At 66.1% G+C, this 56569-nt stretch carries 61 protein-coding genes (2 of these 61 cut by a window edge); 46 read left to right on the top strand and 15 right to left on the bottom strand.

What is annotated here, in order from left to right; all coding sequences use genetic code 11:
- Together flgK and E3O25_RS08035 are read right to left on the bottom strand one after the other, a co-directional pair.
- On the bottom strand, positions 1 to 1222 hold the 5' portion of the coding sequence (gene flgK, locus E3O25_RS08040) for a flagellar hook-associated protein FlgK (RefSeq protein WP_134360888.1). It extends 245 nt beyond the left edge of the window; 1222 of the gene's 1467 nt are visible here — the first part of the coding sequence; its start codon is at positions 1220 to 1222; its stop codon lies off the left edge, out of view.
- A gap of 33 nt (positions 1223 to 1255) precedes the next feature.
- Complete coding sequence (locus tag E3O25_RS08035) at positions 1256 to 1741, bottom strand: flagellar protein FlgN (RefSeq protein ID WP_134360887.1); 486 nt, start codon at positions 1739 to 1741, stop codon at positions 1256 to 1258.
- Between the two features lie 305 nt (positions 1742 to 2046).
- Between E3O25_RS08035 and E3O25_RS08030 the strand changes: the two genes are divergently transcribed.
- From E3O25_RS08030 to csrA, 32 genes are all read left to right on the top strand, one after another.
- Positions 2047 to 2880, top strand: a complete 834-nt coding sequence (locus E3O25_RS08030; RefSeq protein ID WP_134360886.1) for a sigma-70 family RNA polymerase sigma factor — start codon at positions 2047 to 2049, stop codon at positions 2878 to 2880.
- A 74-nt stretch (positions 2881 to 2954) separates the two neighbouring features.
- The gene (locus tag E3O25_RS08025; protein ID WP_166805999.1) at positions 2955 to 3305 is read left to right on the top strand and encodes a flagellin; all 351 of its coding nucleotides are present in this window, start codon (positions 2955 to 2957) and stop codon (positions 3303 to 3305) included.
- A gap of 269 nt (positions 3306 to 3574) precedes the next feature.
- A complete protein-coding gene (locus E3O25_RS08020) occupies positions 3575 to 4780 on the top strand; it encodes a flagellin (protein WP_134360884.1) in 1206 nt (401 codons plus the stop codon).
- 182 nt (positions 4781 to 4962) lie between these two features.
- Positions 4963 to 6342 (top strand): flagellar filament capping protein FliD, encoded by a 1380-nt coding sequence (fliD, locus tag E3O25_RS08015; protein ID WP_134360883.1) that lies wholly within the window; start codon positions 4963 to 4965, stop codon positions 6340 to 6342.
- 5 nt (positions 6343 to 6347) lie between these two features.
- Positions 6348 to 6776 carry a flagellar export chaperone FliS gene (gene fliS / locus E3O25_RS08010; protein ID WP_134360882.1) on the top strand — a complete coding sequence of 143 codons (429 nt, stop codon included), beginning with the start codon at positions 6348 to 6350 and terminating at the stop codon, positions 6774 to 6776.
- Positions 6769 to 7095 (top strand): hypothetical protein, encoded by a 327-nt coding sequence (locus E3O25_RS08005; protein WP_134360881.1) that lies wholly within the window; start codon positions 6769 to 6771, stop codon positions 7093 to 7095. The genes fliS and E3O25_RS08005 overlap by 8 nt, the downstream gene beginning before the upstream one ends.
- A gap of 178 nt (positions 7096 to 7273) precedes the next feature.
- The gene (locus tag E3O25_RS08000) at positions 7274 to 7615 is read left to right on the top strand and encodes a flagellar basal body protein (RefSeq protein WP_092110173.1); all 342 of its coding nucleotides are present in this window, start codon (positions 7274 to 7276) and stop codon (positions 7613 to 7615) included.
- Positions 7612 to 8001, top strand: coding sequence for a flagellar basal body rod protein FlgC (locus E3O25_RS07995; RefSeq protein WP_092110171.1), 390 nt, complete (start codon positions 7612 to 7614; stop codon positions 7999 to 8001). Before E3O25_RS08000 ends, E3O25_RS07995 begins: the two co-directional genes overlap by 4 nt.
- Positions 8001 to 8306 (top strand): flagellar hook-basal body complex protein FliE, encoded by a 306-nt coding sequence (fliE, locus tag E3O25_RS07990; protein WP_092110169.1) that lies wholly within the window; start codon positions 8001 to 8003, stop codon positions 8304 to 8306. Before E3O25_RS07995 ends, fliE begins: the two co-directional genes overlap by 1 nt.
- On the top strand, positions 8306 to 9922 hold the full coding sequence (gene fliF / locus E3O25_RS07985) for a flagellar basal-body MS-ring/collar protein FliF (protein WP_134360880.1): 1617 nt from the start codon (positions 8306 to 8308) through the stop codon (positions 9920 to 9922). Before fliE ends, fliF begins: the two co-directional genes overlap by 1 nt.
- Positions 9919 to 10935 carry a flagellar motor switch protein FliG gene (fliG, locus tag E3O25_RS07980; RefSeq protein WP_134360879.1) on the top strand — a complete coding sequence of 339 codons (1017 nt, stop codon included), beginning with the start codon at positions 9919 to 9921 and terminating at the stop codon, positions 10933 to 10935. The genes fliF and fliG overlap by 4 nt, the downstream gene beginning before the upstream one ends.
- On the top strand, positions 10925 to 11542 hold the full coding sequence (locus tag E3O25_RS07975; RefSeq protein ID WP_166787803.1) for a FliH/SctL family protein: 618 nt from the start codon (positions 10925 to 10927) through the stop codon (positions 11540 to 11542). Before fliG ends, E3O25_RS07975 begins: the two co-directional genes overlap by 11 nt.
- On the top strand, positions 11539 to 12876 hold the full coding sequence (locus E3O25_RS07970; protein ID WP_092110160.1) for a FliI/YscN family ATPase: 1338 nt from the start codon (positions 11539 to 11541) through the stop codon (positions 12874 to 12876). The genes E3O25_RS07975 and E3O25_RS07970 overlap by 4 nt, the downstream gene beginning before the upstream one ends.
- Positions 12873 to 13328, top strand: a complete 456-nt coding sequence (locus E3O25_RS07965; protein WP_092110158.1) for a flagellar FliJ family protein — start codon at positions 12873 to 12875, stop codon at positions 13326 to 13328. The genes E3O25_RS07970 and E3O25_RS07965 overlap by 4 nt, the downstream gene beginning before the upstream one ends.
- Positions 13325 to 13984, top strand: a complete 660-nt coding sequence (locus E3O25_RS07960) for a C40 family peptidase (RefSeq protein ID WP_092110156.1) — start codon at positions 13325 to 13327, stop codon at positions 13982 to 13984. Before E3O25_RS07965 ends, E3O25_RS07960 begins: the two co-directional genes overlap by 4 nt.
- Complete coding sequence (locus E3O25_RS07955; protein ID WP_134360878.1) at positions 13981 to 15546, top strand: flagellar hook-length control protein FliK; 1566 nt, start codon at positions 13981 to 13983, stop codon at positions 15544 to 15546. Before E3O25_RS07960 ends, E3O25_RS07955 begins: the two co-directional genes overlap by 4 nt.
- Before the next feature lie 13 nt (positions 15547 to 15559).
- Positions 15560 to 16033 (top strand): flagellar hook capping FlgD N-terminal domain-containing protein, encoded by a 474-nt coding sequence (locus tag E3O25_RS07950; protein ID WP_134360877.1) that lies wholly within the window; start codon positions 15560 to 15562, stop codon positions 16031 to 16033.
- 61 nt (positions 16034 to 16094) lie between these two features.
- The gene (locus E3O25_RS07945; RefSeq protein ID WP_134360876.1) at positions 16095 to 17282 is read left to right on the top strand and encodes a flagellar hook protein FlgE; all 1188 of its coding nucleotides are present in this window, start codon (positions 16095 to 16097) and stop codon (positions 17280 to 17282) included.
- Between the two features lie 118 nt (positions 17283 to 17400).
- Positions 17401 to 18321 (top strand): hypothetical protein, encoded by a 921-nt coding sequence (locus tag E3O25_RS07940; RefSeq protein WP_134360875.1) that lies wholly within the window; start codon positions 17401 to 17403, stop codon positions 18319 to 18321.
- A 155-nt stretch (positions 18322 to 18476) separates the two neighbouring features.
- On the top strand, positions 18477 to 18710 hold the full coding sequence (locus E3O25_RS07935) for a flagellar FlbD family protein (protein WP_092110145.1): 234 nt from the start codon (positions 18477 to 18479) through the stop codon (positions 18708 to 18710).
- Complete coding sequence (locus tag E3O25_RS07930) at positions 18710 to 19570, top strand: motility protein A (protein ID WP_092110143.1); 861 nt, start codon at positions 18710 to 18712, stop codon at positions 19568 to 19570. The genes E3O25_RS07935 and E3O25_RS07930 overlap by 1 nt, the downstream gene beginning before the upstream one ends.
- Positions 19567 to 20424, top strand: a complete 858-nt coding sequence (locus E3O25_RS07925; protein WP_174721722.1) for a flagellar motor protein MotB — start codon at positions 19567 to 19569, stop codon at positions 20422 to 20424. The genes E3O25_RS07930 and E3O25_RS07925 overlap by 4 nt, the downstream gene beginning before the upstream one ends.
- A gap of 61 nt (positions 20425 to 20485) precedes the next feature.
- Positions 20486 to 21397, top strand: coding sequence for a flagellar motor switch protein FliM (locus E3O25_RS07920; RefSeq protein ID WP_241984044.1), 912 nt, complete (start codon positions 20486 to 20488; stop codon positions 21395 to 21397).
- Entirely contained in the window at positions 21394 to 22101 is a 708-nt protein-coding gene (fliN, locus tag E3O25_RS07915) for a flagellar motor switch protein FliN (RefSeq protein WP_092110141.1), read from the top strand. Before E3O25_RS07920 ends, fliN begins: the two co-directional genes overlap by 4 nt.
- Entirely contained in the window at positions 22102 to 22557 is a 456-nt protein-coding gene (gene fliO, locus E3O25_RS07910) for a flagellar biosynthetic protein FliO (protein ID WP_092110139.1), read from the top strand.
- Positions 22558 to 22577: 20 nt separating this feature from the next.
- A complete protein-coding gene (fliP, locus tag E3O25_RS07905; protein ID WP_241988539.1) occupies positions 22578 to 23432 on the top strand; it encodes a flagellar type III secretion system pore protein FliP in 855 nt (284 codons plus the stop codon).
- A complete protein-coding gene (gene fliQ, locus E3O25_RS07900; protein WP_092110137.1) occupies positions 23429 to 23704 on the top strand; it encodes a flagellar biosynthesis protein FliQ in 276 nt (91 codons plus the stop codon). The genes fliP and fliQ overlap by 4 nt, the downstream gene beginning before the upstream one ends.
- A 1-nt stretch (position 23705) precedes the next feature.
- Positions 23706 to 24464 carry a flagellar biosynthetic protein FliR gene (locus E3O25_RS07895; RefSeq protein WP_092110135.1) on the top strand — a complete coding sequence of 253 codons (759 nt, stop codon included), beginning with the start codon at positions 23706 to 23708 and terminating at the stop codon, positions 24462 to 24464.
- Complete coding sequence (locus tag E3O25_RS07890; RefSeq protein ID WP_092110134.1) at positions 24465 to 25595, top strand: flagellar biosynthesis protein FlhB; 1131 nt, start codon at positions 24465 to 24467, stop codon at positions 25593 to 25595. It abuts the gene before it with no gap.
- Complete coding sequence (locus tag E3O25_RS07885; protein WP_092110131.1) at positions 25592 to 27643, top strand: flagellar biosynthesis protein FlhA; 2052 nt, start codon at positions 25592 to 25594, stop codon at positions 27641 to 27643. The genes E3O25_RS07890 and E3O25_RS07885 overlap by 4 nt, the downstream gene beginning before the upstream one ends.
- Positions 27618 to 28598 (top strand): hypothetical protein, encoded by a 981-nt coding sequence (locus tag E3O25_RS07880; RefSeq protein WP_134360874.1) that lies wholly within the window; start codon positions 27618 to 27620, stop codon positions 28596 to 28598. Before E3O25_RS07885 ends, E3O25_RS07880 begins: the two co-directional genes overlap by 26 nt.
- Positions 28599 to 28607: 9 nt before the next feature.
- Positions 28608 to 28916, top strand: a complete 309-nt coding sequence (csrA, locus tag E3O25_RS07875) for a carbon storage regulator CsrA (RefSeq protein WP_092110128.1) — start codon at positions 28608 to 28610, stop codon at positions 28914 to 28916.
- Positions 28917 to 28931: 15 nt separating this feature from the next.
- Here the strand turns inward: csrA and E3O25_RS07870 are convergent, their stop codons facing one another.
- From E3O25_RS07870 to idi, 8 genes are read right to left on the bottom strand one after another with little or no spacing between them, the layout of a single operon-like run.
- Complete coding sequence (locus tag E3O25_RS07870) at positions 28932 to 29309, bottom strand: RNA-binding S4 domain-containing protein (RefSeq protein WP_134360873.1); 378 nt, start codon at positions 29307 to 29309, stop codon at positions 28932 to 28934.
- A gap of 29 nt (positions 29310 to 29338) precedes the next feature.
- The gene (locus E3O25_RS07865) at positions 29339 to 30238 is read right to left on the bottom strand and encodes a prenyltransferase (RefSeq protein WP_134360872.1); all 900 of its coding nucleotides are present in this window, start codon (positions 30236 to 30238) and stop codon (positions 29339 to 29341) included.
- Positions 30231 to 30551 (bottom strand): lycopene cyclase domain-containing protein, encoded by a 321-nt coding sequence (locus tag E3O25_RS07860; protein ID WP_134360871.1) that lies wholly within the window; start codon positions 30549 to 30551, stop codon positions 30231 to 30233. Before E3O25_RS07860 ends, E3O25_RS07865 begins: the two co-directional genes overlap by 8 nt.
- Complete coding sequence (locus tag E3O25_RS07855; RefSeq protein WP_092110121.1) at positions 30548 to 30868, bottom strand: lycopene cyclase domain-containing protein; 321 nt, start codon at positions 30866 to 30868, stop codon at positions 30548 to 30550. The genes E3O25_RS07860 and E3O25_RS07855 overlap by 4 nt, the downstream gene beginning before the upstream one ends.
- Positions 30865 to 32472 (bottom strand): phytoene desaturase family protein, encoded by a 1608-nt coding sequence (gene crtI / locus E3O25_RS07850; protein ID WP_134360870.1) that lies wholly within the window; start codon positions 32470 to 32472, stop codon positions 30865 to 30867. Before crtI ends, E3O25_RS07855 begins: the two co-directional genes overlap by 4 nt.
- Positions 32469 to 33377 carry a squalene/phytoene synthase family protein gene (locus tag E3O25_RS07845; protein ID WP_241984046.1) on the bottom strand — a complete coding sequence of 303 codons (909 nt, stop codon included), beginning with the start codon at positions 33375 to 33377 and terminating at the stop codon, positions 32469 to 32471. The genes crtI and E3O25_RS07845 overlap by 4 nt, the downstream gene beginning before the upstream one ends.
- Positions 33377 to 34423 (bottom strand): polyprenyl synthetase family protein, encoded by a 1047-nt coding sequence (locus E3O25_RS07840; RefSeq protein WP_166787804.1) that lies wholly within the window; start codon positions 34421 to 34423, stop codon positions 33377 to 33379. Before E3O25_RS07840 ends, E3O25_RS07845 begins: the two co-directional genes overlap by 1 nt.
- On the bottom strand, positions 34416 to 34955 hold the full coding sequence (idi, locus tag E3O25_RS07835) for an isopentenyl-diphosphate Delta-isomerase (RefSeq protein WP_241984047.1): 540 nt from the start codon (positions 34953 to 34955) through the stop codon (positions 34416 to 34418). The genes E3O25_RS07840 and idi overlap by 8 nt, the downstream gene beginning before the upstream one ends.
- 140 nt (positions 34956 to 35095) lie before the next feature.
- Here idi and E3O25_RS07830 point away from each other — a divergent pair, with 140 nt between their 5' ends.
- The 7 genes from E3O25_RS07830 to E3O25_RS07800 all read left to right on the top strand — a co-directional run bounded on the left by E3O25_RS07830 (position 35096) and on the right by E3O25_RS07800 (position 39548).
- A complete protein-coding gene (locus E3O25_RS07830) occupies positions 35096 to 35587 on the top strand; it encodes a MarR family winged helix-turn-helix transcriptional regulator (RefSeq protein WP_166805998.1) in 492 nt (163 codons plus the stop codon).
- A 28-nt stretch (positions 35588 to 35615) separates the two neighbouring features.
- On the top strand, positions 35616 to 36164 hold the full coding sequence (locus tag E3O25_RS07825; RefSeq protein WP_092110113.1) for an adenine phosphoribosyltransferase: 549 nt from the start codon (positions 35616 to 35618) through the stop codon (positions 36162 to 36164).
- A 45-nt stretch (positions 36165 to 36209) separates the two neighbouring features.
- A complete protein-coding gene (locus E3O25_RS07820; protein WP_134360867.1) occupies positions 36210 to 36725 on the top strand; it encodes an NUDIX domain-containing protein in 516 nt (171 codons plus the stop codon).
- Between the two features lie 29 nt (positions 36726 to 36754).
- Positions 36755 to 37372 (top strand): CDP-alcohol phosphatidyltransferase family protein, encoded by a 618-nt coding sequence (locus E3O25_RS07815; RefSeq protein ID WP_241988538.1) that lies wholly within the window; start codon positions 36755 to 36757, stop codon positions 37370 to 37372.
- 145 nt (positions 37373 to 37517) lie between these two features.
- Complete coding sequence (locus tag E3O25_RS07810) at positions 37518 to 37982, top strand: FHA domain-containing protein (protein WP_092110233.1); 465 nt, start codon at positions 37518 to 37520, stop codon at positions 37980 to 37982.
- Positions 37983 to 38011: 29 nt separating this feature from the next.
- Positions 38012 to 38710, top strand: a complete 699-nt coding sequence (locus tag E3O25_RS07805; protein ID WP_092110231.1) for a MerR family transcriptional regulator — start codon at positions 38012 to 38014, stop codon at positions 38708 to 38710.
- Positions 38711 to 38996: 286 nt separating this feature from the next.
- Positions 38997 to 39548 carry a MerR family transcriptional regulator gene (locus tag E3O25_RS07800; protein WP_092110109.1) on the top strand — a complete coding sequence of 184 codons (552 nt, stop codon included), beginning with the start codon at positions 38997 to 38999 and terminating at the stop codon, positions 39546 to 39548.
- Positions 39549 to 39859: 311 nt separating this feature from the next.
- Here E3O25_RS07800 and E3O25_RS07795 read toward each other — a convergent pair whose 3' ends face one another.
- The gene (locus E3O25_RS07795) at positions 39860 to 40672 is read right to left on the bottom strand and encodes a ParA family protein (protein ID WP_092110106.1); all 813 of its coding nucleotides are present in this window, start codon (positions 40670 to 40672) and stop codon (positions 39860 to 39862) included.
- 78 nt (positions 40673 to 40750) lie between these two features.
- Between E3O25_RS07795 and E3O25_RS07790 the strand changes: the two genes are divergently transcribed.
- Genes E3O25_RS07790 through E3O25_RS07775 form a run of 3 tightly spaced genes read left to right on the top strand, consistent with a single transcriptional unit; the run spans position 40751 to position 46219 of the window.
- A complete protein-coding gene (locus E3O25_RS07790) occupies positions 40751 to 44155 on the top strand; it encodes a pyruvate carboxylase (RefSeq protein WP_134360866.1) in 3405 nt (1134 codons plus the stop codon).
- 35 nt (positions 44156 to 44190) lie between these two features.
- Positions 44191 to 45672, top strand: a complete 1482-nt coding sequence (locus tag E3O25_RS17460) for a MinD/ParA family protein (RefSeq protein ID WP_241988536.1) — start codon at positions 44191 to 44193, stop codon at positions 45670 to 45672.
- 55 nt (positions 45673 to 45727) lie between these two features.
- A complete protein-coding gene (locus E3O25_RS07775) occupies positions 45728 to 46219 on the top strand; it encodes a peptide deformylase (RefSeq protein WP_092110102.1) in 492 nt (163 codons plus the stop codon).
- 246 nt (positions 46220 to 46465) lie between these two features.
- Here E3O25_RS07775 and E3O25_RS07770 read toward each other — a convergent pair whose 3' ends face one another.
- Positions 46466 to 48298 carry a long-chain fatty acid--CoA ligase gene (locus E3O25_RS07770; protein WP_092110100.1) on the bottom strand — a complete coding sequence of 611 codons (1833 nt, stop codon included), beginning with the start codon at positions 48296 to 48298 and terminating at the stop codon, positions 46466 to 46468.
- Between the two features lie 171 nt (positions 48299 to 48469).
- On the opposite strand from E3O25_RS07770, the gene E3O25_RS07765 reads away from it, so the two are divergent.
- The 3 genes from E3O25_RS07765 (at position 48470) to E3O25_RS07755 (ending at position 51654) form a co-directional block, all read left to right on the top strand.
- Positions 48470 to 49414, top strand: coding sequence for an ROK family glucokinase (locus E3O25_RS07765; RefSeq protein ID WP_092110098.1), 945 nt, complete (start codon positions 48470 to 48472; stop codon positions 49412 to 49414).
- A gap of 81 nt (positions 49415 to 49495) precedes the next feature.
- On the top strand, positions 49496 to 50185 hold the full coding sequence (locus E3O25_RS07760; protein ID WP_092110096.1) for a 1-acyl-sn-glycerol-3-phosphate acyltransferase: 690 nt from the start codon (positions 49496 to 49498) through the stop codon (positions 50183 to 50185).
- Between the two features lie 98 nt (positions 50186 to 50283).
- Positions 50284 to 51654 carry a class II 3-deoxy-7-phosphoheptulonate synthase gene (locus E3O25_RS07755; protein WP_092110094.1) on the top strand — a complete coding sequence of 457 codons (1371 nt, stop codon included), beginning with the start codon at positions 50284 to 50286 and terminating at the stop codon, positions 51652 to 51654.
- 626 nt (positions 51655 to 52280) lie between these two features.
- Here the strand turns inward: E3O25_RS07755 and pknB are convergent.
- Both pknB and E3O25_RS07745 read right to left on the bottom strand, forming a co-directional pair.
- Complete coding sequence (gene pknB / locus E3O25_RS07750; protein WP_134360864.1) at positions 52281 to 54251, bottom strand: Stk1 family PASTA domain-containing Ser/Thr kinase; 1971 nt, start codon at positions 54249 to 54251, stop codon at positions 52281 to 52283.
- Between the two features lie 95 nt (positions 54252 to 54346).
- Positions 54347 to 55633: a LysM peptidoglycan-binding domain-containing protein gene (locus E3O25_RS07745; RefSeq protein ID WP_134360863.1), complete on the bottom strand. Its 1287-nt coding sequence runs from the start codon at positions 55631 to 55633 to the stop codon at positions 54347 to 54349.
- A gap of 210 nt (positions 55634 to 55843) precedes the next feature.
- On the opposite strand from E3O25_RS07745, the gene E3O25_RS07740 reads away from it, so the two are divergent.
- Positions 55844 to 56176 (top strand): Rv2175c family DNA-binding protein, encoded by a 333-nt coding sequence (locus tag E3O25_RS07740; RefSeq protein WP_369831124.1) that lies wholly within the window; start codon positions 55844 to 55846, stop codon positions 56174 to 56176.
- 24 nt (positions 56177 to 56200) lie between these two features.
- Here E3O25_RS07740 and E3O25_RS07735 read toward each other — a convergent pair whose 3' ends face one another.
- On the bottom strand, positions 56201 to 56569 hold the 3' portion of the coding sequence (locus E3O25_RS07735; protein ID WP_092110087.1) for a polyprenyl synthetase family protein. It continues 822 nt past the right edge of the window; 369 of the gene's 1191 nt are visible here — the last part of the coding sequence; its start codon lies off the right edge, out of view; its stop codon occupies positions 56201 to 56203.

Genomic DNA, 56569 nt, shown 5'->3' with positions numbered 1-56569 from the left:
ACGTCGTGCTCGGCGAGACGATCGCGCCGTCTTTGTCGGTCGCGAATCCGGCGCCGAGCTGGGCGATGGCATCCGCTATGGTGCCGTCATAGGCGCCAGACGTGGCCGATGCGCGAACGGCCATGTCAGCGGATGATTGCGGCACGATGCTGAGACCCTGCGCGAAGGGTGTGCCGGTCGCGAGAGCGAAGAAGTCGTTGCCGTTCTGACCGGGGCCGTCATCATCCGCCTGCGTGAAGCCGGTTTGGTAGATCGTGTTGACCTTCGTGGACAGATCAGTCGCAAAGGAATTGTAGGACTCGGCGGCCTCGGCCAGCGCGCCGCCCGTACCAGTGGCATTGGTCGAGCCAAGCAGCGACAGCGCGCCGGCCATTTCGCCCAGATCCATTGTCACGGCGGTGTCGGCGTTGTCGGCCCACACCAGTTTCACGTCTCCGGCGTCTTGCATCACTCGGGGAGCGTTGGCCTCGACCTTGATCTGGTGCGCGGTGCCGCCCGAGACGAGCGCGTTGCCGCCCACCAGTACATCGACCGTGCCGTCGGCCTGCTCGGTCACGGTGGCACCGGTGAGGGCGGCGATCGTGGTGGTGAGGGCGCTGCGCTGGTCGAGCAGTTCGTTGGCGGTGCCGCCGGTGGCGAGGGTCTGCCGAATCTGCACGTTGAGTGCGGCAACCTGAGTGGCAGCACCATTGAGTTCGGAGACCATATTGTTCAGGTCGCTGCGCACCGATGACCACTCGTCGGAGACGGCCTGGTAGCCCTCGGAGATCTGGGTGAGCAGTTCGCCGGCCGTGCCGAGCAGCAGCGCGGCGGGCGCGGCCGTGTCGGTTCCGTTGGAGAGGGTCTGCCAGCCGGCCCAGAATTCATCGAGCTTGGCCGAGATGCCGTCTTCACCGGGCTCGTTGAGCGAGTCTTCCACCGAGGCGAGCGAGTTGGCGCGCACCGCCGTGTAGCCGGCGGTCGCGGCGGTCGCTCGCACGCGGGCATCCAGTTGGGCGCTGGCGAGGCGGGCGATGCCGTCCATGGCAACGCCCTCGCCCACCCGGGCACCCTGGGAGAAGACGCCGGTCGAGGCCGTGGCGCCAATAGCCGAGGTCGATATGCGTTGGCGGGTGTAGCCATCCGTGTTGGCGTTGGCAATGTTCTGGCCGACCACGTTGAGGCCCTGGCGCGCGGCAACGAGGCCGGTGTACGCGGTGTTCAAGCCACCAAATGTGCTCACCGTGTTCTCCGTTCTTCTCGTTGGTCGTGCAGGTTAGAGGTTGCGGTCAAAAATGCGGGCGGCGGTCACCGGGGTTCCAGTCACTCCGCTCGCGTCGTAGGTCTTGGGATTGGCGCTGACCGTGGCCATCGTCTCCTGGGTGGAGCGCGCCGCCGCCCGAATGAAGCGTTCGTTGGTGTCTTTGAGTTCTTTGATCTGGGTGGCGAGGTCGCCCATGGCCTTGAGGTGTGCGGTGAAGATTTCGCCCCACGGACCTTCAGGGGCACTGGCGGCGAGCTCACGCAGCGTCGCGTCTTCGGCGGTTCCCCACTGGGTCGCCAGTGCGGCTACCTCGACGGAACGGCCGAGTCCGGCTTCGCGCACGTGGCCCAAAACCTGCTCAACCTCGCGAGTGGCATGTTGCAACCAGCGGGATTTACCGCCCTGCAGCAAAAGCTGCTCCTCTTCGAGTTTGAAAACGAGCAATTCGAGAAGTTCACGTTCTCGCCACAGCAACGCAGATAATTCGTTGGCGCCCATGACTCCTCCAGCCAAAAATCGCTCACGCTCAGGCTCACACGGGTGCGCATGCCTAAATCATTCGTTGGCACTATCGGCCGCAAAATGCCCCACGTTAGGCAAAATAGTCTCATCTCTTGCGGAATCGCCCCATCATGTCCTCTAAAGAGAGGACACGTCAAGTCACAAATGGGTCTTTCTGCGCTACCCATTTACCCTCTACTACGAGTAGTTTTGATTTTGCAGGCATCGGGGCCTCCCGCGGGAGGCGCAACAGCCCTTCCGTGCAGATCAGAAAATTGGCATGAGAAGCTCGGGGGCCGCACGTGAATCGCACGGAACGCAATGCCCTCGTGGTCGAGAATCTGCCCCTCGTCGGGTACCTCGTCTCCGAGGTCTGGGCCAAGGCCCGCCACCTCTCCCGCGACGACCTGGCCTCGGCCGGCGCGGTAGCCCTCATCACCTCAGCGGATGCCTTCAACCCGGCCCTCGGAGTTCCCTTCGGCGCCTTCGCCCGCCGTCGCATCATCGGGGCTTTCGCCGACGATATGCGCTCGAGCGACTGGGCCACCCGCTCGGCTCGCCGCCGCATCAAGGAAACCCTCGCCGTGCAGGAGACCCTCGCGGCAGCGCTCGGACGTACCCCGAACGTCACCGAGATAGCGGATGCCCTCGGCGTCGACCGCGAGACGGCCGCAGCCGGCCTCGCTGACGCCGCTCGCACCCTCTCGGCCCTCGACGACACGACCGCCGAGTTTCTCGTGGCCGACACCGCCATGCCCGAGGAGTCGCTGCTCTCCACCGAGCGCCTGGTCTACCTGCGGGCGGCCGTCGAAGCTCTCCCCGAAAAGATGCGGGCCATCGTCGAGCAGATCTACTTCGACGACCGGCCGGTCAAAGACATCGCCGCCGAACTGGGCACCACCCACTCCGCCGTCTCCCAGATGCGTGCCGAAGCCATTCGCCTGCTGCGCGACGGACTCAGCACGCACTACGCCGACGAAATCGAGACCGCGGCTGCCTACCAGCCGGAGTCGCGCATTGCTCCGGCTCGCCGTAGCGCTTACCTCGCCCGGCTCGCCGACCTCGCCACGGTGGGCATGTCGCGCACCGCGCACGAACACCTGCATTTCGATACGGCTGAACTCGCAGCATCCTGAATTTGCACCTCCCTTCGCGTTGGCCCATGGACGGGCCGGCTTCATAACACCTCACGGAAGAAACCATTATGGGCATGCAGGTCAACAACAACACTTCGGCATCAGACGCCTACCGCGAGCTCGCCGCAGCGCAGACGGGCCTCTCGCAGCCAACGGTTGCCATCTCGAGCGGAATCACCTCGACTGAGCGACCCAACACCGAACCGGCCGTCACCGCCGACAGTGTCAACTTCGAGGGCAAGACCCGTGCCGTCTCGGCCGAGAACACGCTCGCCGCAGCCTCACGCCTGACCAACAGTGCCATGGCCGAGCAGATGGTAGACCTCACCCGGGTGAGCATCCTCACCCAGCCGGTCACCGCGGTCTCCGCTCAGGCCAACCAGTCGAACTCCGACGTACTGCAGCTGCTGCGCCCCGCCGCGTAACACAGCTGCGCTTCACCGGTAGCGGATGTTGACGGTGTCACGCACCTGACCGTTGCAGAATTGCTCGCCCTCCCGTACGAACGGCAGAGCTCAGTTCTGCAGCGGTCATTTGTGTGTTCGGGCACTCCGAGCACCGGTCGGCGTCGTTCCGTGAATTCACGAAATCAGTCCACCCGGATTTCTAACCCGCTATCGCAATCGGTCGATAGCTCATGGTGCTGGCCCATGGATGGGCCGGCGTACTTTGACCCAATCACGGAGGATTCATCATGGGCATGCAGGTAAACACCAACGTCGCGGCGAACAACGCCTACCGCAACCTGGCATCAACACAGAACGATCTGTCGAAGTCGCTGGAGAAGCTTTCCAGCGGTCTTCGCATCAACCGTGCAGCGGATGATGCTGCCGGACTCACCATCTCGGAGGGCCTGAAGTCGCAGGTCGGTGGCCTCACGGTCGCCAGCCGCAACGCCCAGGACGGTATCAGCGTTCTGCAGACCGCTGAAGGTTCGCTCAACGAGGTGCAGTCGATCCTCCAGCGCGTGCGCGACCTCGCCGTCCAGGCCGGTAACGACTCGAACAACGCGGAATCACGCGCTGCCATCAAAACAGAGGTTGGCGAACTCACCAAGGAACTCACCCGCATCGGTGACTCCACGAACTTCAACGGCACCAAGCTGCTCAATGGTGGGGCCGCCCTGACCTTCCAGATCGGCGCTGATGGAGACAAGGGAAGCCAGATTTCGGTTAACCTCGACAAGGCGAACGTCACGGCAATCGCAACCCAGCTGACCGGCGGTGACTTGGGAGCGACGGGGACGTCGTTTGCGATCGGAGATGTCAGTAAGCTGACAACAGCTTCGCTGAAATTTTCCAATCTCAAAGATGGTGTTACGACTTCGGTCGCGACGAGCGCACTCAAGGACGTTAACGGCGCAACAGGCGATGCTACCTACGCAGCTGCCTTTCAAAGTGTTGAAGAGTTTGCCGGAGCACTGCGCGGCGACGCCGCATTCGCTGCTAACTTCAGCGTCTCAGTGCAGACGAATGAAAACGGAACTGGCAACGGAATCGTCGTGACAGCACTCAATGGTGGAGCAGTTGGAGTGACGGCACCCGAGGGAACTGTGGTCGGTCTGGCTGCCGGTGCTTCTGGTACGGCGCTCAGCGGCGGACTCAACTTCGACACAGCCGCGAACGCTCAGGCGTCGATCGAGGAAATTGACCGACAGATCACCAACGTCTCGTCAGCTCGCGCGGAACTTGGTGCAAGTCAGAACCGCTTCGAGAGTGTCGTGAAGACCCTGGCCGTCTCCAAGGAAAACCTCACCGCTGCCGGTTCGCGTATTCGCGACACCGACATGGCTGAAGAGATGGTCAAGTACACCCGTGCGAACATCCTGTCGCAGGCCGGTACCGCCATGCTCGCGCAGGCGAACCAGTCCAACTCGGGCGTTCTGCAGCTCCTCCAGTAATACCAGCAACACCGCACGAACAGATTGAACCTGATCTGGGCCTGGTGGCAGGCGGGGCGCGAACTCAACGTCGCGCCTCGCCTGCCGCCGGGCATTTTTCATAACGGCCCGAACAAGCCACCATCATCCGCTCTGATCAACCGATTTCAGGGCACCGGGCGTACGAACCAGAAGGACACCCAATGTCACTCGCAGTCGATGGCCTGATCAGCGGCATGGACACCACCGCGCTGATCAACTCCCTCATGACGCTCGAGGCCGGGCCGCAGACACTGCTCAAGGCCAAGGTCACCGCCTCGAACACCCTGGTGACGGCGCTCCAGAGCCTGAACAGCACCGTTGCCTCGCTCGCCACCCTCGCCACCAAGAGCGTCACCGCCGATTCTCTCAATCTCTACACGGCAAAAAGCAGCTCATCGACGGTCACGACCTCGGCGTCGACTAGCGCGACGTCCGGCTCGCTCGACCTCGTCGTCACCCAGCTGGCCCAGGCCCAGTCCGGCGTCACCGCCGCCATGAGCGTGGCGCCGACCGTCGATTACACCCTCGTCGCGAGCAACGGCGCCAAGACTCCGATCACTTCGGCCAGTACCTCGCTCGACGACGTGGTCAGCGCCATCAACACGGCGGATTCCGGCATCACCGCCACGAAAATAGCCTCTGGAACCGACGGAGCGGGAGTGACGCAGTACCGCCTGCAGCTCGTCGCCGACAAGACCGGCCTGGCCGGCGCCTTCGCCCTGCACGCGGGAACCTCCGCCATGGTGGACGGCGGCACCTCGACCAACCTGCTCACCGCCCCCGGCGCCGCCGTCATCCGCACCGCCCAGGACGCCTCGATCACCCTCTGGAAGGGAACCGCCGCCGAGCAGGCAATCACTTCGTCGACGAACACGTTCGCCGACCTGCTGCCCGGCGTCGCCGTCACGGTGTCCGCCGTGTCGACCGACCCGGTCACGGTGAGCGTCAGCCGGGACGACGCTGCGGTCAGCACCATCGCCAAGACCCTCGTCGATTCGCTCAACTCGCTCTTCGCGTTGATTTCCACGAAGTCCGCCGTGGTCAACAGCACCGACAGCTCCGGCAAAGCCGTGGTCTCTGGCGGTGTCTTCACCGGAGACAGCACCGTGCGCGACGTGAAGCAGAAGATTCTCGATGCGGCGTCATACCCGGTCGGCGGCCGTTCGCCGAGCGAGATCGGCATCAGCATCACCAAGACCGGCACCTTGGAATTCGACGCCGACAAGTTCGCCGCCGCCATGAAAAGTGATCCCGCGTTCGTGAAGTCGGTGCTGAGCGAGATCTCCTCGCGCGTCGCCTCCGCTGCTACCAGCGCCTCGGACAAGTACGACGGCATGATCACCGGCAAGATCACCGGCCAGGAAAGCCTGGTCAAGAGCCTCGGTACCCAAATCGACAGCTGGGACCTGCGCCTCGTCTCCCGACGGGCCAGCCTGGAACGCACCTACGCCTCGATGGAGGTTCAGCTCAGTAACCTGAATGCCCAGTCGGCCTGGCTCACCGCCCAAGTCGATGGCCTCAACGTCTCCAACGGAAAATGATGACTATGACAATGGGAACCAACGCTCAGCGCTCGCGCTACAACCGCGACGCCGTTCTCTCGGCCACTCCGGTGCGCCTGCTCACCATGCTCTACGATCGTCTGCTGCTCGACCTGAACCGGGCCGAAGCCGCCCAGCAGTGCCAGGACTGGCAGATGGCGTCCGACAATTTGATTCACGCCCAGGCCATCGTGTCGGAGCTGAGCACCTCCCTCAACGTCGACGCCTGGGACGGCGGCGAGGGGCTCTTCTCCCTCTATACCTACGTCTCGACCGCCATGGTCAGCGCCAACACGCACCGCGACCCGGCCCGCACTCACGAGTGCATCGCGCTGCTCGAGCCGCTGCGGCTCACCTGGCACGAAGCGGCCGAGATGCTTCCGGCCGCGCCGGCTCCGGTTCCGCGCCTGAGCGGTGAACTCGGCATTGGCTGATCTGGCGGGCTGGGACGCCGCGCTCGACGACCTCGAAATTCGGCTGGATGCTGCGGCGCGGGCTATGGCCGTCGGTGGGTCGGGGAGCTCGCCCAGCGGTGGAGCCGGAGCTTTAGGGGAGTGGACGGCACCGAACGGGCTCGGCGCGATTCCGGCCGAACTCGCCGCGCGGGTGCAGGACCTGCTGCACAACCAGCAGAAGCTCATCGGTGAATTGGAGCGGGCGCGCACCCTCACGCTCAAGCACCTCGCGGCGATACGCTCGGTGCCTCCGGAGCGTGACGCGCGGGCATCCGTTTATCTGGACGTGAACGGCTGACCCCCGTCCGAGGGTAGTAAAACACTGGTAACGCGGCGTAGCGCAACAAACTTTCGGAATGTTCTTACGAACACCTAACGCTTCTATCAAGGCGACCGATAGCAAGCAGTGAGCACGGATTGCTCACCACCGGGCCACGGATTGGCCGTCTTGTCTTTTGTCGACGAAGCGGGTAATCATGCTGGATTCCGTGACCTCCCTGGCCCTCACAAGCGCCCTGGACGGTCTCGCGCTGCGCCAGCGCACCATCGCGAACAACATCGCCAACATCAACACCCCCGACTACCATGCCAAGGTTGTCTCCTTCGAGAATGCCCTGGCCAAATCGGTGGCCGACGGCAACGGAGTTTCGGCGGCCACAACTGAGCGTTCACTCGATCCGACCCTGCTCAACGGCAACAACGTGAACCTCGACACCGAGACCCTCGCCAACATCGACGCCCTGCTGCGCTATCAGTTCGCCGCCAAGGCCGTCGAGGGCCCGGTCTCATCCATTCGCGCCGCGATGAAGACCGCCTGATGGTTGACGCCATCGGCATCGCCGGCAGCGGCATGACCCTGCACCGCAAATGGCTCGACGCCATCGCCGACAACCTCGCCAACGCCAACACCGTCACCGCCACAACGGATGCTGCCTTCCAGGAACGCTACATTCTCGCGCAGGAAGGCCCCGGCAACGTCGGCGCGAGCGCCACAGCCACGTTCGGCGGCGCTGGGGGAACCCTCGTCTACGAGCCGGAGCATCCGCTCGCCGACACCGATGGTTACGTGCGTTACCCCGATATCGACATGGCCGAGCAGATGGGCCACCTCATCATGGCCCAGCGTGGCTACCAGGCCAACGCGGCCGTCGTCGACCGGGCCAAGACCGCCTATGAAGCAGCACTACAGATCGGACGTGGCTGATGCCACTCAGCGCTATCAACGCCACCACCGCACTCTCGGGGGTCATGGGCAGTTCCGCCACGACCGCCACACAACGCACCGACGGCTCGGGCTTCGGCACCGCACTCTCGGGTGCCGTCGACAACCTGCAGCAGCTGCAGGGCACCTCCAACACCCTCGCAATCCAGGCCGTCACCGGTGACCTGGGTGACATTCACACCGCCACCATCGCGGCCACCCGCGCCCAGGTGACCATGGAACTCGTCGCTGCCGTGCGTAACAAGGGCGTCGACGCGTTCAACGAGATCATGAGGATGCAAGCCTGATGCCCCGGCAAGTCACCAGCGTCTTCAAACGCCTCGGAAACGCGATTCGCGAGTTCACCATCGCCCAGCGCACGGTCGCCATCATCGGCGTCGCCGTGCTCGTGCTCGGCATCGCCGCGCTCAGCATGTGGGTCACCCAGCCCTCCTACACCCCCCTGTTCTCCGGCCTCAGCGGCGAAGACGCCAACAGCATCGTCGAGCAGCTGCGCACCGACGGCGTCGACTACGAACTCGCCGACGGCGGCGCCACCATTCTGGTGCCCGAAGCCAACGTCTACGACGAGCGCATCAAAGCCGCTTCCACCGGCCTGCCCACCTCGAGCACCGGGGGCTACTCCCTGCTCGACACCATGGGCGTCACCTCGAGCGAGTTTCAGCAGTCGGTCACCTACAAGCGTGCGCTCGAGGGTGAACTCGCCAAGACCATCGGAGCCCTCGATGGTGTGAAGCTGGCCTCGGTGCAGCTCGCCATTCCCGAAGAGAGCGTCTTCGTATCGGAGCAGAACGACCCGACGGCATCCGTTTTCGTTGAAACCCAGAACGGCGTCACGCTCTCCAACGACCAGGTGCAGGCGATTGTGCACCTGACCAGCGCCTCCATCGACGGCATGACCGCCGCCGACGTTGCCGTGGTCGACTCGACCGGCGCCGTGCTCTCCGCCGTCGGCGTCGGCGCCACCGGAGGAGCCGACCAGCAGGCCTCCGACTATGAGACCCGCGTGCGTACCGCCGTGCAGGACATGCTCGATCAGGTCGTCGGTGCCGGCAACGCCAGCGTCGTCGTTGCCGCGGACATGAGCTACGAATCGGCCGAACGCGTCGAAGAAACGTTCACCGCGCCCACCGACACCCTGGCCCTCAACGAATCCGTCGACACCGAGACCTACTCGGGAACGGGCGGCAGCGCGGCCGGCGTGCTCGGCTCCGATACGGCCGCCGTTGCCGACGGCGCCACCGACGGCACGTTCTCGAGCGAATCGACGACCCGCAATAACGCCGTCAACAAGGTAACCGAAAGCCGCACCATCCCGGCCGGATCCATCACCCGCCAGACGGTCTCCGTGGCCGTCGATGCCGATGCCGCCGCCAACCTCAACGTGGCCGACATCACATCGCTCGTCGCCTCGGCTGCCGGCATCGACGCCATCCGCGGCGACGCGGTCACCGTCGAGGTCATGGCCTTCGACACCACGGGGGCGACCGCCGCCGCCGACGCGCTCAAGACCGCAACGGATGCCGCGGCCGCCGACCAGTTCGCCGAGATTCTGCGGGTGGCGGTGATCACCGCCGGAATCGTGGTCGCCCTCGTCGTCAGCCTGATTCTCTACGCCCGCCGGTCACGCCGCCAGAGCCGGGAATCGGTGGAAATCGGGGACCTCACCGAAATGCAGAAGGCCCTGGGGGACGCCACCGTTCCGCTCGCCGTGACGGCGTCGGCCGGCTCCCTGTTTCTCGACAACCCGAACAACACCCCGACCAAGGTCATTCCCACCGTCAAGTTCGTGCCCTCAGACACCGACATTCGCCGCGCCGAGATCGACTCGCTCGCCCAGAACGACCCGCGGGCCACCGCCGAGTTCCTGCGCGGATTCATGGATGACCGGCAGCACGCATGACCGAGACCCAAACCTCACTGACCGGCACCCAAAAGGTGGCCGTCGTGCTCATGAACATGGATCGCCAGCGTGCGACCGAGGTCATGAAGCAGTTCAACGATGTCGAGGCCGAGGTCATCGCCGGGGAGATCATCCAGCTGCGCAACGTCGACCCGGCACTGGCTGAGACAACCCTCCACGAGTTTCACGAGATCACCCTCAAGGGCCGCCGGCTGTCGCGCGGCGGACACGAGTTCGCCGTGGGGCTGCTCGAGGCGTCCTTCGGTGCCGAGCGCGCGGCGGGCGTCATGAACCGCGTCGCCACGTCGATGGCCGGCAAAGCGTTCGAGTTTCTGGACCCGTCGGAGCCCGGCGACGTGCTCAACCTGCTCGACGGTGAAATGCCCCAGACCATCGCCCTCGTGTTGGCGCACCTGCGGCGCGACCAGGCATCCGCTGTGCTGGCGGGTATGGAACCGGGCCTGCGCACCGACGTCGCCCAGTGCATCGCCACCATGTCGAGCGCCACCCCCGAAGCCATTCGTGTCGTCACCGACACGCTCAAACTGCGCACCGGTAAAATTGTCGCGCGGGAGAGCATCGAGGTGGTCGGCGGAATCCAGCCGCTCGTCGACATCATCAACCGAGCGGATGCCGCCACCGAGCGGGCGCTTCTGGAAAGTCTCGAAGAGCGCGACCCCGCCCTGGCCGAAGAGATTCGATCGCGCATGCTCACCTTCGCCGACATCGTCAAGCTTGAGAGCCGTGATGTGCAGCAGGTGCTGCGCGGTATCGACACCAACACCCTGGCCATGGCCATGAAGGGAACCTCCGACGGCGTCGTCGAGGTCATTCGCGCCAACCTTTCCGAGCGCAACCGTGACGTGCTCGACGACGAGACCAAGAGCCTCGGGCCGGTGCGCATGCGCCAGGTCGAAGACGCCCGTGCCAAAATCGTGCGGGCGATCCGCGACATGGAAGCACAGGGCAGCATTACCGTGCAACGCGATGCCGATGACGAATATGTCAACTGACACCGGTTTCGGTCGCATGGCGTTTCCGCGCCTGCGCGACGAGGAACAGGACCGCGACGCCGAACAAAGCCGGGCAGAGGGTCACGCCGCCGGCTACACCGAGGGGCTGCGTCTCGCCGCAGCGGATGTCGAACGTCGCGCCGACGAGATCAACGCCGAGCACGCCCAGAACGAACGCTACGGCGAAGCGCAGATCGACCATGCCGTGCTGCTGCTCGCCGCTGCCGCCCGCGCCCTCGACGAACGCAGCATTCCGCTCATCCAGCAGGCCGAGAGCACGCTCGTGAACATGTCCCTCGACCTCGCGGAGGCCATCCTCGGCGTGGAACTCAGTCGCACCGAGCCGTCTGCGCGCCGCGCCCTCGAGCGTGCGCTGCACCAGCCCGACCAGCTCGACCGCAGCGAGGTGCACACCATTCGCATGCACCCGGATGATCTCGCAATTCTGGGCGAGCAGACTCACGCGCTCGGCAGCATCCGCTTTCAGGCCGATTCGCGGCTGAAACGCGGCGATGCGATCACCGAGTTCAGTGACGGCTTTCTGGACGCCCGCATCGGCACCGCCTTCGCGCGGGCCACGGCCGCCCTCAACGAGGAGCGGTCATGATCACGCCGTGGCGCCCGCGCGCGCAGCAACTCACTCAGGCATTGAAGGCCGGCCGTCCCGAACGCGTCGGCATTGTCACGTCAATCATCGGACTGAGCGTCGAGGTGCGCGGCCTGCGCTCAGCCATCGGCGACATCGTCACGCTCGGCGCCGAACCGGGCACAGCCGGCATCGACGCTGAAGTCGTCGCCACGACGCAGGGGGGAGTGCGGTGCATGCCGCTGGGCCGCATCACCGGTTTGCAGGCCGGCGCCCGCGTGCGATCGGCCGGTTCCCCCCTGCTTGTGCCCACCGGCCGTGGCCTGTTCGGCCGGGTGATCGACGGGCTTGGCCGGCCGATCGACGGCAAGGGTCCGCTGCACTCCGACGCCTTCGTCTCCCTCGAACACGACAGCCCTTCGGCAATGCACCGGGCGCGCATCACCACCCCGTTGCACCTCGGCGTGCGGGTTCTCGACACGCTCACCACGGTCGGTCGCGGCCAGCGCCTGGGCCTGTTCGCCGGTTCCGGCGTTGGCAAGTCGTCGCTGCTGTCGATGATCGCCCGCGGAACGGATGCCCAGGTGTCGGTCATCGCGCTGGTGGGGGAGCGCGGACGTGAGGTTCGCGAGTTTCTCGAAGACGATCTCGGGGCAGAAGGGCTCGCCCGCTCCATCGTCGTAGTGTCCACCTCGGACGAACCCGCGATGATGCGGCTGCGCGCAGCCTTCACCGCGACGCGCATCGCCGAATCGTTTCGCGACCAGGGCGCCGACGTCATGCTCATGATGGACTCGCTCACCCGCGTGGCCATGGCCCAGCGCGAGATCGGGCTGTCGGTCGGCGAACCGCCGGCCACCCGTGGCTACCCGCCGTCGACCTTCTCCGTGCTGGCGCGGCTGCTCGAACGCGCCGGCACCGGCGAGACCGGTTCGATCACCGGTATCTACACCGTGCTCGTCGACGGTGACGATCACAACGAACCGATCGCCGATGCGGCGCGGTCCATTCTCGACGGGCACGTCGTACTCGATCGCAAGCTCGCGATCACCGGTCATTTTCCCTCGGTTGACGTGCTCGCCAGCATCTCGCGTGTCGCCTCCCGGGTGAACAGCCCCGACCGCTCCGCGATCGCGACCACCCTGCGCAAGGTGATGGCCGCCCGGCAGGGCGCCCAGGACCTGCTCGACGTGGGCGCCTACCGTGCCGGCACCAATCCGCTCGTCGATGCCGCCGTCGACAACGATGGCGCGATCAAGGCTTTTCTGCAGCAGCGGATGGACGACCAGACTCCCAGCGACCAGGCCTGGGCTCAGCTGGGCCGGTTGACCCGCGCGTTCGGGGTGGCCGCATGAGCCGCCTCTTTCCCCTCGCCGGGCTGCTGCGGCTGCGTCGGCTGCAGCAGGATCAGGCTGCCCTCGACCTCGCCGAGGCCAATGCCCGGGTGGCCGCGAGTGAGGCGCGTCGCGGGCGGGCCCGCTCCGCCCTCAATTCCATCGGCAACAGCCCCCAGACCGTCGCCGCACTCAACGCCATGGCCGCCGCCCGATCATCGTCGCGAAGCATGCTCGCCGAACTCGATGCCGTGGGACGCAACCACCAGGAGACCCTCGACTCGGCACAATCGGTGTTCAACGCGGCTCGAGCCGAGTCGATAGCGCTGGAGAAACTGCACGAACGGCACGCCGCCGCCGTGCTGGCATCCGACCTGCACGCCGAGCAGACCGTGCTCGACGAGATCGCTGGCGCACGCTGGCACCGCAACCGCAACCGCACCGCCCCGACCGAAGAGCAGGAGACGCCATGACGATGATCGCGGCTATGGGCCGAATCAGCCAGATTCAGGCGACGCTGCAGCAGCTCTCCAGCGTCTCGACCGAGAAGGTCACAACGACCGCCGCCGCAACGACGACCGCGGCGGCATCCGCTTCGGCCGACAGCTTTGCGGCCACCCTCGCGGCGGCGCTCGGTACCACCGCGCCCAGCGCGGCCGGTGCGAGCAACGGCACGACCGGCGCCGACGTCGTCGCGTCGGCCGAGAAATACCTCGGCGTTCCCTACGTGTTCGGCGGTGAAGACTCCAGCGGCATGGACTGCTCCGGACTCGTGCAAACCGTGTATGCCGACATTGGAATAGAACTGCCGCGCCTCGTCTCGGGCCAGATGAAGATGGGCACCGAGGTCGCCTCTCTCGCCGAAGCCCAGCCCGGCGACCTCATCGTCACCGGCGGCGGCGACCACATTCTCATCTATGCCGGCGACAACAAGGTCATCCACGCTCCGTATCCCGGCCGCACCGTCTGCCTGCGGGAGGCCTACATGACGGATGCCGACATCACCACCATCCGCCGCATCATTCCGCCCACGACCGCGGCAACGGCACCCGGTTCCGCCGACATGCTCAGCGCCGCATTCGCCGCTTTCGCCCAGCAGAACTCAACCGTCACGGGAGGCACACTATGACGCTCACCCTCGGTCAGTTTCGGCCCAGCGCGGCCCCGGCCGCATCGCCGCCCCTGCGCGAGTCGAACCCGGCGTCGCCGGGCGCCGACGCGTTCGGGTCGATCATGCACGACACGCTCGCCGACCGTGCCGCCCTCGCATCGGCCGCGAGCGCCGAGCGGCAGCAGAAGGCCGACCGCACGGCGACCGAGTCGGCATTTGCGCCTGCTGACTCGTCGACACTGAATTCCGGTGGGGCCGCCACTGCAGCGGATGCCACGCCTTCCGTGACGGCATCTTTTTCGGCCGAGATGACCTGGGCGACCGGCGCTGCTTCTGCTGCAGCCGCTGCTGCCGCCGGCACTACGGCGGAGCCCAGCGTTGACGCTGGGCTGGTCGGCCCGGCGACGCTCGACGGCGGCGGGCTTGAGGGCAGCGCGCTTGACGGCGCGGCGCTGGATGCCGCAGCCCATCTCACCGCGTCCTCGGCAGCAATCCCCACGTCGACCGGTGCCGCGGCGGCCACGTTCATTCCAGGAAACGCCCTGGCCGCGCCCGGTACCGCGCCCAGCGCAGCGACGGCTGCCGCGTCCAGCGGCACCGCAGTCTCGTCCGCCGCAGCGTTTTCCAACGTCGTAGCCGCTTCCCCGGGAGCGGCAGGTCGGGCCACTGCAGCTTTCGCCCGAACCCCTGCCTCAGCGATGTCAGAGTCCGCCGCGGTAGTCACCGGAACGGATTCCTCCACCCTTCCCGCCGAAACTCCCTCGGTGACCGCTTCCGTCGGCACACCGGCGACCCCGACCGCAGCGACACAGGCAAGCGCGACCGCGGCGCCGACCCTGCCCGGTACTGCCCCGAACGGTGCTGCCCAGAACGGTGCTGCCCAGAACGGCGCCGCCCAGGCCGCCAACCAGCCGAATCTCAACGCGCCCCTCGCCGCGAGCACTGGCGGAGCTGCTGGTTCTGCGCCACTCGAATCGATACGGCTGACCGGCACCGACGCCAGCGCACCCACACCAGCCGCGGCATCCGCTGGGCCGGCCGGGGAGCCATCGGCCGTGCCGGTCGCACTGCCGACCACGCTGGCGACCACGCTGGCGACCACGCTGGCGACCACGCTGGCGACGGCAACCCCGGTCGCTGCGCCGGCACCGACCACCGCCGTGCCGCTCACGACGCAGATCATGAAGCCGCTGTTCTCGCTCGCCAGTGCCGCGGCCGGCGAGCACGTGCTCACCATCAGTGTGACCCCCGACAACCTCGGGCCGGTCACCGTGCGCGCACACGTGACGGGAGAGGGTATTCGGGTGGAGCTGTTCGCTCCCACCGACCTGGCCCGCGAAGCCCTGCGGGTGATTCTGCCCGACCTGCGCCGCGACCTCGCCGGCACCGGCGTGAGCGCGCAACTAAACCTGTCTTCCGACAGCCAGGCCAGCGATCCGGGTGCCACCCGTCAGCCCCGCTCCGAGGCTGACGGTCGCAATCCCAACGCTCGCAGTCCCGACGGGCAGGCGCCTGACACTCCGCTGCAGAACCAACCACCCCGATTCGGGTCCACCCACACCATCGACGTACTGGCTTAGAAGGAGAACAACCGTGACAATCGACGCCCTGGCGGCCAGTGCCGCCGCTCCCACCGGAATGTACACGTCTACGACCACGACGCGCACCCCGAACCAGTCGATGGACTCGGAGGTGTTCATGTCTCTGCTGGTGACCCAGCTGCAGAACCAGGACCCCAGCTCGCCGATGGACACCAACGAGATGATCGCCCAGACCACTCAGCTCGCCATGATGGAGAAACTCACCGAAATGGCCACCGCGAGCGAAGAGGGCTTCTCCCTGCAGATGCGCACCTCGGCGGCCGCGCTGGTGGGGGAGACGGTCACCTACACCAACGCCGATGGCGTCGAAATCACCGGGCTCGCTTCGTCGGTGTCGTTCGCCGATGCGGTTCCCATGGTCACCGTCGACGGCAAAGCCGTCGCCCTCGATGTCATCTCCGGCGTGACTCGCGCCACAGCCACCGACGACGTCGCAGACTCCGCGGAGGCGACGACCGCGGCCTGATCCGCGGCCGCCCCGCCCCCACTCTCGTACTCCGTTCTACTTTCTTGAAAGGCTCCATCCCATGCTTCGTTCTCTGTACTCCGGTATCTCGGGTCTTCGCTCGCACCAGACCATGCTCGACGTGACCGGCAACAACATCGCCAACGTCAACACGACCGCGTTCAAGGCATCCGCCGCGCAGTTTCAAGACACCCTCTCGCAGCTGACCAAGGCCGCCGGGGGCGCCACCCCCACCGCCGGTGGCACCAACCCGGCCCAGGTGGGCCTCGGCGTGCAGGTTGCCGGTATTTCCACGAACTTCGCCCAGGGCTCCTCGCAGGCCACGGGCAAGTCCACCGACCTCATGATCAACGGCGACGGCTTCTTCGTCACCGCCCTCGGCGGCGAAACGCTGTACACCCGGGCCGGCTCCTTCGAGTTCGACTCATCCGGACGCCTGGTCACCCCAGACGGCGCCATCGTGCAGGGCTGGGGCGCCGTCAACGGTGTCGTCGCCGACGGTGGAGCCACCGGCAACATCACGCTGCCCGGCGGAGCCATCGTTCCGGCCAAGGCCTCAAACGCTGCGACTTTCTCCGGCAACCTCCCGTCTGAGACCGCCGTCGGCAGCACCCTCGTGCGCACCGTCGACGTCTACGACAACCTCGGCAGCAGTAGCCAGATTTCGCTCACGTTCACGCGAAACGCCGATGGCTGGAATGTCGGCAAATCGGACGGCACAGGACCTTCATTGGCGCTGATGGATGACGGCGCGGGTGGCTTCTCGAACAGCACCGAAACCTTAAAGGTGACCAGCGGTACAGGCAAGGAAATCACCCTAAATTTTAATGAAGTCAAGGGCTTCGCAGAGATGAACACCATTGCCGGCAAGGCCACCGACGGCAACGAAGCTGGCACGCTCAACAGCTACACCCTCGGCGCCGACGGCACCCTGGTCGGCCTGTTCAGCAACGGCGAGCAGCAGGCGATCGGCCGCATCGCCCTGGCCACCTTCGTCAACCCCGGCGGGCTCGAGAAGGCCGGTTCCTCCGCGTATCGCGCCACCTTCAACTCCGGGGGAGCCGAGCTCGGCACGCCCGGCGAAGCCGGTCTCGGCTCCCTCACGAGCGGTGCCCTCGAAATGTCGAACGTCGACCTGTCGCAGGAATTCACCAACCTCATCGTCGCGCAGCGTGGCTTCCAGGCCAACGCCCGCATCATCACCACCTCCGACGAGGTCTTGCAGGAGCTGACCAACCTGAAGCGCTAACAGCTCAGTAGACACAAATGTGGGGTGTGGCGCCGTCCGCACCCCACATTTGTGTCGACTGAAGCCCGGCCTGTGCATAACCACCAGCACCGAGGGCACAGTGCGGCATCCTCGTGGCATGACCGCGCGCAGACAGCTCCCACCTCACCTCCTAACCGGCCCCTTTGCCGTCTCTCAGGGCGCCGCGCACGGCTTGTCGCCCGGTCGACTGCGTGCCAGCGACCTGGCCCGACCATTCTGGGGAGTGCGCGCACCGGCATCCGCTTGCGTCACTACCCGAGACCTGTGCCGAGCCTTCGCGCAGCGGATGCCCGTGAGCGCGTTCTTCAGTCACCACACGGCCGCGCTGCTGTTCGGCGCACCGCTGCCGCCCAACATCACCACGAACATTCTGCACGTGAGCGTGCCCCTGCCGGGACGTGCCCTGCGAGTAAACGGCGTCGCCGGCCATGCCCTGGCGGTCGGTGACAACGAGCTCATCGTCTGGCTCGGGTTCAGCATCACCAGCCCCGCGCGCACCTGGTGCGACCTCGCGGAGAGCCTCACCCTGCGGCAGCTGGTCGCGGTGGGGGACTACTTCATCAACTGGAGGTCACCGCTGGCCACCTATGCCGAGCTCGCCCGGGCGGTCGACGGTAACCGGCGTGGCAAGCTCGTACTCCGCCACGCACTCTCGCTGCTCAACGGCCGGGCAGAATCGTCGCCCGAATCCGAGCTGCGGGTGATCGTGGTGACGAACGGGCTGCCCCACCCCCTCGTTAACGAGAACATCTTCGCCGCCTCCGGCCGGTTTCTGTGCCGTGCCGACCTTCTGTTCAAGCAGTACGGCGAGCTGCTCGAATACGAGGGCGACCAGCACCGCACCGACCAGCGGCAGTGGCGCCGCGACCTCACCCGCACCGCCGACGTCGAGTCGGAGGGGCTGCACGTCACCCGCGTCAACGCCGACGACCTGCGCCAGGAGTCCCAACTGGTAGCCCGAATCGCGCGCAATCTGCGTCGCCGAGGCTGGCTGGGCGACCCCCGCCGGGTTCAGTAGACGAAATTGTGGGGTGCAGAGCCGCCCGCACCCCACAATCGTGTCGACTGAGCCCGGCCCGCGTGATACCAAGCGGATGCCTTACGCCGGTCCCCAAACGGCCGACAGTAGCGATTGACACCACGCCTGCGGTGTTCTGACCCAGGGATGAGCCCATGATTGTACTGACGCGGCTGAACGAGAGTCACTTTGCGATCAATCCCGACCTGATCGAACGCATCCACGCCAATCCCGACACCACCCTGGTCATGGTCGACGGCGCCAATTTCATCGTCACTGAGTCCATGGAAGACGTGATCGAGAAGATCGCGAGCTACCGTGCACACGTGATCGCCCTCGCCTACGACCCGAGCGCCGGCGACCTGCCGCGAGGCCCCAGGAAGCTCTAGTGGATCCCGCAACTCTGATCGGCCTGGTGCTCGCCTTCGGGGCGCTCCTGGCCATGATCACCCTTGAAGGCTCGTCGGTCACCGCTATTTTGCTGCCGGCGCCCATGGTTCTTGTCTTCGGCGCCACCCTCGCTGTCGGTCTGGCCGGTGGCACCATGAAAGATTTCACCTCCGCCTTCCAGGCGTTGCCCGGAGCGTTCCTCGGCAAGACCACCCCGCCGCAGGCCGTCATCGACCAGGTGGTCGGCCTGGCCGAAACCGCTCGTGGTTCCGGCCTGCTCGCGCTCGATCAGGAAGCCGACAACGTCACGGATCCGTTCCTGCGCGGCGCCCTGCAGAATATTGCCGACGGCACCGACGGTGATGAACTGCGCATGCTGCTCGAAGACGAGATCGCCACGAAAGCGCGCACCAACCGCAACGCGGCCAAGTTCTTCACCGGCCTCGGCGGGTACGCGCCGACGATCGGCATCGTGGGAACCGTCGTCGCCCTGACCCACGTGCTCGAAAACCTCTCCACGCCGGCCACCCTCGGCCCCATGATCGCCACCGCGTTCGTCGCGACCCTCTGGGGGCTGCTGTCGGCCAACTTCATCTGGCTGCCGCTCGGTTCGCGCCTGCGCCGACTGGCCGACCTTGAAGTCGACCGCATGACCCTCGTCATGGAAGGCGCCCTCGCCGTGCAGGCCGGCAGCCAACCGCGACTGCTCGGCGAACGACTGCGCGCCATGGTTCCGGCCGAGCTGCTGCCCAAAATCGGCGCCAAGGGCAAAGACGGGGCAGAGGATGCCGCCGGTGGCGCCACCAAGGCCAAGGGCAAAGGAAAGGGCAAGGCCAAGGACCTTCCCAAAGCCGCATGAGTGTGCGGGCAAAACGCCGCAAAATGGTCGAAGAGGAGGATACTCGACCCGACGAGCGATGGATGGCGTCGTACATGGACATGGTCACCGTGCTGATGTGCATGTTCATCGTGCTGTTCGCCATGTCGACCGTCGACCAGGACAAATACGAGCAACTCGCTAACTCCCTCGCCACCGGCTTCGGCGCGGTCGACGCCGGCATGGTCGATACGGCCGAAGGCGTCGTCGTTCCCGCCGACCTCGTCGACAACGAGGGGGAATCACCCACCGAAGTCACGCATTCAGCCGATGCGATCGATCCCGCCGATGCAACGGCGGAAGCCGTGGCGAATGCGGCGACCGCCGTCGCCGAAGTGGCGAAGCTCGATCAGTTGCAAGCCCAGATCACCGGCAACCTCGCCACCGCCGGAGTCTCCGACCTGGTGGAGTTTCAAATTACCGATCGCGGGCTCACCCTGGGGCTGATCGGGAGCGAGACCTTCTTCGCGCCGGACAGTTCCGATTTGACCGCCGCCGCAGCAGCGGTGCTCGACGCGGCCGCCCCGGCCCTCGTGGCGACCGGCCAGAAGATCTCGGTTGAGGGGCACGCTGACAAACACGGGCAGTCGGCGACGTTCGCCACCGACTGGGAATTGTCGGCCAGCCGGGCCACCCAGGTGTTGCGGCGCCTGGTCGAGCAGGGCGGTGTTGCGGGCGAGGTGATCTCGGCCGTGGCCTTCGGGTCAGCCCAGCCGGCAACGACCGGCTCCGCGCCCGAAGACATGGCGCAGAACCGCCGCGTGGACATCGTTCTGCTCTCCAATCAGCCGGATAGCGTGCGTGCTCTCATTCCGGAGGCTGTTTTAGGTAATTGACCGTGAGCATCCGTCACCTGCGGTTTCTAACCTTTTCGGTGCCGCGACCGATAGTGCCAACGTGACAGTCCTCGTTCAGGCAGATATCGGTGCGCCCGCCAAATTGGCGAAAACCGTTGAGGTGTACGACTTTCGGCGCCCGACGACCCTGGCGCGCGAACATGCCAGGGTACTCGAGCTCGCCTTTGAGACCTTTGCCCGCCAGTGGGGCACCCAGCTGACCGCGCGCGTGCGTGTGCTCTGCATGGTGACCTGCGAGCAGGTGCTCATGGCCACCTATGACGAGTACGCCGGGTCGCTGCCGCCAAAAACCGCGATGGTCCTGTGCACGGTCGCCGGAATCGAAGCCCGCGCCGTCATTCAGTTTCCCACCACGTCGGCGCTCACCTGGGTCAACCACATGCTCGGCGGTAACAGCAGCCTGCCCGTGCTCCTGGAACGCAATTTTACCCAGATAGAACTAGCCCTCATTCGCAAACTCATCGCCGAGAGCCTGGAAGACCTCCGCTATTCATTCGGACCACTCATCGTCAATGAGATGGGCGTTGAGGCCATCCAGTACAACTCGCAGTTTGCGCAGGCGGCAGCGACCGGCGATCTCATGGTCGTCGCCACCTTCGCCATCCGGGTGGAAAAGGTGACGGCTACGGCCACGGTTGCCATTCCGGCGGCGGCATTGATGCCGCAGCTGGGCGAAGCGAATCCGACGAGCACGACCTCGAACGCCGCCCAGTTTCTGCAGGCGCAGATCGCCGCCGTCCCGGTGGACGTATCGTTGCGCCTCGAGACCGCGCACGTGTTGCCGAGTCGCATTCTGTCGCTCGCCGTCGGTGACGTCCTGCACATTCCGCATCCCCAGCATCGTCCGCTCGACCTGACCGTGGACGGCCAGGCCCTGGCCCGCGCGGCAGTGGGTGCGAATGGTTCCCGTCTGGCCTGCATCGTCATTGATACCGAGGAGACTGCTCAATGATTTCTACCCGTTCCATCCCCGAAGTCGCCGTTGAAGCGCTTATTCGGGTGCTGCCGACGACCGTGCCGTTGCAGGCTCTGGCTCATGCCGGAAGCGTCGAACTGTCCTCTCGGGTACGTTCGGCCGTGGTCGCCTCCTTCGTGGGAACGACGTCGGCCGACCTTGCCGTGGTGCTCAGCGACTCGGCATCGCTCGACGCCGCAGCCGGCGCGAATCCGTCCCTCGTCTCCAGCCAGGACGTGCTGCGTCCGGCCTTGGAAAGCGCATCCGGGGTGCTGGGCATCGGTGTACTCGGAGATTCCCGAATGGAAGACGCCTCGGCGCTGTTCGCCGCCGACGACACCGCGGTATTCGAACTCAGCGCGGGTGGAGTCGTCACCGGATGGTTCGCGATACGCGTGCGCCAGAACGGCACCGTGGGCGGGCCGAGTTCGGCCTCAGACCGCACCGTCATGGGAAACCTCGGCCGTATCAGCAACGTGGAAATGTCGTTGACGGTGGAGATCGGCCGCACCCGCATGTCGGTGCGGGACGTGCTCTCGCTCAAGCCGGGCGCGGTCATCGAACTGGACCGGTCCGCCGGCGCTCCAGCCGACATTCTGCTCAACGGCCGGCTCATCGCCCACGGCGAGATCGTCGTCGTCGACCAGGACTACGCCGTGCGTATCACGCAGATTCTCGATGTTGCGGAGGGGCTGTCGTAAGTGGACACCCTTATTGTCGCGGCGCGCGTCGTTCTGTCGCTGGGCGTGGTGCTCGCACTGCTCTGGTACCTGCAGCGACGCCTGTCGCGTGGGGCGCTCGGCAAAAATGTCGCCAACCCCGTGACCGTCGTGGGTCGCCAGCCCATCGGGCAGAAGGCATCCGTCGTCGTCATTGAGGTCGAGGGAACGCGTCTCGTTCTCGGCGTGACCGAGCAGGCGGTGACGGTGCTGCACGAGAAATCGCCCGCGACCACGTCGACCCTCGACGACGCCATCTCGCTGCTGGGAGGGCCGGCCTCGACCCCGGCGATAGCGTTCGCCCGATCCCTCGCCACGGCTACAGCGGATGATGCGGCTCCCGTTCAACCACCAGTTGCGTCGGCCGCACTGGCCGGGTCGATTCTGTCGCCCTCGACCTGGCGCCAGGCGGCCGCCCTGCTTCGGCCCAAACAGTGAACACCGCGGCCAGCCGTGCAGTGCGCCGACAGACCTCTGCCCGCCTCGGCCTCCTGATTCTGGCGATTGTCGTCATCACCGCGGCGCTGCTCTGGCTCAGCGTGAGCGTCGTGCACGCCCTGCCGGTCGACCCGGCCATGCCGGACAGTCCCACCGACCCGACCCTGCCGACCGATCCAACCGACCCGTCCGACACCGGCGGTGGCGGTCTGAGCGTTGACATCAACGGCCCCGACGGTGCTCCTTCCTCGGCGATCGTCACCCTTCTGGGCATCACCCTGCTGTCGGTCGCACCGGCGCTGCTGCTCATGATGACGAGCTTCACGAAGATTTTCGTCGTGCTCGCCATGACCCGCAACGCGCTCGCGCTGCCGTCGATCCCGCCCAACCAGGTACTCGCCGGCCTCGCCCTTTTTCTGTCGCTGTTCATCATGGCGCCCGTGCTGACCGACATCAACACCGTGGCCCTGCAGCCCTACCTCGACGGTTCGCTCAATTTCACCGACGCGCTCGATCTGGGTTCGGAGCCGTTGCGGCAATTCATGCTCGCCAACACCCGCGGCGAAGACCTGGCCCTGATGACCCGGGCCGCCGACCAGCCCAACCCCGACAACCCGGCTGACGTGACCCTGCTCACCCTCATCCCGGCCTTCATGATCTCGGAATTGCGCGCCGCGTTCATCATCGGTTTCGTCATCTTCATCCCCTTCCTGGTCATCGACATCGTCGTCTCCGCAGCGTTGATGTCGATGGGCATGATGATGCTGCCGCCCGTCATGATCTCGCTACCGTTCAAAATTCTGCTGTTCGTGCTCGTCGACGGTTGGGGGCTCATCATCACGAGCCTCATCGGCAGTTATCAGCTGAATACATGAACACCAATGCGGTACTCGACATCGGCCTGCAGGCGCTCATTCTCGCCGCCAAGCTGTCGGCGCCGGTACTCATCACCGCGCTCGTGGTGGGGTTCGCCATTTCGTTGATGCAGTCGATCACGCAGATTCAGGAAGTCACCCTGTCGTTCGTGCCCAAGGCCGTCGCCGTCTCCCTGGCCCTGCTCATCTGCGGCCACTGGATGATCGCCGAATCGGTCGCGTTCACCAACCAGATGTTCGAAAAGATCCCCGCGCTGCTCGGAGGAGGCTGACGTGGAGTTCAACCTCAACTTCGCCTGGATCGAAGCCGTCATGCTCGCCGGTGTGCGCATGGTCGCCTTTCTGATCATCGCACCGCCGTTCTCGTACCGGGCCTTTCCCGCACGCATCAAAGCCATGCTCGCCATCGGCCTGGCTCTCGCCGTCTCGCCGCGGGTCACCGCCGACTACGTCTCCCAGAACACCGCCGGTTTCGTCGGGGCCCTCATCCTGGAAATTCTGGTCGGCGCCACCCTGGGCTTCTTGGTTTTTCTGGTTTTCGCCGCCGTGCAGTCGGCCGGTGGCCTCATCGACATGTTCAGCGGATTCCAGATGGCGCAGGGCTTCGACCCGCAGTCGATGGTCAACGGTGCCCAGTTCACCCGCCTGTTCCAGATGACCGCCCTCGCGCTCATGTTCGCCTCCGGCGCGTACCAACTCGTGCTCGGCGGCCTGTTCCGCAGCTACAGCGCCATCCCGCTCGGCTCCGGCATCGACCTGGCCGCCCCCGCGCAGGCGATCATCTCCGGTACCACTCAGATGTTCCTCGCCGCCGTGCAGATCGCCGGCCCGCTGCTTGTCGTACTTTTTCTAGCGGATGCCGGCCTCGGCCTGCTCACGCGGGTCGCCCCCGCCTTGAACGCGTTCGCACTCGGTTTTCCGCTGAAGATCCTCATCACACTGAGCCTGGCCGCGACGGTGTTCGTGGCCCTGCCCCGTATCGTGTCGTCCCTCACCGGCCAGGCCCTGGACGCCCTCATGGGGGTGAAGTAGATGTCCGACGCTGACTCCGGCGAAAAGACCGAACAAGCCACCCAGAAGCGCATGAAGCGGGTGCGCGAAAAGGGCGAGCTGTCCAAATCGCAGGATGTCACCGCCTGGCTCGGCGTGGGCGCCGCCGGCCTCATGCTGCCGGCCACCATCGCGGCCGGCGGGGCAGCCGGAACCGATCAGATGTACCTTATCGGCACCCTCGCCAGCAACCCTGACCCGACCGTAGCGGTGGAAGCCCTCGGCAACGGGCTGGCCTCGCTGGCCGATATCCTCACGCCCTTCTTCGTCGTGGTACTCATCGTCGTTCTGGGCGGAGCAGCACTGCAGGGCGGCATCCACTTCAAGAAATTCACCGGCAAATACGAACAATTCAACCTCGTCACCGGCATGAAACGGGTGTTCGGCACCCAGGCGCTCTGGGAGGGCGTGAAGGTGCTCGCCAAAACGGCCGCCGTGGGGCTCGTGCTGTACCTGGTCATTCAGGGACTGATGCCGGTGCTGCTCACCGCCGGGGGGCTGCCGGTGTCGGAGTTGCTCGCCGCCGCTGCCGGGGGAACGGGCGCGCTGCTGCAGGCGGCCGTTGCGGCCGGGCTCGTACTCGCCGCCGCCGACATCTTCGTCATCATGAAACGCAACCGCAAGAAAACCATGATGACAAAGAAAGAGGTCAAGGACGAGAACAAGGCCTCGGAGGGTGACCCGCTGATCAAATCGCAGCGCCGATCCCGCCAGCTGATGATGAGCCGCAACCGCATGATCGCCTCGGTCTCCGACGCGAACGTCGTTCTGGTCAACCCGACCCACGTGGCAGTGGCCCTCAAATACGAGCCAGGCAAATCAGCACCGCGCGTGGTCGCCAAGGGCGTCGGCCACGTGGCCGCCCGCATTCGAGTGCAGGCCGATACCGATCACGTGCCCATCGTGCAGGACGTTCCCCTCGCGCGGGCCCTGCACGCGGCGTGCGAGATCGGCGACGAGATCCCGACCGAACTGTACAACGCGGTCGCCCGCGTGCTGGCCTTCGTCATGGCACTGCACAAGCGGGGCAGCACGGCGGGAACGCACACCATGAGCGCACTCACCGCCGCATCATCATCGTCATCACCGCAGACCGCCGGAGGCCGTTCGTGAATCGCAATCTCATCAAACTCGCCGTTCCGGTCGGCGTGGTCGGCATCATCCTGCTGCTGGTCGTGCCGATCCCCGCCGGCCTGCTCGACATCCTGATCATTCTCAACATCATGCTCGGCCTGGTCACCCTGCTCACGACGATGTTCGTGAAGAAGCCGCTCGACTTCTCGGTTTTTCCCTCGCTGCTGCTCGTCGCTACCCTGTTCCGGCTCGGCCTCAACGTGGCATCCACCCGCCTGGTCCTCGGCGAAGGCTACGCCGGCCAGGTGATCGAGGCCTTCGGACACGTCGCCGTCGGCGGCTCGATCATCATCGGCGCGGTCATCTTTCTCATTCTTGTCGTGATCCAGTTCGTCGTCGTCACCAAGGGTGCCGAGCGTGTGGCCGAGGTCGGCGCCCGATTCACCCTCGACGCCATGCCGGGCAAGCAGATGGCCATCGACGCCGACCTCAACGCCGGCCTGATCACCGACGCCCAGGCCAAGGACCGTCGCGCCGAGGTGTCGGCCGAAGCCGACTTCTACGGCGCCATGGACGGTGCCTCGAAGTTCGTCAAGGGTGACGCGATCGCCGGCCTCATCATCATCATCATCAACATCATCGGCGGCATCGCCATTGGCATGCTGCAGCGCGGTCTGGAGATCGGCGAGGCGGTCAACACCTACGCCCTGCTCACCATCGGCGACGGTCTCGTCACGCAGATTCCGGCTCTGCTCATGGCCGTGTCCACCGGCATGATCGTCACCCGCTCGAACGCGGAGACCGACATCGGGTCGACGGCATCCGCTCAGCTCACCCAGTCGCGCAACGCCCTGACCATTGCTGGCGCCGCAGCCGTTCTGATGGCACTCATCCCGGGCATGCCGGTGCTGCCGTTCCTCATCGTGGGGACGGCACTCATGCTGATCGCCCAACGGATCAAGGCCGGTGAGGCCACCAAGCAGGCGAGCATCGAGGCCACAACGGCGTCGGAGAAGAGCGCTCCCAAGACGGACACGACCGAGGACCTGATCGAGCAGATGAGGGTGCACGCGCTGGAGATTATGCTCTCGCCCGACCTCGTCGACCTCGTCTCCGGTGCCTCCGACGACCTGCTCGCCCGGGTGCGCGGCCTGCGCCGCAAGATCGCCATGGATCTGGGAGTCGTGGTACCGCCGGTGCGCACCCGCGACAGCGTCGACCTGCCGTCGTCGACCTACGTCATTCGCATCGCCGGCGTCGAATATGGGCGCGGGCTGGCACCAGCCGGCAAGGTGCTCGCCCTCGGTGACGCCCTTGACACCCTGCCGGGGCAGGTCACGATCGAGCCCGTGTTCGGACTCGCCGGCAAATGGGTGCCGAGTGAGATGCGCCACAGCGCCGAGATGACCGGCGCCACCGTGATCGACCGGGTGTCGGTCGTGGTCACCCATCTGTCGTCGATCATCACCACCAATGCGGCCCGGTTGCTCACCCGCGAAGACGTGCGGGTGCTCACGGACGGGGTTAAACAGGTCAATCCCTCGGCCGTCGACGATCTCATTCCGGGCCTGCTCTCCCTCGCCGAGGTGCAGCGGGTGTTGCAGGGGCTGCTCGTCGAGCAGATACCGATCAACGACCTGCCGCGCATCTACGAGGCACTGTCGCTCCGCGCGAAGGCGTCGAACGAGGCCGAAGGACTGGTCGAGGCCGCCCGTCAGGCGCTCGGCCCCGCTCTGACCGCGCAGTATCTCGACGGCACACTGCTGCGTGTGATCATGATCGATCCGACCCTGGAACAAGCCATGCTCGAGGGACTGCGGCCCTCCGATCAGGGCACCCAGATTCTCATGGATCCCGCGCGACTCGAAACGGTGCTCGCTTCGGTGCGCAGCTCGGTCGCGAACGTGGAGGCGAGCGGCCAGACCGCCGTTCTCGTGTGTGCTCCGGCCCTGCGTCCGGCTATCCGCCGCCTCATCTCCACCCAGACCGGTGGCCTGCCGGTATTGTCATACCAGGAAGTAACGTCGGCGAATGTGACCATTGAGACGGTGGGTGTGGTCCGTGGAGCCGAAACGATTTCTGCTTGAGGGTCCTACCCTGCGGGAGTTGCAGGAACGAGTAATCGCCGAACACGGTTCCAACGCCACCATCGTCGCGGCGGAGCGGATCACCGTCGGCGGCATCCGCGGCTTCTTCGCGCGCCAGCACTACGAGATCACGGTCGAAGTGCCGGAACCGGCAGAGCGTACGAAGTCGGCGCACGCCGGACTCGACATCTCGGCCCGGCTCGGTATCGCTGCCCTGCTCGACGACGCCGACGAGGCCGAATCCCGGCTGTACCCGGCGCAGACCTCCCCGCAGCTGTCGACGGCTTCTGACGGATTCGCCAGGCTCATGGACGAACTCACCTTCGCCACCTCACGAGTTGTCGTTCCGAACGCGGCGGTCGATCCCACAGCGCCGGCCGAGCCGCCGGCACCGGCTGCCGCACCCATGCTCGCCCGACCGCCCGTTCCCGTTCCGCTTACCCGGCCGGGCGATCTCGTGCTGATCGTTGGGCTCGAAGACGACCCGCTCACCATCGCCCGCCTCATGCTGCGGGTTGCCGGCGCGGGGGAGCTCCGCGTCTCGGGCACCCTGCTCGAGGGCAGCATCGATCGAGTCGACGACCGGCGCGGCGCCGTGCTGGCCAGGGCCAACGGTGTGGCCAGCGGCCACAGCACCTTTATCGCCTACGGGCTGGAACCCGCCTCAGACGCCATCGCCCGTACCGCGACACTCACCGCGATCGGCGCCGACCAGGTTTGGGTGGTCGTCGACGCGAGTCGTAAAAGTGAGGACACCATCCGCTGGGTGAATATGGTCGTCACCGCCGTTCAGGTGCACGCGGTCGCCGCCCTCGGTCGCCAATTCACGACCTCCCCGGCCACGGTCGACGCCCTCGGGCTGCCGGTGGAGTGGATGGACGGGCGGGTGGCGGCGGCGCCGACCGGCCGCCGGGCCGCGCCGCCGCATTCCCGGCCCGCCGACCGTGAACGGTAGGCTGGAACGATGCTCGTTCTGACACGCAAACCGGGGGAAAAGATCCTCATCGGTGACGACATCGTCATCACCGTGCTCGACGCCCGCGGCGACAGTGTGCGCATCGGCATCGATGCGCCTCGCGGCGTGAAGATCCAGCGCGACGAGGTCGTGCGGGCGGTCACCGAGGCCAACATGGCGGCCAGTCAGATCGACGATGACGCCGAAGACCGCATCAAGAAATCCCTCGGAATGCTCGCGGCGCTGCAATCGGCCCAGTCCCGCCAGTCGCAGGCCGAAGCCCGACCCCGGCCCGCCCTGCCGCCGACCCAGCCGTAGCGTTGGGCTGGCGGGCTACTCGTTGACGTGGCCGCGCAGCTCGTCGATCTCCCGACGCTCACGCTTCGTCGGCCGCCCGGCGCCCCGATCGCGCATCGGCACCAGGGCCACCTCTTCGCGCGGCGGGGGCGGGGGAGTCTGGTCGACGTAGCATTCGGCGGCCACGACAGCGCCGACCCGTTTGACGACGAGACGCTGCACGATCAGCACCCGGTCGAAGCCATCGCTGCGCACGCGCACTTCATCACCGATGCGCAGGGCCTGCGCGGCCTTGACCTTGTCGCCGTTCACCCGCACATGCCCGGCCCGGCACGCGGCCGTCGCCATCGAGCGGGTCTTGTACAGACGCACGCCCCAGCTCCAGCTATCGACACGGGCAGAAGTGAGCTCCATCCACTCACTGTAATCGAACGGGCTGTACCTCAGGCGCCCTGCCGCACCGAGAAGATCAGCAGCATGGTCACGAGAAAACCGGTGAAGAAGTTCAGCCAGAGAAACCGCTTCCAGCCCCGGTTGGCTGTTTCCGAGTCTTCATCGCTGACCGACCAAAACGGCATCGCCGCGAGCATATACGGAACCGCCAGCACCGCGGCGAGCGGCCCCGGCCACGGTGTGGCAAGCATGAGCAGGCCGGCCAGAGCCCAGAAGGTGATCGCGAGACGCACTGTCGGCCAGGCGCCGAGCGCCGTCGCAATCGACGCGATCCCGGCCTGGCGGTCGGGTTCGACGTCCTGCACCGCTCCGAAGGCGTGGCTGGCCATGCCCCACAGAAAGAACGCCCCGAGCAGTGCGAGCAAGCTGAGGTCGATCGTGGCTCCGGCCACCGCGAGGCCATAGACAGCGGGACTCACGAAGTGGGTGCTCGAGGTGATGGAGTCGAGAACGGGTCGTTCCTTGAACCGCAGCCCGCGAACCGAGTACGCCACCACCGCGAACAGGCTCACGACCAGCACCACCCATGACAGCGGATGCCCAGCCCCCGCCAGCACGACCATCGCCCCGCCCACAATCCCCGCGCTCAACACCCCGGCGACAATCACCGTGCGGTGCAGAGCGGGATGCAGCAGGGCCCCCTCGGCACCGCCCTTCCGAGGGTTGCGCAGATCGGACTCGTAGTCGAAGACATCGTTGATGCCGTACATCAGCAGGTTGTAGGGAATGAGAAAGAACAAAGTGCCCACGATCAGCAGCGCGTCGATGCGTCCGGTCGTCACGACGTAGGCCGCAGCGAAGGGGAAGGCGGTGTTGATCCAGCTGAGCGGCCGCGATGACAGCACGACCTGCCGGGTCTTCCAACCGGTCGTGCCGAGCTGCTCAGTCATCCGTTCGTCCTAACCTGGTACCGCCCGAAAGCACCCACAGGGCCGGAAGCAGGATCGCTGCGGCCAGCGGGTAGGCAAAATCTTCGATCGGGGCGAGACCGACGAACAACCCGGAGATGTGCTCCGGGTCGTAGCTGAACAGACCGGCCCCGATCATCAGGTTATCGAATACGGCCGTGAGCAGCAGGGTCAGCGTGAGGGCAACCGCCACGGCAGCGACGAAACGGGCTGAGATCACGCGGCGCAGCACCGCGACGACGGCCAGCACCAGTGCGAGTACGAGAAAGACGGCGTTGAGCACGAGGTAGGTCACATCGTCCTCCGGTCCAGCACGAGCCGGGCGCCCTGCACCAGGTTCATGGTGAGGTAGCAGAGAAAGGTGAGAAAGAACAGCTCCTCGACCGGCAGTTCCGGAGCCAACTGCAGTCCGGTCATCAGCTCCGTCTCACCCCGATAGAAGATACCCAGGCCGATGCCGAGCAGATCCCAGGCGAGAAAGAACAACACCCCCGCGCCGAGCACGATGGCCGCCCTGCCGGGGGAGCGCCAGAAGAACAGGCGAAAGCGCCAGTCCAGCACGATCATCCCCGCGAGGGAGACCAGCAGCGTCAGCAGGTACAGAACGCTCACGACCGCTCGTGCGCAGACTCCACGGAATTTCCGGCGGCCCGCCGGGGCCGAGGCGGCAGCGGCTCGGCGAGCGGACCGGTCGAGGTGTCATGGCGCATCCGCTTGAGTAGAATTTCTGCGCTGATCAGGCACATCGGCAGGCCGATGCCGGGAATGGTGGTGCCGCCGGCATAGTAGAGGCCCGAGATCTTCTTCGACATGTTCGAGCCGCGCAGGAAAGCGCTCTGCCGCAGGGTGTGTGCGGGGCCGAGGGCGCCGCCCTTCCACGAGTTGAGGTCGTCGGCGAAGTCGGCCGGGCCGACGGTGCGCCGCACCACGACGCGCTCGGCCAGGTCGCCGATATCAGCCCAGCGCGAGACCTGCTCGATAGCCGCGTCCGCGATCAGTTCGATCGCCCGCGAACCGGCGCCGCTGATGCCGCCGTGCCCGAGGTTCACGTCGGGCGGCACCGGAACCAGCACGAACAGGTTGCTGTGACCGGTCGGCGCCACCGACGCATCCGTGGCGCTCGGCATGCAGACGTAGAGTGATGCCGGTGACGGCACCGAGGGGTTCTTGCCGAAGATCTGACCGAAATTCTTGCCCCAGTCCGTCGTGAAGAACAGCGAGTGGTGCTGCAGCTGGGGCAGCTCCCCGGTCACGCCGAGCATGACCAGCACGGCCCCCGGCCCCGACACCCGCTTGTCCCACCAACGCTCGGGATAGGTCTGCAGTTCGGCCGGCACAAGCATGGTTTCGGTGTGGTGCAAGTCGGCGGCGGAGACGACGTTGTCGGCGTCCAGGCGCACGGTCTGGCCGGTCGCATCGAGGTAGGTCACTCCGGCGATCGTTCGATCGTCGGTCACCCGAATCGCGGTGACCCGCGCATCGGTCACGATCCGCACACCCTCGGCGCTGGCGATCGCGGCGATGCTGTCGATCAGTGTTCCGAAGCCGCCCTGCGGGTAGAGCACCCCGTCCGCGAGGTCGAGATGACTCATGAGGTGGTACATCGACGGGGTCAGGTTCGGCGCCGACCCCAGAAAAACGGCCGGGTAGCCGAGAACCTGGCGCAGCCGCGGGTCGGTGATATAACCGGCCACGAACTTGTCCAACGGTTGCAGCAGCAGGCGGGCCAGCCGCCCGAGGCGCCGCAGCACATCGGGCACCAGAAACGGCCGGAACGATTCAAAGCTCGAATACAGAAACCGTTTCACGGCCATGTCGTAGGTTTCGGTCGCCGAATCGAGGTAGCGGTCCAGCGCACGGCCGGCGCCCGGCTGCACCGATTCGAACAAGCGGATGTTGGCGGCCCGGTCGGCGAGAACATCCAGCGGAGTCGGGTGCCCCTCAAAGAGCACGCGGTAGCCGGGATCCAGTTTCACCAGATCGAGCTGCTCCGCCGCGGTAGTACCGAACAGGCGGTAGAAATGCTCGAACACCTCCGGCATCAGGTACCAGGACGGCCCGGTGTCGAAACGAAAACCGTCGGTGTCCCAGACGCCGGCCCGCCCACCGAGTTCCGCGCGGGCTTCGAGCAGGGTCACGTCGTGGCCGTCCCGAGCGAGCAGGGCAGCGCTGGCCAGACCGGCGATGCCGCCGCCGATCACGATGGTGCGCGTCATCGCTTCCACGCGCCGCGGCCGAGGGTGGAGTTCAGGGCAATCATCAGTTTCTCTCCGTCGGGCACCCGAACGCGGGCGCGCAGTAACTGGTCGGCCGGGGTCGACCGCAGTCGGTGGGACAACCGGGTGAACAAACCCTGGGACGCGGCGACCGCACGGCGGCAGCCGGGCGGCAGCAGCGGCAGTACGGCGCTGGCGATGGCCAGGTCGGCATCGATGTCGTCGAGGATCACGTTCTTCTCAGCGTCGGTGAGATGCAGCGGGTCAATTCCTGGAAAGTAATTGCGGCCGAGCTCCTCACGGTCACACGATAAATCCCGAAGAAAATTGATCTTCTGAAAAGCCGCGCCCAGATGGCGGGCACCGTCTTCGAGCACCGCGAGCTCGGCAGCGGTGCGCGGCGAGACCTGCACGAAACAGCGCAGGCACATCAGCCCAATCACCTCGGCCGAACCATAAATGTATTCGGCGACACCCTCCACGGTGAACGGTGCCGGGTCGAGGTCACGTCGCATCGACGCGAAGAACGGGCCGATCAGGCTGGAATCGATGCCCGACTGCCGCGCCGTCGCGGCGAAGGCGTGCACGACGAGATTGGTGCTGTAGCCGCGCACGATCGCGCGTTCGGTCTCGAGTTCGAGTTCGTCGAGCAGCTGGCGCTGCTCATCGACCGAGACGCCGGCCTCGGTGGCGGCCCCGTCGACGATCTCGTCGGCGATGCGTACGAGGGCGTAGATCGTGCGCACGGGCGTGCGAACCCGGGCGTCGAGCAGCCGGGCGGCGAGCCCGAACGAGGTGGAGTACTGGCCGATGACCGTCGTTGAACTCGCCCGTGCCGTTTTCGCGTACTTGCTGAGGTTGGTGTGCGAGTCGCTCGTTCGCGGCGACGTTCGCAGCGGGGCCACTAGCGGGCCCGGTTCACTGCTGCGTCGGCCAGCTCGGTCAGTCGCGCCCGAAGTTCAGCGGGAATGACGGCCGAATCGAGGGCTTCGATCGCCAGCCGGGAGTGATCGTAGGCGAGCCCTTCAGCGGCAGCCTTCGCGCCGCAAGCTCGCAGATGCTCGCGGGCCCGTTCGGCCTCCTCGTCGCTGAGGTCGATCTTGCCGAGGTACGGCGCAATCAGCGACCAGGTCTCAGTGCCGCCGGCGTGGGCGATCATGGCGGTCTGCTTGCCCTCTCGCAGGTCGGCCTTCACGCTCTTGCCGGTTTTCACCGGGTCGCCGAACACTCCGAGCAGGTCGTCCGTGAGCTGGAATGCTACGCCAACGAGGCGTCCGAAGCGCCCGAGCAGACGAATCGCCTCGGCGGATGCCCCGGCGAGCACGGCCCCGGCCTGCAGGGGGGCTTCGAACGAATACACGGCGGTCTTGTTCTCGAGGGTGGTGATGACCTCCGCCACGGTGAGCGGATGCCGCGCCGAGCTGTTGGTGACGTCAGCCAGCTCCCCGGCCGCCGAGACGAACACGGCCCGATCGAGCAGGTCGAGCAGCCGCAACCGGGTACGCACGTCGACGGGAAGCTTGGCGAGCGCACGGTGCGCTTCGCTGAGCGCGAGGTCACCGGCGAGAATCGCCGCGGCCGCAGCCCACACCCCGGCCTGATCGGCGGCAGCGCCGTGCGCCAGGGCGCGGTCGTTGAATCGGCCGGCGATATTGGCCACCCCGCGGCGGGCCAGGTCGCGGTCGATGACGTCATCGTGAATGACAAAGGCCGTGTGCAGCAGCTCGAAGCTCACCGCGACCGGAGCGACGAGGGACTGGTCGCGGCCGCCGAAACCGGAGTAGGCCGCCAAAACCAGGGCGGGGCGCACGCGTTTGCCGCCGCTGCTGGCCTGTTCCAGCGAATCCCACAGTGCCACATAGTGCTCGCCGTAATCGCTCGCCCGCAGGCGCGCAGCCGCGAAGAACCGGGTCAGCTCGGTCTCGACGCCCGCCGGAACAGTGTCAAGCACGGAAACTGTCCAGCTCGTGCACCTGCAGGGCCATCCACGGGCTGAACGCCCACGGGGCGTCGGTGACCGCCCGATACAAATCCGCCGGGCGGGTCCACGCATATTCGGCCACTTCGTCGGGATTCAGCGTCGGCTCCTGGTCGGTGCGGGCCAGATAGACCGGGCAGATTTCATTTTCGACGATGCCACTGCTGTCGGTCGCACGGTAGCGGAACAGCGGCAGGGCCAGGTCGATTGCTTCAATTTGCAACCCGAGTTCATGGCTCGCTCGGCGCTCGACCGCCTGCGCCAGCGGTTCGGCGGGCAGCGGATGCCCACAAAACGAGTTGGTCCACACTCCCGGCCACGCCTTTTTACTCAACGCCCGGCGGGTCACGAGCACTTCGCCGAGCGAGTTGAAGACGTAACAGGAGAAGGCCAGGTGCAGCACGGTCTCTGACCCGTGCACGCTGTACTTCGGAGCGGTGCCGATGTGGCGCCCCTCTTCATCGAGAAGGATCACATGTTCATCAAGAGCATCGATGGTCTGCACGGGGGCTCCCCTTCTCGGTTCAACTGATCAACAAATAAATAACTAACCAAGTTAGCGACTGCTCACGTTACCATGGGCGTATGTCCCAAGATGAGAGTAACCCCCCAACACAGGGGACGTACTGGTACGACCCCAAGAAAATGGGCATTTCTTCGGCCATGGAAGTTTTGCGTGCCGTTCGACGGTTTCGGGTGGCCGACGCCGCCATGCGTCATCGGGCTCAGGCGGAGATGCGCGTCAACGAAACAGACCTGATGGCCATTCGCCACCTCATCGCCTGTGAACGCAAGCACCGTCCAGCCAGCCCCAAGAACCTCAGCGAATTTCTGAGCATCTCGTCGGCAGCCACCGCGAAACTGCTCTCGCGGCTCTCCGCTTCGGGTCATATTCGCCGTGAGGTGAACCCCGATGACGGTCGGGCGCAACGGCTGTTCGCCACCCAGTCCTCGCACGAAGAAATGCGCCACGCGCTGGCGGGAACGCACGATCAGCTGATGCAGGTCGCCCTCGAACTCACCGCCGACCAGCAGCTGGCCGTCGTTCGTTTTCTCGACGCGATGAGCGCGATCGCGGTCATGCCCCGTGCGGAGAATCTGCCCTCCGGCACGGTCACGACCCAGGAAGGCAGCTGAGGCACCGGCATCCGCTTAAGATGAATCAGTGACTCAACTTCTTCCCTCGCCGCCGTTGTCGGCCGCCGCGCACGTTAAGGCCCTCCTGGCCTCGTACCCCGATTTTCCCCAGCCGGGCATCCTGTTCCGTGATCTCAATCCGGTCTTCGCCGATGCGGCAGCGTTTCGCGCGCTCGTCGATGAACTGGCCGACCAGCACCGCGGACAGTTCGACGCGGTCGCCGGCATCGAAGCGCGCGGTTTTCTGCTGGCGGCGGCCGTCGGGTACGCCGCCAACGCGGCCGTTCTCGCCGTGCGCAAGGGGGGCAAGCTGCCCGGCACCGTGTTGACCGAAGAATACGACCTCGAATACGGGTCGGCTCGGCTCGAACTCGAAGTCGGCCAGCTTCCCACGGGCACCCGTGTGCTCATTCTCGATGATGTGCTGGCGACCGGTGGCACCATCGCGGCCACCACCCGCCTGATCGAACGGGCCGGTTACACCCTGACCGGCGTCGGCGTCGTACTCGAACTCACCGACCTGAACGGTCGTGAGCGTCTCGGTACCGCCCCGGTGCACGCGATAATGTCCGTTTAGGGAGGATGAATTCTTTTTCGCGTCGGGGACGGGCATGCTTAGTGCATGACTGAGAGTTCGGGCGCCGACCTGACCGACGCGCGTGGGTCCGCGGTCCCGCGAACCTTACCGAACCGCGACAGCGGTGATGCGTGGGTGCACGCTCCGGACGGCCGCAAATATTGGGGAAGATTCGGCGCGGCCGGACTGCTCGTGCATCACCGGCGCCTCGGTGTTTTGCTGCAGCACCGTGCGGTCTGGAGTCATTTCGGCGACACGTGGGGCCTGCCCGGTGGTGCCCGCCACGAGAACGAGACGGCGATCGAGGCCGCCCTGCGTGAAGCCAGGGAGGAGGCCGGCGTACCCGCTCACCTGGTGCAGCTCAAGTTCACTTCCCTGTTCGACCTGGGATTCTGGTCGTACACCACCGTCGTGGTCGAGGCGACGGAAGAATTCGAACCCGTAATCAGCGACCAGGAGAGCATCGCCCTGCGCTGGGTGTCGGCCGATTCCGTCAGCGAGCTCGCCCTCCACCCCGGTTTCGCCTCGAGCTGGCCCGCCCTGCGCGGACGGCTCGGCTGACCGGGTCGCGTCTCGATAGACTCAGCAGCGTGACAGGGGCAGCGAACACAGTGGTCAGCGATCGGGTGCTGACCCTGCCCAACATGCTCAGCTGTCTGCGCCTGCTGCTGGTGCCGGTCTTCCTCGTACTGCTCGCCCAGGGAGCGGATGCCTGGGCCCTCGTCGTGCTCAGCATCTCCAGTTTCACGGACTGGCTCGACGGCTTTCTCGCCCGGCGCTGGCATCAGATCACCCGGCTCGGCCAGCTCCTGGATCCCGCCGCGGATCGCCTCTACATTTTTGCCGCGCTGATCGGGCTGGCCTGGCGTGACCTCGTGCCATGGTGGATCGTTCTGGTCGTCGTCGGACGCGATGTCTTCCTGCTGGCGCTGGGAATCATCCTGGCGAACTTCGACTTCGGTCCGTTGCCGGTGCACCAACTGGGCAAGGTGGCCACCTTCTGCCTGTTCTACGCCCTGCCGATGATCATGCTCGGGCAGGCCTTTCCGCAACTGGAATGGTGGTCGCAGCCGGTGGGGTGGGCCTTCGCCATCTGGGGTGCTTTCGTGTACTGGTGGGCCGGCATCATCTATGCCATTGAAACGATGCGAGTGATTCGGCTGCCCAGGGTCCTCGAGGGTGTATCTTCCGATACGCTGGAAGGATAGGAGGTGCACGGTGGTCGATTTTTCCGGAAAGCACAATTCCGAGGAACAGAACGAGCCCGTGCCCACAGTTCAGCCAGAGAACCCGACGACAGGCGAAGCAATGCCCAGCAAGGCGCAGTCCACCCCAGCATCCTCTGACAGCGGAATGCCCGGCGAATCCACGACGGTGCATGACATGCTCAGCACCGACACGACGATGAACTTCAGCCAGGAGTTCGCCGCCCAGATCGCGTCGATCGGCTCCAACGTGACGGCTGAGGAGCAGGAGTCCATCGCGGCTCTGCCTTCCGGATCGGCCCTCATGGTCGTTCGCCGCGGCCCCAATGCCGGTGCCCGGTTTCTGCTCGACGCCGATCACACGAGCGTCGGTCGCCACCCCAACGCCGACATTTTTCTCGATGACGTCACAGTGTCGCGCCGTCACGCCGAGTTCCTGCGCAACGGGACCGCCTTCACGGTGAAAGACCTCGGCTCGCTCAACGGTACCTACTTCGACGGCGAACGCATCGAAACCGCTGCGTTGACGGATGGCGCCGAGGTGCAGGTCGGTAAGTTCCGCCTCACCTTCTACGCTTCGCGCCTCGACCTCGCCCGCGCGGCGAGCGAGTAGTGGCGGCGAATTCCGCCCAGGCCCGGTCCGTGTCTGTGTCGGCAGCGAAAGTGCAGGCGCCAGGTTCGGCGCCGCTGCTCAGCATCGGGCAGGTTCTGGCACGTCTCACCCCGGAATTCACCGACCTGACCCCGTCCAAGCTGCGCTTCCTCGAAGAACAGGGACTCGTCTCCCCGGCCCGCACGGAATCCGGCTACCGCAAGTTCTGCACCAGTGACGTCGACCGTCTGAGACTGGTTCTCTCGATGCAGCGCGATCAGTACCTGCCGTTGAAAGTCATCCGCTCCTATGTCGATGACCTGGACGCCGGTCTGTCGCCCGTGCTGCCGGGTGGAGCCACCCCTGGACCGTCGATGCTCGGGACCGCGCGTCGCCTCACCCGCGACGAGCTCCTGCGTGAGGCCGGAGCGTCCGCGACCCTGCTGCACGACGCCGTCTCCGCGTCCATCATCCTGCCTGCCGAGTATTACGGTGACGGCGTGCTGCCCGTGTTGCGCGCCTTGGTCGAGCTGCAGCGCAGCGGCATTGAGCCGCGCCACCTCCGTGGCTTCCGCGGGGCCGCCGAACGCGAACTCGGACTCATCGAAAGCGCCCTCGTGCCGCTCGCGCGCCGCAAAGACGCGTCCAGCCGGGCCAAGGCCGCCGAAATGGCCGTCGAGATCGCCGGGCAGCTCGAGGTCATTCGTGGCAGCCTGATTCGCTCCGCACTGGGCCGACTGACCCAGTAGGTCGTAGACTGACTCCGGCACCCAGCGACGCCGTCGTTGTCTGGAGTCCGTCGGTCACCTGCTGGTTCGCCCGCACGACCGACACGCCAAAACCGGTCACGCGAATGTCAGGCCCGCAAGCCCCGCACCTCGGTACCGTAGAGGGAACCGTCACAGCACGACGTTCGCAAGCCAGCACCACCAGCGCCAGTTCTATCCCGCACCACTTTTCCGCACCACAGTGTCTGATGTTCGCTTGATCGCAGCAGTCAGCCACCGCACGACGTAACCCCCGAGAGGCAACCCTATGAGTGAGCTCAAGCCTGATGCTGAAGCTTCGCGCTACTCGTTAGGACTGCTGTTCACCGATGGCATGCCCGAGCTCGATGAGAACTCCGGCTACCGCGGCGCCGTTGCGGCTCGTGCCGCAGGCATCAGCTACCGCCAGCTCGACTACTGGGCCCGCACCGGCCTGGTCGAACCAACGGTGCGCGGTGCGGCCGGCTCCGGGTCGCAGCGCCTCTACGGCTTCCGCGACATTCTCGTGCTCAAGCTCGTCAAACGTCTGCTCGACACCGGCATTTCCCTGCAGCAGATTCGCACCGCCGTCAACCAGCTGCGCGAATCAGGCATCAGCGATCTGGCCCAGACCACCCTCATGAGCGACGGTGCCAGCGTCTACCTGTGCACCTCCAACGACGAGGTCATCGACCTGGTCAGCCGCGGCCAGGGCGTCTTCGGCATCGCCGTCGGCAAAGTGCTCCGCGAGGTCGAGACCAGCCTGGTCGAACTCGACATGCAGCCCGTCGACCCCACCGATGAGCTCGCCGCCCGTCGAACCACCCGCAAAATCTCCTAGCGCCGCCCCGCCAGCTGTCACGCTGCGAAGCAGCCGTGACCTCCTCCCCGCGGGCTCTTCGCGTCACGCTGCGAAGCAGCCGTGAATCGCATCGGGAACGCGCCCATCCCGAAGTCGATGCGGGGGGCGGTTGTCTGCGGGGTGCGAGTTTCGGCGTTCCGGAGGCGGAATCCGAGCGCTTTATTCGGATTCCACCGGAGCAACGACGATGTCTGAGCCGAGGAGCGGATGACTGCCCCCGCATCGCCCCCAAATCACCCCGCGACGCCGCAAGTGCCGAGTCAGCGACCTCGCAGAAGCGCAGGCTCGACTCAGACCGCAGGAGCCTCGGCGTACTCACCGATGCGCGCCGTGCGCAGCACCCGGTCGAGCAGCTGGTCGAAGAAGCCCGCCATTTCGAGAGCGCTGTCACCGGGCCAGATGTGCAGCGGCTTCGCGGCGCCCTGCGCCTGCTGCAGCGAGGTGCGCTCCGGCAGCTGCGGGGTCAGCACGAGCGGGCCGAACATGTCGCGCAGTTCCTTGATCCGAAACTGGTGCTCCAGCGAGGCGGTGCGGGCCCGGTTGACGATAATGCCGAGCGGCTGCAGTCGCGGGCTCAGCCCCCGACGGATTTCTTCGATCGCGCGCAGCGCACGGTCGGCCGCAGCGACGGAGAACAGGCCGGGCTCGGTGACGACGGCGACACGGTCACTCGCGGCCCACGCTGTGCGCGTGAGGGCGTTCAGGGAGGGCGCGCAGTCGATCAGCACGAGCTCGTAATCTTTCTCGATCGTCGAGAGTGCCTCTTCAAGCTTCCAGATGTCGCGGATGCTCGGGTGCGGACCGTCGAAGTTGATCGCCGACGGGCTGCCGATCATGACGTCGATCGTGCCGGGACGGTTGCGCGTCCACCCACTCGGGGCGATGGCCGCGCGAACGGTTTTCTCCTTGGGCGAAGCGAGAACATCGGCGACGTTGAGGTGACCGGCTACCTGGATATCCATGCCGGTTGACACATCGGACTGCGGATCAAGATCCACAACGAGTGTTCGCACGCCACGGGCGAAGGCAGCAGAAGCAAGACCAAGGGTCACCGTGGTCTTGCCGACACCACCCTTAAGGGAACTTACGCTGAGTACGTGCATGAGTAGCAACGTTACCTTCACTAGTGTTAGAGAACCTAACCGTTAGCTGTGCGCCGCGTACGCCCTCGAAAGGCTTGCATGTTTGAGAAAATCCTTGTTGCCAACCGTGGAGAGATCGCAATCCGTGCCATGCGCGCGGCTTACGAGCTCGGAGCCAAGACCGTGGCGGTGTTCCCGTTCGAGGATCGCAACTCTCTGCACCGGTTGAAAGCGGACGAGGCGTACCAAATTGGTGAGGTGGGGCATCCGGTTCGCGCGTATCTCGACGTGAGTGAAATCATCCGTGTGGCCAAGGAATGTGGCGCCGACGCCATCTACCCCGGCTACGGTTTTCTGTCGGAAAACCCCGAATTAGCGGATGCTGCGGCGGCAGCCGGCATCACCTTCATCGGCCCGGGCGCCGACGTGCTCGAAATGGCCGGCAACAAGGTCACCGCGAAGGAACACGCTATCGCAGCCGGCGTTCCCGTGCTCCAGTCGACGCAGCCGTCGACCGATGTTGAACTCCTAATCAGCCAGGCCGATGAGATCGGCTTCCCCATCTTCGCCAAGGCCGTCGCCGGCGGCGGCGGGCGCGGCATGCGTCGCGTCGCGAAGAAGAGCGAGCTGCGCGGAGCGCTCGAAGAGGCCATGCGCGAGGCGAAGAGCGCCTTCGGCGACGCCACGATGTTCCTCGAAGCGGCCGTGCTGCGCCCGCGACACATCGAGGTGCAGATTCTCGCGGATGCCTCCGGTGAGACGGTGCACCTGTTCGAGCGGGACTGCTCGGTGCAGCGTCGCCACCAGAAGGTCATCGAGATCGCCCCGGCACCGAACCTCAGTGATGAGATTCGGGTGCAGCTCTACGCCGACGCCATCAAGTTCGCCCGGTCGATCGGCTACGTCAACGCCGGCACCGTAGAATTCCTGCTCGACACCGTCGGAGAACGCGCCGGGCAGCACGTGTTCATCGAGATGAACCCGCGCATCCAGGTGGAGCACACCGTGACCGAAGAGGTCACCGATGTCGACCTCGTGCAGGCCCAGATCCGCATTGCTGCGGGGGAGACCCTCGCAGAGATCGGCCTGACCCAGGGCGAGATCCGGCTGCGCGGCGCGGCCCTGCAGTGCCGCATCACGACCGAGGACCCCGCTGCCGGGTTCCGACCCGACACCGGCAAGATCACCACCTATCGCTCACCGGGCGGCGCCGGCATCCGTTTGGACGGTGGCACGGTCAACACGGGCGCGCAGATCAGCCCGCACTTCGACTCGATGCTCGCCAAGCTCACCTGCCGCGGCCGCGACTATGCCGCCGCCGTGGTGCGGTCCAAGCGGGCGCTGGCGGAGTTTCGTATTCGCGGCGTCTCCACCAACATCTCCTTCCTGCAGGCCGTCCTCGACGACCCCGACTTCGCCGCCGGCGACCTGAGTACTTCCTTCATCGACGAGCGCCCGGAACTGCTGCGTGGTCGGGAATCCAAGGACCGCGGTACGAAGATTCTGAATTGGCTCGCCGAGGTCACCGTGAACCAGCCCAACGGGGTGCCGCCGACCACGGTGCACCCGCACGACAAGCTGCCTCAGCTCGACATCACGACCGCAGCCCCCGACGGCTCCCGCCAGAAGCTGCAACTGCTCGGCCCCACCCGGTTCGCCGCCTCCTTACGCGCCCAGACCGCGCTGGCCGTGACCGACACCACCTTTCGCGACGCCCACCAGTCACTGCTCGCGACCCGCGTGCGCACGAAAGACCTCGTTGCCGTGGCGCCCTATGTGGCGCGCCTGACGCCGCAACTGCTCTCGGTCGAAGCCTGGGGCGGCGCGACCTATGATGTGGCGTTGCGGTTCCTCGGCGAAGACCCGTGGGAGCGCCTGGCGAGCCTGCGGGAAGCGCTGCCGAACATCAACCTGCAAATGCTGCTGCGCGGCCGCAACACCGTGGGCTACACCCCGTATCCGACCGAGGTGACCGACGCTTTCGTGCGCGAAGCGACCGACACCGGCGTCGACATCTTCCGCATCTTCGACGCGCTCAACGACGTGTCGCAGATGCGCCCGGCGATCGACGCGGTGCTGAACACCGGCACCGCTGTGGCCGAAGTCGCCGTCTGCTACACCGGCGACCTGCTCGACCCGGCCGAGAACCTCTACACCCTCGACTACTACCTGCGACTGGCCGACCAGATCGTCGCCAGCGGCGCCCACGTGATCGGCATCAAGGACATGGCCGGGCTGCTCCGGCCGAGCGCGGCCGAGAAACTCGTGGCCGCGTTCCGCGAACGGTTCGACCTGCCCGTGCACGTGCACACCCACGACACCCCCGGCGGCCAGCTCGCGACGCTGCTGGCCGCCGCACGGGCCGGTGCGGACGCCGTCGACGTGGCCTCCGCTCCGATGGCGGGCACGACCAGCCAGCCATCGGCATCCTCTCTCGTCGCTGCCCTCGCCCACACCGAACGTGACACCGGCATTTCGCTCAAGGCGACAACCGACCTCGAACCCTACTGGGAAGCCGTGCGCACCCTGTACGGCCCGTTCGAATCGGGCCTGAGTGCGCCGACCGGCCGGGTGTACTCGCACGAGATCCCGGGCGGGCAGCTGTCAAACCTGCGTACCCAGGCCGTCGCGCTCGGTCTGGCCGACCACTTCGAGCTGATCGAAGACATGTATACCGCGGCGAACACCATCCTGGGCCGGGTGCCCAAGGTCACCCCGTCGTCGAAGGTCGTCGGCGACCTCGCTCTCTACCTCGCCGCGGTGAAAGCCGACCCGGCCGACTTCGAGCAGAATCCGGGCAACTACGACGTGCCAGACTCCGTCATCGGGTTCATGGCCGGCGAGCTCGGCGACCTGCCCGGCGGCTGGCCGGAACCCTTCCGCACCAAGGTGCTCGCCGGACGTAACGTGCGCGTCGGCATCACCGAGATCACTGCGGGGGAGCGCACCGCGCTCGAGGCCACGAGTGCCGAGCGGCGCGCGATGCTCAACCAGCTGTTGTTCCCCGCCCCGACTCGCCAGTTCGAACAGGTCAGGGAAACGTACGGTGACCTCTCCGTCATCGACACCGTCGACTACCTCTACGGCCTGCAGCAGGGCCAGGAACACGCCGTGGAAATCGCCAAGGGCGTGCGTCTCTACGTGGGCCTGGAAGCCATCGGCGAAGCCGACGACAAGGGCATGCGCACCGTCATGACCATCCTCAACGGCCAGCTCCGCCCCGTGTTCGTGCGCGACACCAGCATCACCGTGCAGACCAAAATTGCCGAGAAAGCGGATGCGAACCAGCCCGGCGAGATCGCGGCCCCCTTCTCCGGCGTGGTCACCCTGCAGGTCGAAGAAGGTGCCCAGGTCGAAGCCGGCCAGAGCGTCGCCTCGATCGAAGCCATGAAAATGGAAGCCGCCATCACCTCACCGATCGCGGGAACCATCGAACGCGTCGCCATCCCGCACACGCAGCAGGTGGATGCGGGCGATCTGCTGGTCACGGTGCGCCCGCGCTAAGATTAGGGCCGTTATCGACCAGTTGAGGATGTACCGTGTCAGACAAACGTAGTGACGACCAAAGCGCGCCTGCACGCCCGGTGTCTGCCGCCCGGCGAACCCGCGACGAGCGCGACAACGCCAACACCACCGGCGGGGACCAGCGCGGCGACGACAACCGCGGAGACGGTTACACCGGTGCCAACTTCGACCGGGCCAGTGTCGACCGGGCCAGTGTCGACCGGGCCAGTGTCGACCGGGCCAACTTCGACGGTGACAGCTACCACAGCGAACTGCCACCGCACACGATCGACAACCTCGCGGCCTCCCTGCCCGAAAGTCTGAGCGTACCGATCGAACTGCCCGCCGGGCCGCGTCGCACGGTGGCCGCCCCCGGTCGCTCGACCGCCGTCAGCGGTGCCGTCACGCCGACCACCCGGTTCGTGTCGACCCCGGCCACCCACACCATCGAGATCAGTACTCCCGCGCCGGCCCGCGCTGCCGGGGCCAGTTCGGCGATCGAATCGCTCTCGAGAACGGATGCCGCCGCATCCGTTCGGCGCGACCGCGTGCGCTCCGAGAGCAGCACAGCTCCCGAGTCGGCGGCCATGCTGACGTCGGATCGCCTGCTCGCCGTCAACCGCAAGACTCGAAAAGCGCCGCAAGGCGCCTGGCCCGAATTCGTCTACGCGGCCACCCTGCACCTGGTCAACCTCGGCGACTCCGCCAAGGTGCAGGCGTACAAGGAGATGAGCGAACGCATCCGCCGCCAGTTCGAGGGCGGCACCCGTTTCGTGCCCATCCTCACTCGCAAGGGCGGCGTCGGTAAGACCACCGTCACGACGCTTCTCGGCATGGCCCTGGCCGATGCCCGCGACGACCGCATCATCGCCATCGACGCCAATCCCGACCGCGGCACCCTCTCGGAGCGGGTCAGCAAGCAGACCCGGTCGACCGTGCGCGACGTCGTGTCGAAGGCCGCGTCGATCGGCAACTTCACCGATTTCTCCGCGCTCGTCTCCCGCGACGAGACCCGCCTTGACATCCTCGCCTCCGACACCGACCCGCTGCTCTCGGAAGCGTTCGACGAGAACGACTACAACGTGGTCGCCGACCTCGCGGCCCGCTACTACTCGATCGCCCTCACCGACTGCGGCACCGGCATCGTGCACTCGGTCATGCGGGCCACCCTGCAACGTGCCGACTCCATTGTGATCGTCTCCGGCGGCAGCGTCGACGAGGCCCGCCTGGCCTCCGAGACGCTGACCTGGCTCGAAGCGAACGGCTACGGTGACCTTGTGCGCAACGCCATCGTCGCGCTCAACACCGCCACCCAGGGCACCAACCTGGTGCGGCTCGAGGAGATCGAGTCGCACTTCCGCTCCCGGGTCCGCGAAATTGTGCGCATTCCCTACGACCCCCAGCTCGCCGCCGGCAGCGTCGTGTCGTACAAAGACCTCAAGCCGATCACCCGGCTCGCCGCCCGAACGCTCGCCGAGCTCGTCGTCGAGGGTCTGCCCACCGACCGCAACCCGTAGCCGGCCGCCGCCCGTCGCTCGCGCGTCACCACCCGCCCTACCGAGGAGTTTCCCCGTGCCCGAACGCCAGATCCGTCTCTTCGGAGATCCGGTGCTGAAGACCGCCTCCGACCCGATCGCGACTATCGACGACCGGGTACGCGGCCTCGTGCAGGACCTCGTCGACAGCGTGCGCCTGCCCGGGCGGGCCGGCGTCGCCGCCTCCCAGATCGGCGTGAACCTGCGTGCGTTCAGCTATAACGTCGACGGCGTCGTCGGCTATATCCTCAACCCCACCGTCATCGAGCTCTCCGGCGAACCCGAGCTCGTTGACGAGGGCTGCCTCTCGGTGCCCGGCCTCTGGTACCCCACCAAGCGCTACCCCTTCGCCCGCGTCGCCGGCATCGACCTCGATAGCAATCCCGTCGAACTCTCCGGCACCGGAATCATGGCCCAGGCTTTGCAGCACGAAACCGATCACCTCGACGGCTACCTCTACATCGACCGCTTGGACAAAGAGAACCGCCGTGCCGCCATGAAGGAAATCCGAGAGTCCACCTGGTTCTAGCCCGCCTGCTCACCGTTTCAATCTCTTCGGTTAGAACACTGCCGGGGCTCGGGCGAAGCCTCAAGCATGAGGGACCGGGAAAAGTGTTTCGCGGAGTTGCGAGTTGCATGTCTGAGCGGGGAGCGGAATGCTTTTCCCGGGCCCGACCCGTCAGAAATTGAGCTGGGCCGGGCGCGAACGCAACCCGACCCACCAGAACCGCACTGAGCCCGACCAATGAATACGCAGAGCCGGGCCCGCCTCAAACTACTCGCGCAGTGAAATTCCCTCAGTAGCAGGCGCGTTCGAGTACATCGTCTCGATCTCACCGGCGAAGTCCCGCAGAATGATGTTGCGCTTGATACTCATTTTCGGCGTCAGGTGCCCGCTGTCCTCGGTGAATTCAATAGGCAGCAGGGTGAACTTGCGAATCGACTCCGCCCGGGACACGCCCTCATTGGCATGGTCGACCGCGCGCTGAATCTCCGCCAGCACAGACTTGTTGACGGATGCCTGTGCGAGCGACATGCCGGCATCCTCCTGGTGGTTGTTCAGCCAGACCGGCAGCATGTCGGGGTCGAGGGTGATGATCGCGCCGATGAACGGCTTCTGGTCGCCCACCACGACGACCTGGCCGATCAGCGGATTTGCGCGGATCGGGTCTTCGAGCGCGGCCGGAGCGACATTCTTGCCGCCGGCCGTCACGATGATCTCCTTCTTGCGCCCGGTGATGGTGAGAAAGCCGTCGGCGTCCAAGTCGCCGATGTCGCCGGTCTTCAACCAGCCGTCGTCGAAGGTGGCAGCGGTGGCCTCCGGGTTCTTCCAGTATTCCTTGAAGACGTTGACACCCTTCACCTCGATCTCGCCGTCATCCATCACGCGCACCGAGACGCCGGGCAGCGGCGGTCCGACGGTACCGATTTTGGCCCGGGTGGCGAGCCCAACTGTTGCCGGAGCCGTCGTCTCGGTCAGGCCGTAGCCCTCAAGAATGACGATACCGAGGCTCTTGAAGAAGTGCCCGAGGTGGGCGCCGAGCGGGGCGGAACCGGAGACCGCCCAGACGACTTTGCCACCCATCGCGGCGCGTAGTTTGCTGTACACCAGCTTGTCGAACAGGGCGAACTTGATCTTCATGCCGAGTGGAATCGACGTTCCGGCTTGCTCAAGCTTGGAGTGCTCGACGGCCACGTGCGCGGCAGCGTCGAAGATCTTGCCCTTGCCGCCGGCGACGGCCTTCTGCTGGGCCGAATTGTAGACCTTTTCGAAGACCCGCGGAACCGCGAGCAGAAAGGTCGGTTGAAAGCTGCCGAGTGCGGCCAGCAGCGTTTTGGTGTCGGCCTGATGGCCGACGCGCACTCCGGCGTGCACGCAGAGCACCGAGATGAATCGTGCAAAAACGTGGGCGGTGGTGATGAACAGCAGGGTGGAGGCGCCGTCGGGGTGAACCAGGACTTCCCGAAGCGCAACCGCTGCGTTGCGGCTGGTTTCGAGGAAGTTCGCATGGGTGAGCACGCAGCCCTTGGGTTTGCCGGTCGATCCGGAGGTATAGATGAGGGTGGCAATGTCGTCGCCAACGGCGAGAGCGCGGCGGCGTTCGATTTCAGCATCCGTCACGTTGACGCCCCCGGCAACGAGCTTGTCAAGGTCGCCGAGATCGATCTGCCAGACCGAACGGATGTCCGGCAACTCCGGGTGTACCTCATCGAACCGGGCAAAATGGTCGGCGGTTTCGACAATGACGGCCAGGGCGCCGGAGTCGCTGAGGTTCCACTGCACCTGGCTGGGCGAGCTGGTCTCGTAGACGGGCACCAGAACGGCCCCGGCGAACCAGACGGCGAAGTCGATCAGGGTCCACTCATAGCGGGTCTTGCAGATCAGCCCGATCTTGTCGCCGGGTTCGATGCCGGCGGCAACAAGGCCCTTGGCCAGTGCCACAACCTGAGCGTGGAACTCCCGGGTGGTGACGGGCAGCCACTGGCCGTTCCGGGGAAGCGAGAACAGTACGAGGTCCGGAGTCGCGGCGAGGCGGTCCATGAGCAGGTCGGTGATGTTGGCGCCAGGATCGGCGGGAACGACGGCGGGCATTTCAAACTGTTTCACGGTAGCTCCTTCGGTACCGGCTGAACAATTCACTGCCCCTGCAACCAAATGTCTGCAGTGAGCGGGTGTTTCATGCAGCGGCAAACTGGTTTACTACACTCTAGATGGTGTCAGGCATCGCCGCCCGGTCCCTTTAGTCCACTATCCGCTCACCCGAACGAAAGGTGCCCCGTGCACGCCATAGGTATCGATATCGGGGGCACCAAGATTGCCGGTGCACTCGTCGACGAGGCGGGCAGCATCATCCGCTCTGATCGACAGCCGACCACGCCGGGAAGCCCGGGCGAGATCGAGGACACCGTCGTCGCTATGATTCTGGGCCTGTCCGAGGGCGAGGATGTCGTGGCGGCAGGGGTCGCTGCGGCCGGATTCATCGACTCGGCCCAGTCGACGGTCTACTACGCCCCGAACATCAGCTGGCGTAACGAGCCGTTCAGGGACAAGCTCGAGGCCCGGCTCGACCTGCCCATCATCATCGAGAACGACGCAAACGCCGCCGGCTGGGCTGAATTTCGGTTCGGCGCCGGACGTGCGTACACCGACATGGTCACCCTCACCATCGGCACCGGCGTCGGCGGTGCGATCGTGACTAACAACGCCCTGTTCCGCGGCGGTTTCGGCGCCGGCGCCGAGCTGGGTCACCTGCGCGTGGTGCCCGACGGGCTGCCCTGCGGCTGCGGTGCCCACGGCTGCCTGGAACAGTACGGATCGGGTCGGGCGCTGCTGCGCATCGCCAACGAATTCGCGGATGCCGGCGGCATCGGACTCGGTCTGGCCGGCGCCCGCGAGCGGCGAGGCAAACTCACCGGCAAAGAAGTCGGACGGCTGATCCAGGACGGCGACGGCGGCGCCCTTGCCGCGCTGCGCCAACTGGGCGGCGTGCTCGGACAGGCCTGCGCGAGCCTTGGCGCGGTGCTCGACCCTCAGGTGTTCGTGTTCGGCGGGGGAGTGGCCGCCGCCGGCGACCTGCTGCTCGAACCGATCAAGGCGGCCTACCTCGACTATCTGCCGGCGCGCGGCTATCACCCTGAGGCGGAGTTCGCGATCGCCCAGCTCGTCAATGATGCGGGGGTGGTCGGCGCGGCCGACCTGGCCCGGCTGCACGCGGTGCGCTGAGCGACGTGTGTGCGGGGCAGCGCGCGGCATCCGCTCTGCTGCGGGGCGACTAGGCTTTCGTAGTCGGATAAAGGAGTGCGAATGTTCTATTGGTTCATGAAGAACATCGTTATCGGCCCGCTGTTGCTCACCCTGTTTCGACCGTGGATCATCGGCTTGGAGAATATTCCGAAGACCGGCCCGGTTATTCTGGCCAGCAATCACCTGTCGTTCATCGACTCGGTCTTTCTGCCGCTCGTCGTGCCGCGCCGGGTGGCTTTTCTGGCCAAGAGCGACTATTTCACCGGAAAGGGCGTCAAAGGCTGGGCGACGCGGCAGTTTCTCACCGCTGCCGGCCAGCTGCCCATCGACCGGTCGGGCGGCAAGGCCTCGGAGGATTCCCTCAACACCGGCCTGCGCGTGCTCGGTGAAGGCCGCATTCTCGGAATCTATCCCGAAGGCACGCGCAGCCCGGACGCCCGCCTGTATCGCGGCCGCACCGGCGTGGCGCGGATGGTGCTGGAATCGGGTGTGACGGTCATTCCGGTGGCCATGATCGACACCGAGAAGGCCATGCCGACCGGCACGCGCATTCCTCAGGTGCGACGCATCGGCATCGTCATCGGCAAGCCGCTGGACTTCACCCGGTTCGAGGGGATGGAAGGCGATCGCTTTGTGCTGCGCAGCGTCACCGACGAGCTCATGTATGAGTTGCAGCGCCTGAGCACCCAGGAATACGTCGACGTCTACGCCTCCTCCGTGAAAGAAAAGCGGGCGAGCCTTTCGCGCTAGGCTGAAAGAAGTGCTGTCTGCGGCTTTGGCGCGGCGCACCTCATCCATTTCGGGCCGGTACCCGCTGCCGGTTCAACAGAGAAAACAGGAATCATCCCGTGGTAGACCCCACCGAGCCCATCGTTGCCGCAGAAGCCTCTGTCATCACGGGTCTGGACCACTGGCGCACCTTGCCGATCAAGCAGCAGCCCACCTGGCCCGACGCGGCCAGGGTGGCTGCGGCATCCGCTGAGCTGGCGACGCAGCCGCCGCTGGTCTTCGCCGGTGAGGTCGACATTCTGCGCGATCGGCTCGCCCAGGCCGCCGGAGGTCAGGGTTTTCTGCTGCAGGGCGGCGACTGCGCCGAAACCTTCAGCGGTGCAACGGCCGATCAGATTCGCAACCGTGTCAAGACCGTGCTGCAGATGGCCGTTGTGCTCACCTACGGTGCGTCGATGCCGGTGATCAAGATGGGGCGCATGGCCGGCCAGTTCGCCAAGCCCCGCTCGAGCGACTTTGAGACCCGCGGCGACGTCACACTGCCGGCCTACCGCGGCGACATCGTCAACGGCTACCCGTTCACCCCCGAGTCGCGTGAAGCCGACCCGGACCGGCTGGTCAAGGCTTACCACACCTCGGCGTCGACCCTCAATCTGATTCGCGCCTTCACGCAGGGCGGCTTCGCCGACCTGCGCCAGGTGCACAGCTGGAACCAGGGCTTCGCCGCGAACCCGGCCAACCAGCGCTACGAGAAGGTAGCCAAGGAGATCGACCGGGCGATCAAATTCATGATCGCGTGCGGCGCCGACTTCGAAGCCATGCGCCGCACCGAGTTCTACACCAGCCACGAGGGCCTGCTGATGGACTACGAGCGCCCGATGACGCGCATCGATTCGCGCACCGGAACGCCGTACAACACCTCGGCCCACTTCATCTGGATTGGGGAACGCACCCGCGACCTCGATGGTGCCCACGTGGACTTTCTGTCGCGGGTGCGCAACCCGATCGGCGTCAAGCTCGGCCCGACCACCTCGGCCGACGACATGCTGCGCCTGGTCGACAAGCTCGACCCGAACCGCGAACCGGGCCGCCTGACCTTCATCACCCGCATGGGCGCCGGCAAGGTGCGCGACGCCCTGCCGCCCCTGCTCGAAGCCATCAAGGCGAGCGAGGCGACGCCGCTGTGGGTCACCGACCCGATGCACGGTAACGGCGTCACCACGCCGACCGGCTACAAGACCCGTCGTTTCGACGACGTCGTCGACGAGGTCAAGGGCTTCTTCGAGTCGCACCGCGCCGTGGGAACGCACCCGGGCGGAATCCACGTCGAACTCACCGGCGACGACGTCACCGAGTGCCTCGGCGGCTCGGAGCACATCGATGAGGCCGCCCTGGCAACCCGCTACGAGTCGCTCTGCGACCCCCGCCTCAACCACATGCAGTCCCTCGAACTCGCCTTCCTGGTGGCCGAGGAGCTGGCCGCCCGCTAGCCCCTTCGCTGGACGGGGCCTGGGCCCCGTCCCTGGGCCCAGTTTATAAACTGGGCCCAGGGACATAAGGTGGGCCCGTGAGCGGATGCCGACACTCGCGCTCCTGTCGCGGCCCGCGCCGGAACGGGTCATCCGCTCCCCGCCGCGCTACCGCACGTTTCGGATGCGGCCCGCGCCGGAAACGGGTCATCCGCTCCCCGCTCAAACATTCGGGCCTTCCCGGGGCCTCCGCGAAAAGCGTGCGGAGTCCCCGGGAACACCCGAAAACTCGCAACTCCGCGAACAACCCGCATCCGCCGCTTCATCCTGAGCCGCTTTGGACCGCGGGCCTCGTCGAGCCGTAAGTTTTCCAGGTGCGGCGTCGTCGAGCCGTGAGTTTTGATCGTTTCAACGGCGGCAAAGTCAAGTGGTCAGGGCAACGCGGGGGTTTTTGCTTCGAAAAGTAGCTGGTTGAGGCGCTGTGCGGGGGTTCGGAGGTTGAGGGTGGGGCGCGGTCGACGGTTCAGCTTCGCCGCGACCGCCTGAACCCCGACACGGCCTCTGGCGGGTCTCACAGATCGGGGCTATTGGGTCCCGTATCTGGCTGCTTTTTGTACTGGAGCCGGCCAAACCTTCAGGCAGCGACGCTACGCAAGCTCGCCGGTCAGTCTGATTGTGGTGCCCTTTACGGCGGACGTACCAGCCGGGGGGTCGGTTGCCTTGACGACAATGGCGAACTCGACTGTGTCCCACAGTCCGCTGTAGTCGAGTTTGAAGCCGAGGGCGGTCAGCGCTGCTTTGCCGTCCGCCCAGGACATGCCGACGACATTCGGCACGATCACCGGCTCGGGCCCGCGGGAGATGACCAGGGTGAGTGTGGCACCCTCGCGAATGGTTCCTTCCGGTACCTGCGCGGTGATGACGTCGCTCTCGGCCACCGTGTCGCTGTAGGTCTCTTCGCCGGAGACCACGAGCAGGTTCTTGCCGGCCAGAATGTCGGTGGCCTCGGCCACGGTCTTGCCGTCGACGTTCGGGATGGCCCCGAGCGAGACGACGAGGTTCACGGTCAGGCCTTCGAAATAGGCGCCCCCGGCCGAGACGTCGGCACCGTCGGACTCCTTGCTGGCCGACACGACCGACCCCTCGGGAACATCGCCGCTGAAGACGGGGTCGATACTGCCGACCACGGCTTTGAGGTCGGTAATGGCAGTGGATGCCGCCTCCTGCGACAATCCGGCCAGGGCCGGCAGGGTGACGGGTTGCAGCCCCTGGGAGACGATGATCGTGACGGTGCTGTCTTGCGGTACACGACTGCCGGCATCCGGATCGGTGCCGATGACAAGTCCCTCGGCGATGGTGGCGCTGAACGCACCGCCAAGCTCGGGAACCAGCCCCAGCCCGGTCAGCTGGGATGACGCAGCCTCGGGCGAGGCGGCGGCGAAGTCGGGGATGGACACGTCAGACCCGGGGCCAGAGCCGAAGTACCAACCGGTTCCGCCGAGGGCAGCGGCGAGGAGGATGACGAGGGCAAACAGCCAGAACCCGCGTCGTTTTCGTTTGTCGGCTTTCTTGCTCAGGAGGTCGCCGCTGTCGGGTGGATCGACCGGGCCGGTGCCGACCGGGTGGATGCCCAGCAGGGTCGCGGCGGGAGGTTTTGTGGGAGCGAGCTTGCCGCCGAGAACCTGCGTTTCGGCATCCGCGAGGGCGTTGGCACCGGTGCGCATACTGGCGGGTAACACCATGGTGGACTGCAGGGCAAGCTCCTGTGTGGCGTCGCGCACGAGCGCGCTCACATCGTGCAGCTGGTCGAGCATGACCCGCGCGTCCCGGGGACGGTCTTCGGGATCGCGCGCGGTGGCCCAGAGCACGAGTTCGTCGAGTTCGCGCGGGATGGCGGGAACCCGACTGCTCGGCATCGGCACGGTGTCGTTGGCGTGCTGGTAGGCGATCTGCATGGGCGCTTCACCCACGTAGGGCTGTTCGCCGGTGAGCATTTCGAAGGTCATGATGCCGAGGGCGTAGATGTCGCTGCGCGCATCGGCGATGCCGCGCGTGACGAGCTCGGGGGAGAGATAGGCGATGGTGCCGAGCAGCGCCTGGCCGGTCGCCGTGTTGTTGTTGACCGCGCGGGCCAGCCCGAAGTCGCTGATCTTGATGCGGCCGTCGTCGGCGAGCAGCACGTTCTCCGGCTTCACGTCGCGGTGCACGATGCCAGCCTTGTGGGCGGCGGCGAGGCCGCTGAGTACGGCTTCGAGAATGTCGAGGGTCTGCTCGGGGGTGAGCCGGCCGTAATCCTTGAGCAGGTCGCGCAGCGTGATGCCCGGCAGGTACTCCATGACGAGGTAGGCCATGTCGGCGTCCTGGCCCTGATCGAACACGTTGACAACGTTGGGGTGGGCCAGCCGCGCCGCCGACCGAGCCTCTTGAATGAAGCGGATCTTGAACGCGCTGTCGTCGGCGAGATGGCCGTGCATGATCTTGATCGCGACCCGCCGTTCGAGCCGCAGGTCGGTGGCGAGGTAGACCGTGGCCATGCCCCCGCGCGCGATGCGGGAGCGCACTTGATACCGGCCGTCGATTAGACGGCCGATCAGCGGGTCGGTCGAGGGAACGCTCACTCCTTGATTCTACGGAATTCGGTGGGGGCACCGACGCGCGGCGCGCAGAAACCGTCCCGGTCGGGGGTCACCGGGCCCCGCCGGGCCTGGACGGGTCAGCCGATTTGGCTGAGCCAGGCCCGCGCCGACGTTTCCCACTTGGCGTAGTGGTCAGGGTAGGCCGAAATTTGAACGGCTTGCGCCGCCTGGGTCACGGTCATTGACTCCCAGCCGGGAATGTCGAGCAGGCCGCGGGTCACATCCGGGTTCGGGTTGCTCGCCCCGCCGAAGAAGGCGAGGCTGGCTCGAACCGGGTCGAGTGCCTGCTCCGGGGTGCCCCAGCCGGCGCTCGGGCGCTGCTGGAACAGACCCAGGGAATCCCGGTCGCCGTAGTCGACGTTGCGCAGCCCCGATTCCTGGGCCGCTGCGGCCAGCGCGACGACGAGACCGGCATCGCTCACGCCCGCGCCTCGCCCGACCGACACGATCGTCTGGGCGTTCACGCGCATCTCGTCGGACATCGGGGTGATCACACCGGCGGTGGCCACGGTGATCGGTGCGGCAACCGCAGCAACGGATGCCGGTGGCCCGGTGACCGGGAGGGTCAACACCTGCCCCGGGTAGATGATGCTCGACCAGCCAAGACCATTGGCGTCGAGCACGGCCTGCACGCTCACCCCGGCTGCGTCGGCCACGGCCGTGATGGTCTCGCCCGAAGCGATCGTGTGCGTGGCCGCCGCTGCGGCGACCGGCGCCACGTGCACCGCCGACTCCATCGCCGGCGCTGCGGCCAGCAGAATAACCTGGCCGGGAAAGATGACGCTGCTCCCGGTCAGGCCGTTCGCCCCGAGAACATCGGTGGTCTTCAGCCCGTGGGCGGTGGCGATGCCGCTGATGGTGTCCCCGCTCTGCACGGTGTAGCTGCCAGCGGATGCCGCCGGCGCGACCGGCGCAACGGCTGGCGGAGCCGCCAGGGTCAGGGTCAAAACCTGGCCGGCAAAGATCAGGGCCCGGGAATCGAGACCGTTCAGCGCCAGCACGGCCGCCGTCGACAGGCCGAACCGGGCGGCGATACCGCTCACGGTGTCGCCGTCCACGACCGCGTACTGCGCCGGCGCGACCTGCACGGCGGCGACTGCGGCCACCGACAGAACGGGCGTCGTCTCGGCGAACTTCGATTTGAGGGGCTTCTTCGCCAAGGCCTGAGCCTGGGCGGGCGCGGCCAGATTGAGGCTGATCGCAAGGGTGCCCACGAGCACGATGGGTACGGTCAGCGAAGCGGGCTTCTTCGCCCGCTGTTTCGCAGCAGCAGCACCCTGCGCGCCGGATAAATCGGCAACGGTCGCTCCGCGCCCGGCGGGCGCCGCAGCATCCGTCGTATTCGTTTTCAGCCTGGTCGACATGGTGCTCCGTTCATTGTGCGCACACGGCCGATCCGTACCTCACGTTCGTACAGCATCGAGTCGCGTGCAGCAATCCCCACTCCGAGGTTTTCACAATTTAGAGGGGGAGTCAATTGAACGGGCGGCACGTATTAGCACTGATCACGACAAAAAAGCGGCCGAAGGTTTCACCGCAGCCCCAAATTATGGGAAGCTACAGGGGTGAGTGACGTGTCTTCAGAGCCCGAGTGGCTGACTATTCCTGCCCTTGTCAACCTGCTCGGAATGAGCCAGAGCCGCGTGCGGCACCTGATCGACGACAAGTACCTGCTGGCCATCCGGCGGGACAACGTCGTGTCGGTTCCGGCGCTGTTTCTGCGTGACGGTGCCCCCGTTCCCGAACTGCGCGGCACCCTGTTCGTGCTGGCCGACGACGGCTTCACTGACATGCAGGCTATGACCTGGCTGCTTGAGGTCGACGACAGCCTCGGCGTTCCCCCGATCGAGGCCCTCCGTGCCGGACGCAAGGCCGAAGTTCGTCGGGTCGCCCAGGCCCTGGCCTGACCAGCGCGGCCGAACAGCGCCCGCTCAGAACGCGCGGCGGGTGACCCGTTCGGTCAGGTCCAGCAGGTTCTGCCTGGCTTCGGCGCTGATCGGCGCGAACCGCAGCGACGCAATGGCCTCAGCGACCTGCGATTCGATGAGTGTCTCTACCCGGTCGACGGCACCGCTGGCGGTGATGAGCCGCTGCAGGGCAGCGATGCTGCCGGCATCGAGCGTGGGGTCACCGAGCTGAGCGTCGAGCGACGCGCGGTCGGCGTCGTCGAGCCGCTCCCGTGCCAGGGCGATCAGCACCGTGCGCTTGCCCTCGGTCAGGTCGTCACCGCTCGGTTTGCCGGTCACCGCGGCATCACCGAATACGCCGAGCAAGTCATCACGCAGCTGGTAGGCCATGCC

It is taken from the genome of Cryobacterium sp. TMT1-3, from assembly GCF_004402315.1.
Taxonomy (GTDB): domain Bacteria; phylum Actinomycetota; class Actinomycetes; order Actinomycetales; family Microbacteriaceae; genus Cryobacterium; species Cryobacterium luteum.
The sequence above is the reverse complement of the archived record's forward strand: the minus strand, read 5'-3'. Positions and strand labels throughout refer to the sequence as shown.

What these genes read in the sequence shown, in the direction of transcription:
- E3O25_RS08035 (WP_134360887.1), bottom strand. Translation starts at nt 1,741, where the DNA reads ATGGGCGCCAACGAATTATCTGCGTTGCTGTGGCGAGAACGTGAACTT.
- E3O25_RS08025 (WP_166805999.1), top strand. Translation starts at nt 2,955, where the DNA reads ATGCAGGTCAACAACAACACTTCGGCATCAGACGCCTACCGCGAGCTC.
- E3O25_RS08020 (WP_134360884.1), top strand. Translation starts at nt 3,575, where the DNA reads ATGGGCATGCAGGTAAACACCAACGTCGCGGCGAACAACGCCTACCGC.
- fliD (WP_134360883.1), top strand. Translation starts at nt 4,963, where the DNA reads ATGTCACTCGCAGTCGATGGCCTGATCAGCGGCATGGACACCACCGCG.
- fliS (WP_134360882.1), top strand. Translation starts at nt 6,348, where the DNA reads ATGACAATGGGAACCAACGCTCAGCGCTCGCGCTACAACCGCGACGCC.
- E3O25_RS08000 (WP_092110173.1), top strand. Translation starts at nt 7,274, where the DNA reads ATGCTGGATTCCGTGACCTCCCTGGCCCTCACAAGCGCCCTGGACGGT.
- fliE (WP_092110169.1), top strand. Translation starts at nt 8,001, where the DNA reads ATGCCACTCAGCGCTATCAACGCCACCACCGCACTCTCGGGGGTCATG.
- fliF (WP_134360880.1), top strand. Translation starts at nt 8,306, where the DNA reads ATGCCCCGGCAAGTCACCAGCGTCTTCAAACGCCTCGGAAACGCGATT.
- fliG (WP_134360879.1), top strand. Translation starts at nt 9,919, where the DNA reads ATGACCGAGACCCAAACCTCACTGACCGGCACCCAAAAGGTGGCCGTC.
- E3O25_RS07975 (WP_166787803.1), top strand. Translation starts at nt 10,925, where the DNA reads ATGTCAACTGACACCGGTTTCGGTCGCATGGCGTTTCCGCGCCTGCGC.
- E3O25_RS07970 (WP_092110160.1), top strand. Translation starts at nt 11,539, where the DNA reads ATGATCACGCCGTGGCGCCCGCGCGCGCAGCAACTCACTCAGGCATTG.
- E3O25_RS07965 (WP_092110158.1), top strand. Translation starts at nt 12,873, where the DNA reads ATGAGCCGCCTCTTTCCCCTCGCCGGGCTGCTGCGGCTGCGTCGGCTG.
- E3O25_RS07960 (WP_092110156.1), top strand. Translation starts at nt 13,325, where the DNA reads ATGACGATGATCGCGGCTATGGGCCGAATCAGCCAGATTCAGGCGACG.
- E3O25_RS07955 (WP_134360878.1), top strand. Translation starts at nt 13,981, where the DNA reads ATGACGCTCACCCTCGGTCAGTTTCGGCCCAGCGCGGCCCCGGCCGCA.
- E3O25_RS07945 (WP_134360876.1), top strand. Translation starts at nt 16,095, where the DNA reads ATGCTTCGTTCTCTGTACTCCGGTATCTCGGGTCTTCGCTCGCACCAG.
- E3O25_RS07940 (WP_134360875.1), top strand. Translation starts at nt 17,401, where the DNA reads ATGACCGCGCGCAGACAGCTCCCACCTCACCTCCTAACCGGCCCCTTT.
- E3O25_RS07935 (WP_092110145.1), top strand. Translation starts at nt 18,477, where the DNA reads ATGATTGTACTGACGCGGCTGAACGAGAGTCACTTTGCGATCAATCCC.
- E3O25_RS07925 (WP_174721722.1), top strand. Translation starts at nt 19,567, where the DNA reads ATGAGTGTGCGGGCAAAACGCCGCAAAATGGTCGAAGAGGAGGATACT.
- fliN (WP_092110141.1), top strand. Translation starts at nt 21,394, where the DNA reads ATGATTTCTACCCGTTCCATCCCCGAAGTCGCCGTTGAAGCGCTTATT.
- fliQ (WP_092110137.1), top strand. Translation starts at nt 23,429, where the DNA reads ATGAACACCAATGCGGTACTCGACATCGGCCTGCAGGCGCTCATTCTC.
- E3O25_RS07890 (WP_092110134.1), top strand. Translation starts at nt 24,465, where the DNA reads ATGTCCGACGCTGACTCCGGCGAAAAGACCGAACAAGCCACCCAGAAG.
- csrA (WP_092110128.1), top strand. Translation starts at nt 28,608, where the DNA reads ATGCTCGTTCTGACACGCAAACCGGGGGAAAAGATCCTCATCGGTGAC.
- E3O25_RS07870 (WP_134360873.1), bottom strand. Translation starts at nt 29,309, where the DNA reads ATGGAGCTCACTTCTGCCCGTGTCGATAGCTGGAGCTGGGGCGTGCGT.
- E3O25_RS07865 (WP_134360872.1), bottom strand. Translation starts at nt 30,238, where the DNA reads ATGACTGAGCAGCTCGGCACGACCGGTTGGAAGACCCGGCAGGTCGTG.
- crtI (WP_134360870.1), bottom strand. Translation starts at nt 32,472, where the DNA reads ATGACGCGCACCATCGTGATCGGCGGCGGCATCGCCGGTCTGGCCAGC.
- E3O25_RS07830 (WP_166805998.1), top strand. Translation starts at nt 35,096, where the DNA reads ATGGGCATTTCTTCGGCCATGGAAGTTTTGCGTGCCGTTCGACGGTTT.
- E3O25_RS07820 (WP_134360867.1), top strand. Translation starts at nt 36,210, where the DNA reads ATGACTGAGAGTTCGGGCGCCGACCTGACCGACGCGCGTGGGTCCGCG.
- E3O25_RS07810 (WP_092110233.1), top strand. Translation starts at nt 37,518, where the DNA reads ATGCCCGGCGAATCCACGACGGTGCATGACATGCTCAGCACCGACACG.
- E3O25_RS07800 (WP_092110109.1), top strand. Translation starts at nt 38,997, where the DNA reads ATGAGTGAGCTCAAGCCTGATGCTGAAGCTTCGCGCTACTCGTTAGGA.
- E3O25_RS07795 (WP_092110106.1), bottom strand. Translation starts at nt 40,672, where the DNA reads ATGCACGTACTCAGCGTAAGTTCCCTTAAGGGTGGTGTCGGCAAGACC.
- E3O25_RS07790 (WP_134360866.1), top strand. Translation starts at nt 40,751, where the DNA reads ATGTTTGAGAAAATCCTTGTTGCCAACCGTGGAGAGATCGCAATCCGT.
- E3O25_RS07760 (WP_092110096.1), top strand. Translation starts at nt 49,496, where the DNA reads ATGTTCTATTGGTTCATGAAGAACATCGTTATCGGCCCGCTGTTGCTC.
- E3O25_RS07745 (WP_134360863.1), bottom strand. Translation starts at nt 55,633, where the DNA reads ATGTCGACCAGGCTGAAAACGAATACGACGGATGCTGCGGCGCCCGCC.